53 protein-coding genes (2 of these 53 only partly in view) are annotated in these 57,240 nt (G+C 64.8%); 10 read left to right on the forward strand and 43 right to left on the reverse strand.

What is annotated here, in order from left to right:
- The 3 genes from yoaA to LJ655_RS23300 form a co-directional block, all read right to left on the reverse strand.
- Positions 1 to 299, reverse strand: the start of a protein-coding gene (gene yoaA / locus LJ655_RS23290; protein WP_230563569.1) for a DNA repair helicase YoaA. It extends 1,951 nt beyond the left edge of the window; the window shows 299 of its 2,250 coding nt (coding positions 1-299); the start codon lies at positions 297 to 299; its stop codon lies off the left edge, out of view.
- Between the two features lie 63 nt (positions 300 to 362).
- The gene (locus tag LJ655_RS23295) at positions 363 to 581 is read right to left on the reverse strand and encodes a DUF465 domain-containing protein (RefSeq protein ID WP_230563570.1); all 219 of its coding nucleotides are present in this window, start codon (positions 579 to 581) and stop codon (positions 363 to 365) included.
- Between the two features lie 148 nt (positions 582 to 729).
- The gene (locus LJ655_RS23300; protein WP_230563571.1) at positions 730 to 1,620 is read right to left on the reverse strand and encodes a hypothetical protein; all 891 of its coding nucleotides are present in this window, start codon (positions 1,618 to 1,620) and stop codon (positions 730 to 732) included.
- Between the two features lie 280 nt (positions 1,621 to 1,900).
- Between LJ655_RS23300 and LJ655_RS23305 the strand changes: the two genes are divergently transcribed.
- Positions 1,901 to 4,252, forward strand: a complete 2,352-nt coding sequence (locus LJ655_RS23305) for a Tex family protein (RefSeq protein ID WP_230563572.1) — start codon at positions 1,901 to 1,903, stop codon at positions 4,250 to 4,252.
- Positions 4,253 to 4,336: 84 nt separating this feature from the next.
- Here LJ655_RS23305 and LJ655_RS23310 read toward each other — a convergent pair whose 3' ends face one another.
- The 17 genes from LJ655_RS23310 to ndk form a co-directional block, all read right to left on the reverse strand.
- Positions 4,337 to 6,223 carry a potassium transporter Kup gene (locus tag LJ655_RS23310; RefSeq protein ID WP_230563573.1) on the reverse strand — a complete coding sequence of 629 codons (1,887 nt, stop codon included), beginning with the start codon at positions 6,221 to 6,223 and terminating at the stop codon, positions 4,337 to 4,339.
- 233 nt (positions 6,224 to 6,456) lie between these two features.
- Complete coding sequence (locus LJ655_RS23315) at positions 6,457 to 7,029, reverse strand: phosphoribosyltransferase (protein ID WP_230563574.1); 573 nt, start codon at positions 7,027 to 7,029, stop codon at positions 6,457 to 6,459.
- An 18-nt stretch (positions 7,030 to 7,047) separates the two neighbouring features.
- Positions 7,048 to 8,394 (reverse strand): adenylosuccinate synthase, encoded by a 1,347-nt coding sequence (locus LJ655_RS23320; protein WP_230563575.1) that lies wholly within the window; start codon positions 8,392 to 8,394, stop codon positions 7,048 to 7,050.
- Between the two features lie 118 nt (positions 8,395 to 8,512).
- Positions 8,513 to 9,664, reverse strand: a complete 1,152-nt coding sequence (locus LJ655_RS23325; RefSeq protein ID WP_230563576.1) for an ATP phosphoribosyltransferase regulatory subunit — start codon at positions 9,662 to 9,664, stop codon at positions 8,513 to 8,515.
- A gap of 216 nt (positions 9,665 to 9,880) precedes the next feature.
- A complete protein-coding gene (locus tag LJ655_RS23330; protein WP_230563577.1) occupies positions 9,881 to 10,072 on the reverse strand; it encodes a DUF2065 domain-containing protein in 192 nt (63 codons plus the stop codon).
- 43 nt (positions 10,073 to 10,115) lie between these two features.
- Positions 10,116 to 11,021, reverse strand: a complete 906-nt coding sequence (gene hflC, locus LJ655_RS23335) for a protease modulator HflC (RefSeq protein WP_230563578.1) — start codon at positions 11,019 to 11,021, stop codon at positions 10,116 to 10,118.
- A gap of 15 nt (positions 11,022 to 11,036) precedes the next feature.
- Positions 11,037 to 12,428, reverse strand: a complete 1,392-nt coding sequence (gene hflK / locus LJ655_RS23340; RefSeq protein WP_230563579.1) for an FtsH protease activity modulator HflK — start codon at positions 12,426 to 12,428, stop codon at positions 11,037 to 11,039.
- A 49-nt stretch (positions 12,429 to 12,477) separates the two neighbouring features.
- A complete protein-coding gene (hflX, locus tag LJ655_RS23345) occupies positions 12,478 to 13,665 on the reverse strand; it encodes a GTPase HflX (protein WP_230563580.1) in 1,188 nt (395 codons plus the stop codon).
- A gap of 57 nt (positions 13,666 to 13,722) precedes the next feature.
- The gene (hfq, locus tag LJ655_RS23350) at positions 13,723 to 13,959 is read right to left on the reverse strand and encodes an RNA chaperone Hfq (protein WP_006051315.1); all 237 of its coding nucleotides are present in this window, start codon (positions 13,957 to 13,959) and stop codon (positions 13,723 to 13,725) included.
- 164 nt (positions 13,960 to 14,123) lie between these two features.
- Positions 14,124 to 15,461: a ribosome biogenesis GTPase Der gene (gene der, locus LJ655_RS23355; RefSeq protein ID WP_230563581.1), complete on the reverse strand. Its 1,338-nt coding sequence runs from the start codon at positions 15,459 to 15,461 to the stop codon at positions 14,124 to 14,126.
- A gap of 467 nt (positions 15,462 to 15,928) precedes the next feature.
- The gene (gene bamB / locus LJ655_RS23360) at positions 15,929 to 17,074 is read right to left on the reverse strand and encodes an outer membrane protein assembly factor BamB (RefSeq protein WP_230563582.1); all 1,146 of its coding nucleotides are present in this window, start codon (positions 17,072 to 17,074) and stop codon (positions 15,929 to 15,931) included.
- Positions 17,075 to 17,152: 78 nt separating this feature from the next.
- Positions 17,153 to 17,782, reverse strand: a complete 630-nt coding sequence (locus tag LJ655_RS23365) for a YfgM family protein (protein ID WP_230563583.1) — start codon at positions 17,780 to 17,782, stop codon at positions 17,153 to 17,155.
- A gap of 66 nt (positions 17,783 to 17,848) precedes the next feature.
- Positions 17,849 to 19,189, reverse strand: coding sequence for a histidine--tRNA ligase (gene hisS / locus LJ655_RS23370; protein ID WP_230563584.1), 1,341 nt, complete (start codon positions 19,187 to 19,189; stop codon positions 17,849 to 17,851).
- 21 nt (positions 19,190 to 19,210) lie between these two features.
- Positions 19,211 to 20,527 (reverse strand): flavodoxin-dependent (E)-4-hydroxy-3-methylbut-2-enyl-diphosphate synthase, encoded by a 1,317-nt coding sequence (gene ispG / locus LJ655_RS23375; protein WP_230563585.1) that lies wholly within the window; start codon positions 20,525 to 20,527, stop codon positions 19,211 to 19,213.
- A gap of 85 nt (positions 20,528 to 20,612) precedes the next feature.
- Positions 20,613 to 21,734: a helix-turn-helix domain-containing protein gene (locus LJ655_RS23380; RefSeq protein ID WP_230563586.1), complete on the reverse strand. Its 1,122-nt coding sequence runs from the start codon at positions 21,732 to 21,734 to the stop codon at positions 20,613 to 20,615.
- A 213-nt stretch (positions 21,735 to 21,947) separates the two neighbouring features.
- The gene (rlmN, locus tag LJ655_RS23385; RefSeq protein WP_230563587.1) at positions 21,948 to 23,099 is read right to left on the reverse strand and encodes a dual-specificity RNA methyltransferase RlmN; all 1,152 of its coding nucleotides are present in this window, start codon (positions 23,097 to 23,099) and stop codon (positions 21,948 to 21,950) included.
- A 216-nt stretch (positions 23,100 to 23,315) separates the two neighbouring features.
- Entirely contained in the window at positions 23,316 to 23,741 is a 426-nt protein-coding gene (gene ndk / locus LJ655_RS23390; RefSeq protein WP_230563588.1) for a nucleoside-diphosphate kinase, read from the reverse strand.
- Between the two features lie 269 nt (positions 23,742 to 24,010).
- On the opposite strand from ndk, the gene LJ655_RS23395 reads away from it, so the two are divergent.
- A complete protein-coding gene (locus LJ655_RS23395; protein WP_027198083.1) occupies positions 24,011 to 24,709 on the forward strand; it encodes a Bax inhibitor-1/YccA family protein in 699 nt (232 codons plus the stop codon).
- A 120-nt stretch (positions 24,710 to 24,829) separates the two neighbouring features.
- Here the strand turns inward: LJ655_RS23395 and LJ655_RS23400 are convergent, their stop codons facing one another.
- The 10 genes from LJ655_RS23400 to LJ655_RS23445 form a co-directional block, all read right to left on the reverse strand.
- The gene (locus LJ655_RS23400) at positions 24,830 to 25,603 is read right to left on the reverse strand and encodes an MBL fold metallo-hydrolase (protein WP_230563589.1); all 774 of its coding nucleotides are present in this window, start codon (positions 25,601 to 25,603) and stop codon (positions 24,830 to 24,832) included.
- An 8-nt stretch (positions 25,604 to 25,611) separates the two neighbouring features.
- The gene (bamC, locus tag LJ655_RS23405) at positions 25,612 to 26,751 is read right to left on the reverse strand and encodes an NlpB/DapX family lipoprotein (RefSeq protein WP_230563590.1); all 1,140 of its coding nucleotides are present in this window, start codon (positions 26,749 to 26,751) and stop codon (positions 25,612 to 25,614) included.
- Positions 26,752 to 26,874: 123 nt separating this feature from the next.
- Complete coding sequence (gene dapA, locus LJ655_RS23410) at positions 26,875 to 27,792, reverse strand: 4-hydroxy-tetrahydrodipicolinate synthase (RefSeq protein WP_230563591.1); 918 nt, start codon at positions 27,790 to 27,792, stop codon at positions 26,875 to 26,877.
- 43 nt (positions 27,793 to 27,835) lie between these two features.
- Complete coding sequence (locus LJ655_RS23415; protein WP_230563592.1) at positions 27,836 to 28,438, reverse strand: class I SAM-dependent methyltransferase; 603 nt, start codon at positions 28,436 to 28,438, stop codon at positions 27,836 to 27,838.
- A 28-nt stretch (positions 28,439 to 28,466) separates the two neighbouring features.
- Complete coding sequence (locus tag LJ655_RS23420; RefSeq protein ID WP_230563593.1) at positions 28,467 to 29,669, reverse strand: tryptophan--tRNA ligase; 1,203 nt, start codon at positions 29,667 to 29,669, stop codon at positions 28,467 to 28,469.
- 6 nt (positions 29,670 to 29,675) lie between these two features.
- Entirely contained in the window at positions 29,676 to 30,338 is a 663-nt protein-coding gene (locus LJ655_RS23425; protein WP_230563594.1) for a site-2 protease family protein, read from the reverse strand.
- A 47-nt stretch (positions 30,339 to 30,385) separates the two neighbouring features.
- Complete coding sequence (locus LJ655_RS23430; protein ID WP_230563595.1) at positions 30,386 to 31,021, reverse strand: L-threonylcarbamoyladenylate synthase; 636 nt, start codon at positions 31,019 to 31,021, stop codon at positions 30,386 to 30,388.
- A 113-nt stretch (positions 31,022 to 31,134) separates the two neighbouring features.
- Complete coding sequence (locus tag LJ655_RS23435) at positions 31,135 to 31,965, reverse strand: 3',5'-nucleoside bisphosphate phosphatase (RefSeq protein WP_230563632.1); 831 nt, start codon at positions 31,963 to 31,965, stop codon at positions 31,135 to 31,137.
- A gap of 88 nt (positions 31,966 to 32,053) precedes the next feature.
- Positions 32,054 to 32,938 (reverse strand): alpha/beta fold hydrolase, encoded by an 885-nt coding sequence (locus LJ655_RS23440; protein WP_230563596.1) that lies wholly within the window; start codon positions 32,936 to 32,938, stop codon positions 32,054 to 32,056.
- A gap of 69 nt (positions 32,939 to 33,007) precedes the next feature.
- Positions 33,008 to 33,904: a ferritin-like domain-containing protein gene (locus LJ655_RS23445; protein ID WP_230563597.1), complete on the reverse strand. Its 897-nt coding sequence runs from the start codon at positions 33,902 to 33,904 to the stop codon at positions 33,008 to 33,010.
- Between the two features lie 374 nt (positions 33,905 to 34,278).
- Between LJ655_RS23445 and LJ655_RS23450 the strand changes: the two genes are divergently transcribed.
- The 3 genes from LJ655_RS23450 to LJ655_RS23460 all read left to right on the forward strand — a co-directional run bounded on the left by LJ655_RS23450 (position 34,279) and on the right by LJ655_RS23460 (position 36,379).
- The gene (locus LJ655_RS23450) at positions 34,279 to 34,803 is read left to right on the forward strand and encodes a gamma carbonic anhydrase family protein (RefSeq protein ID WP_230563598.1); all 525 of its coding nucleotides are present in this window, start codon (positions 34,279 to 34,281) and stop codon (positions 34,801 to 34,803) included.
- A 65-nt stretch (positions 34,804 to 34,868) separates the two neighbouring features.
- A complete protein-coding gene (gene hslO, locus LJ655_RS23455; RefSeq protein WP_230563599.1) occupies positions 34,869 to 35,819 on the forward strand; it encodes an Hsp33 family molecular chaperone HslO in 951 nt (316 codons plus the stop codon).
- Positions 35,820 to 36,016: 197 nt separating this feature from the next.
- Positions 36,017 to 36,379: a hypothetical protein gene (locus tag LJ655_RS23460; RefSeq protein WP_230563600.1), complete on the forward strand. Its 363-nt coding sequence runs from the start codon at positions 36,017 to 36,019 to the stop codon at positions 36,377 to 36,379.
- A 96-nt stretch (positions 36,380 to 36,475) separates the two neighbouring features.
- On the opposite strand, the gene ftsB is transcribed toward LJ655_RS23460, so the two are convergent.
- The 9 genes from ftsB to LJ655_RS23505 form a co-directional block, all read right to left on the reverse strand.
- The gene (ftsB, locus tag LJ655_RS23465; protein ID WP_230563601.1) at positions 36,476 to 36,910 is read right to left on the reverse strand and encodes a cell division protein FtsB; all 435 of its coding nucleotides are present in this window, start codon (positions 36,908 to 36,910) and stop codon (positions 36,476 to 36,478) included.
- Between the two features lie 114 nt (positions 36,911 to 37,024).
- A complete protein-coding gene (gene eno / locus LJ655_RS23470; RefSeq protein WP_230563602.1) occupies positions 37,025 to 38,308 on the reverse strand; it encodes a phosphopyruvate hydratase in 1,284 nt (427 codons plus the stop codon).
- A gap of 165 nt (positions 38,309 to 38,473) precedes the next feature.
- Positions 38,474 to 39,328 (reverse strand): 3-deoxy-8-phosphooctulonate synthase, encoded by an 855-nt coding sequence (kdsA, locus tag LJ655_RS23475; protein WP_230563603.1) that lies wholly within the window; start codon positions 39,326 to 39,328, stop codon positions 38,474 to 38,476.
- Positions 39,325 to 40,986: a CTP synthase gene (gene pyrG, locus LJ655_RS23480; RefSeq protein WP_230563604.1), complete on the reverse strand. Its 1,662-nt coding sequence runs from the start codon at positions 40,984 to 40,986 to the stop codon at positions 39,325 to 39,327. The genes kdsA and pyrG overlap by 4 nt, the downstream gene beginning before the upstream one ends.
- 105 nt (positions 40,987 to 41,091) lie before the next feature.
- Complete coding sequence (locus LJ655_RS23485) at positions 41,092 to 41,895, reverse strand: alpha/beta fold hydrolase (protein ID WP_230563605.1); 804 nt, start codon at positions 41,893 to 41,895, stop codon at positions 41,092 to 41,094.
- A 118-nt stretch (positions 41,896 to 42,013) separates the two neighbouring features.
- Positions 42,014 to 44,632 carry a DNA internalization-related competence protein ComEC/Rec2 gene (locus LJ655_RS23490; RefSeq protein WP_230563606.1) on the reverse strand — a complete coding sequence of 873 codons (2,619 nt, stop codon included), beginning with the start codon at positions 44,630 to 44,632 and terminating at the stop codon, positions 42,014 to 42,016.
- A 113-nt stretch (positions 44,633 to 44,745) separates the two neighbouring features.
- Positions 44,746 to 45,534 (reverse strand): TatD family hydrolase, encoded by a 789-nt coding sequence (locus LJ655_RS23495; RefSeq protein ID WP_230563607.1) that lies wholly within the window; start codon positions 45,532 to 45,534, stop codon positions 44,746 to 44,748.
- A 101-nt stretch (positions 45,535 to 45,635) separates the two neighbouring features.
- Complete coding sequence (gene lolD / locus LJ655_RS23500) at positions 45,636 to 46,352, reverse strand: lipoprotein-releasing ABC transporter ATP-binding protein LolD (RefSeq protein ID WP_230563608.1); 717 nt, start codon at positions 46,350 to 46,352, stop codon at positions 45,636 to 45,638.
- Positions 46,353 to 46,383: 31 nt separating this feature from the next.
- Complete coding sequence (locus LJ655_RS23505; protein WP_230563609.1) at positions 46,384 to 47,637, reverse strand: lipoprotein-releasing ABC transporter permease subunit; 1,254 nt, start codon at positions 47,635 to 47,637, stop codon at positions 46,384 to 46,386.
- Between the two features lie 308 nt (positions 47,638 to 47,945).
- On the opposite strand from LJ655_RS23505, the gene LJ655_RS23510 reads away from it, so the two are divergent.
- The 4 genes from LJ655_RS23510 (at position 47,946) to lysS (ending at position 53,613) form a co-directional block, all read left to right on the forward strand.
- On the forward strand, positions 47,946 to 49,055 hold the full coding sequence (locus LJ655_RS23510) for a regulator (protein WP_230563610.1): 1,110 nt from the start codon (positions 47,946 to 47,948) through the stop codon (positions 49,053 to 49,055).
- 16 nt (positions 49,056 to 49,071) lie between these two features.
- Positions 49,072 to 50,778: a single-stranded-DNA-specific exonuclease RecJ gene (gene recJ / locus LJ655_RS23515; RefSeq protein WP_230563611.1), complete on the forward strand. Its 1,707-nt coding sequence runs from the start codon at positions 49,072 to 49,074 to the stop codon at positions 50,776 to 50,778.
- 110 nt (positions 50,779 to 50,888) lie between these two features.
- Positions 50,889 to 51,993, forward strand: a protein-coding gene (gene prfB / locus LJ655_RS23520; protein ID WP_230563612.1) for a peptide chain release factor 2 whose coding sequence is annotated in 2 segments (ribosomal slippage) — positions 50,889 to 50,969 and positions 50,971 to 51,993 — 1,104 coding nt in all. Because the reading frame shifts where the segments join, the coding sequence is not laid out codon by codon here.
- Positions 51,994 to 52,071: 78 nt separating this feature from the next.
- The gene (lysS, locus tag LJ655_RS23525; protein ID WP_230563613.1) at positions 52,072 to 53,613 is read left to right on the forward strand and encodes a lysine--tRNA ligase; all 1,542 of its coding nucleotides are present in this window, start codon (positions 52,072 to 52,074) and stop codon (positions 53,611 to 53,613) included.
- 66 nt (positions 53,614 to 53,679) lie between these two features.
- Here the strand turns inward: lysS and LJ655_RS23530 are convergent, their stop codons facing one another.
- Positions 53,680 to 53,916, reverse strand: coding sequence for a hypothetical protein (locus tag LJ655_RS23530; protein WP_230563614.1), 237 nt, complete (start codon positions 53,914 to 53,916; stop codon positions 53,680 to 53,682).
- A gap of 44 nt (positions 53,917 to 53,960) precedes the next feature.
- Between LJ655_RS23530 and LJ655_RS23535 the strand changes: the two genes are divergently transcribed.
- Positions 53,961 to 54,677, forward strand: coding sequence for a glycine zipper 2TM domain-containing protein (locus LJ655_RS23535; RefSeq protein ID WP_230563615.1), 717 nt, complete (start codon positions 53,961 to 53,963; stop codon positions 54,675 to 54,677).
- Between the two features lie 94 nt (positions 54,678 to 54,771).
- Here LJ655_RS23535 and iscX read toward each other — a convergent pair whose 3' ends face one another.
- From iscX to hscA, 3 genes are all read right to left on the reverse strand, one after another.
- Positions 54,772 to 54,969 carry a Fe-S cluster assembly protein IscX gene (iscX, locus tag LJ655_RS23540; RefSeq protein ID WP_013588918.1) on the reverse strand — a complete coding sequence of 66 codons (198 nt, stop codon included), beginning with the start codon at positions 54,967 to 54,969 and terminating at the stop codon, positions 54,772 to 54,774.
- Between the two features lie 15 nt (positions 54,970 to 54,984).
- The gene (gene fdx, locus LJ655_RS23545) at positions 54,985 to 55,326 is read right to left on the reverse strand and encodes an ISC system 2Fe-2S type ferredoxin (RefSeq protein WP_230563616.1); all 342 of its coding nucleotides are present in this window, start codon (positions 55,324 to 55,326) and stop codon (positions 54,985 to 54,987) included.
- A 174-nt stretch (positions 55,327 to 55,500) separates the two neighbouring features.
- Positions 55,501 to 57,240: the 3' portion of a Fe-S protein assembly chaperone HscA gene (gene hscA / locus LJ655_RS23550; RefSeq protein WP_230563617.1), read on the reverse strand. It continues 132 nt past the right edge of the window; the window shows 1,740 of its 1,872 coding nt (coding positions 133-1,872); its start codon lies off the right edge, out of view; the stop codon is at positions 55,501 to 55,503.

The raw sequence follows: 57,240 nt of genomic DNA on the forward strand, positions 1-57,240 counted from the left end.
GCAACCGTCTGCTGCAGCCGCCGCGCCGGGCGCTTCTGTGTCTCGAACATCGCGGGCTCGGGCATCGCGCGGCCCGAGGCTTCCAGTGCGGCCGCAACCGCGCGCGCCATCTCGATCTGCGACGCACGCGGCCGATAGCCATCTATCTGCCGCGCGAGCAGACCGTTGTCGGCGAAGATGTCTTCGAGCTCGCTCGCGCGGCGCCGACTCAGCGACACGCCCGGCACCGACGCGGCCGTGCCGGAGGCAGATGCGTTGCCCGGCGCGGTCCGGGATGAAGTGTCATGCGGTGAATTCAAGGCAAGCGTTCCTGCTAAGTCCGGCTCGCGCGCTGCGCGCCCGGCGCCTGCCAGGCGGCGAACTCAGGCGCGCGCGTCCGGTTCGAGCTGCAACTGCAGCAAGATGATGGTGTCCTTGACTTTGAGTTTGCGCTTTTTCAGGCGCTGCAACTCGAAGTCGTCGATGCCGGGCTGATCCGACATCCGGTCGATCAAGCGGTCGAGTCCACTATGCTCCGATTCCAGCTGCAGAATGCGGTCGCGAAGTGTGTTTGCGTCGATGACGTGATGACGATCGCGCATGCTCGCCTCCTCTGGTCGGCGGCACGAACCGCGTGCGCGCGGTCCGATGCCTGAGGTTGCTGTCCGGCTCAAAACGCATTACGTCGACTACGGCGGCCTTGGGCACGAGCCCCACGGCTCGCGCTACGGCACAGCCACTACAGCACACTTACTGTTGCTCTTGTTGCTGCTTTTGCTGCTCATCGAGTTGCTGCTGCTTCAATTCATCCTGACGCTTCTGCTCGGCCTTCTCGGCGGCCTGCTTCTGGCGCGCTTCGACATCGAGCTTATGCTGCGCGGCGTCGGCCTGCTTGCGCTCGAAACTCTCCTGCTTCTGCTGGCGCTCCGCAGCCTTTTGCGCGCCCTGCTGACGCGCTTCCTCGAGCTTGCGCTGGTATTCGCTCTGCTTCTGGTCGTAAGCCCGCTGATTGGCCGCCGCCTGTGCGGGCGTAATGCCGCGCTTTGCCTCGTCGAGCGCATGCTGGCGCTGCTTTTCCTCGTACGCCTGCGCATTGGCTTCGCGCTGCGGCGCTTCGGCCTGACGCTGCGCCTGATCGAGCGCATGCTGGCGCTGTTTTTCCTGATACGCCTGCTCGTTGCGTGCGTCTTCGGCGGCACGTTGCGGCGCTTCGGCCTCGTTTCGCGCGCGCCGCAATGCGGTGCGCTCGTCGCGCTCGCGGGCGCGCTGCGCACGCTGTTCGGCGTCGAGCGCGAGCTGTTCCTTGCGGATGTCCGCCTGCACGGTGCGCATCGCATCGCGCGCGCGATTCAGGCAGTGATTGACGAAGAAGCGGCTGTAGCAGTTGTGCTGCGCGACCGCGTATTGATAGTTGTTGTCGTCGGTGCGCTGATTGAGCACCTGTTGCCGCTCTTCGAACGATTTGTCCAGCGCGGCTGCTTCACTCGCGCTTTGAGGGCTGTCCGCGCTTACGGCAGCTTGCGGGACCGATGCCGTGCCTTGCGCGGGCGTCGTGCTCTGCGCCAGCGCCGACACCGGCACGGCAATCGCGCAAGCGATTACGCACGGCGCCGCGACCCACACAAGCGAACGACGCAACATGCGCGACGCAACCAGCGGCAATTGAGACGAGCCCCGAGACAAATCCGGCAGCGAACCTGACGCTAGCGAAGAGACCAGGTGGTTGAAGGACAAGGAGATTGGCAACGTCGTAGAGGGTCAACGGAACATGCCCGAAATTCTAACACCCCGCGCTTGAGGCCCTTGGCATTTATGGCAAAATGCCCCGCTCTAGCAACCTGGTCGCGGCGCACGCCCGGCCTGTCCCGAATTGCCGCCCGCGCGCGGCCCATCACTGAGTCCGCAGGAACACCAACACCTTATGACGGAAACCGTAGCACTCAAGATCGTCCAGCGCATCGCCACCGAACTCTCTGTCCAGCCGCGCCAGGTCGCGGCCGCGGTGGAACTTCTCGACGAAGGCGCGACCGTTCCGTTCATCGCCCGTTACCGCAAGGAAGTGACCGGCAATCTCGACGACACGCAACTGCGTAACCTCGAGGAACGCCTGCTGTATTTGCGCGAGCTGGAAGAACGGCGCGCGGCGATCATCGCGAGCATCGACGAACAGGGCAAGCTCACCGACGAGCTGCGCGGCGCGATCGAAGGCGCCGACAGCAAACAGGTGCTGGAAGACCTCTATCTGCCGTACAAGCCGAAGCGCCGCACGCGCGCGCAGATCGCGCGCGAAGCCGGTCTGCAGCCGCTCGCCGACGCGCTGCTCGGCAATCCGCTGCTTGATCCGCAGAGCGAGGCCGCCGCGTACGTGAACGCGGAGAAAGGCGTCGCCGACGTGAAGGCCGCGCTCGACGGCGCGCGCGACATCCTCTCCGAACAATTCGGCGAAACGGCCGATCTGCTCGGCAAGCTGCGCGACTACCTGTTCAACCAGGGCGTGGTTTCGTCGAAAGTCGTGGAAGGCAAGGAAACCGCGGAAGAAGAGAAATTCCGCGATTACTACGACTATGCCGAAACGATCCGCACGGTGCCGTCGCATCGCGCTCTCGCGCTTTTCCGCGGCCGCAATGCCGGCGTGCTGATGATCAAGCTCGGCTTGGGCGAAGAGCTCGACGCACAGGTGCCGCATCCGGGCGAAGCGCTGATCGCGCGGCACTTCGGCATCGCCAATCAGAACCGCCCCGCCGACAAATGGCTCTCCGACGTATGCCGCTGGTGCTGGCGCGTGAAGGTGCAGCCGCACCTCGAAAACGAGCTGTTGACCAATCTGCGCGACGAAGCCGAACACGAAGCGATCCGCGTATTCGCGCGCAATCTGAAGGACCTGCTGCTCGCGGCGCCCGCTGGCCCGAAGGCCGTGATCGGTCTCGATCCAGGCTTGCGCACCGGCGTGAAGGTGGCGGTGGTCGATCGCACCGGCAAGGTGCTCGCGACCGACACGATCTACCCGCACGAACCGCGCCGCGACTGGGACGGCTCGCTCGCTAAGCTCGCGCGTCTCGCCGCGCAGACCCAGGCCGAGCTGGTCAGTATCGGCAACGGCACCGCATCGCGTGAGACGGACAAGCTCGCGAGCGAGCTGATTGCGCGTCATCCTGAACTGAAGTTGCAGAAGATCGTCGTGTCGGAAGCGGGCGCGTCGGTGTACTCGGCGTCCGAACTCGCCGCGAAGGAATTCCCCGACATGGACGTGTCGCTGCGCGGCGCGGTATCGATTGCGCGCCGTCTGCAGGACCCGCTCGCCGAGCTCGTGAAGATCGAGCCGAAAGCGATCGGCGTCGGCCAGTATCAGCACGACGTGAACCAGCGCGAACTCGCGCGCTCGCTGGACGCGGTCGTCGAAGACTGCGTGAACGCGGTCGGCGTCGATGCGAACACCGCGTCGGTCGCCCTGCTCGCGCGCGTGTCGGGGCTCAATGCGACGCTCGCGCGCAACATCGTCGACTATCGCGATGCGAACGGGCCGTTCCCGTCGCGCGAGCATCTGCGCCGCGTGCCGCGTCTCGGCGACAAGACCTTCGAGCAGGCGGCCGGCTTCCTGCGTATCAACAACGGCGAGAATCCGCTCGACCGTTCGTCGGTGCACCCGGAAGCGTATCCGGTCGTCCAGCGCATGCTCGCGAAGATCAGCAAGCAGATCGGCGATGTGCTCGGCAATCGCGACGCGCTGCGCGGGCTCTCAGCCGCGGAATTCGTCGACGAACGTTTCGGCCTGCCGACCGTGCGCGACATTCTGGCCGAGCTCGAAAAGCCTGGCCGCGATCCGCGTCCCGAGTTCAAGACCGCGAATTTCCGCGAAGGCGTCGAGAAGGTCAGCGACCTGGTCCCCGGCATGGTGCTCGAAGGCGTCGTGACGAACGTCGCGGCATTCGGTGCGTTCATCGATATCGGCGTGCATCAGGATGGCCTCGTGCACGTGTCGGCGATGTCGACGAAGTTCGTGAAGGACCCGCATGAGGTCGTGAAGGCCGGTCAGATCGTCAAAGTCAAGGTGCTCGAGGTCGACGTGAAGCGCCAGCGCATTGCATTGACGATGCGTCTCGACGACGAGCCCGGGGCGGCAGCCGCGCGCAGCGGTGGCGCAGCGCAGGAGCGCGGCGGCTCGGGGGCCAGCTTCAATCGCGCCGGCGCGGGACGCGGCACGCCGCAACGCGCGCGCGAACCGGAGCCGGGTGGCGCAATGGCGGCCGCGTTTGCGAAGCTCAGGCAGAAGTAAGCAGGCTCACACACACGCATAAACAAAAAGCCCACGCGATGCGTGGGCTTTTTGTTAGCGCTCCCGAACGTCACGCGCGGGCAATCAGATCTCGATCTTCGTCCCCAGTTCCACGACCCGGTTAGCCGGGATGCTGAAAAAGTCGGTCGGCTTCGCGGCGTTCTGATGCATCCACGCGAACACACGCTCGCGCCACACCGACATGCCCGGCAGTTGTGTCGGCACCACCGTCTCGCGCGCGAGGAAGAACGACGTGTCCATCAACTCGAAGGTCATATCGTGCGTGCGGCCGACGTCGAGAAGCACCGCCTTCACGTCGGGTGTTTCGTTAAAGCCATAGGCTGCCTTCACCAGATACAGACCTCCGTTCATGTCCTTCACACTCACGCGGTCAGCGTCGTTCACGTACGGAATGTCGCGAGTGATGAAGGTCAGGAAAATCGTGCGCTCGTGCAGCACCTTGTTGTGCTTCAGATTGTGCAGCAAGCTCACCGGCACCAGCGAATCGCTGCCGGTCAGATAGATAGCGGTGCCCGACACGCGATGCGGCGGATGCGCGAGTAGGCCTTGCAGGAACGGCATGAGCGGAATACCGTCGGCGGCCGTGCGCTCCTTCACGATCATCCTGCCCTTGAACCACGTCATCAACAGGAAGAACAGCAGGCCACCGATGCACAGCGGCAACCAGCCGCCCTCTCCGACTTTCAGCAGGTTCGCGCCGAAAAAGCCCATGTCGACCACCATGAACACGCCGATGATGAGCCCGACGAGCAGCTTGTTCCACTTCCACACTTTCACCATCACGACGCAGGCGAGGATGGTCGTGATCACCATCGTGGCCGTCACCGCGATACCGTACGCGGCGGCGAGATTGTCCGAGCTCTTGAACGCGATCACGATGCACAGAATGATGAACAGCAGCATCCAGTTCACGACCGGCACATAGATCTGTCCGATCGCCAGTTCCGACGTGTGCAGGACCTTCATGCGCGGCACGTAGCCGAGTTGGATCGCCTGGCTCGTCAGCGAGTACGCGCCCGAAATCACTGCCTGCGAGGCGATCACCGTCGCCACCGTCGATAGCACGACGAGGGGAAGCAGCGCCCAGTCCGGCGCGAGCAGGAAGAAGGGGTTTTCGATCGCCTTCGCGTCGCGCATGAGCAGCGCGCCCTGGCCGAAATAGTTCAACACCAGCGACGGCATCACGAGTACGTACCACGCCACGCGGATTGGCTGCGCGCCGAAGTGCCCCATGTCCGCGTACAGCGCTTCGGCGCCGGTCAGCACCAGCACCACCGAACCAAGCACCACGTAGGCCTGCAACACGTGCGCGGCCATGAACGTGTACGCGTAGTACGGATTGAACGCACGGATGACATTCGGCGACTGCATGATGTGCCACACACCCAGCACAGCAAGCACGAGGAACCACAGCGTCATGATCGGTCCGAACAGACGGCCGACCGTGGCCGTGCCGTGCCGCTGGATCCAAAACAGGGCGATCAGGATCACGATGGTCAGCGGAATCACCAGATGCGACAGGTGTGGCGCGGCAACTTCAAGACCTTCGACCGCAGAAATCACCGAGATCGCCGGTGTGATTACCGCGTCGCCGTAAAACATGCAGGCGCCGAAGATGCCGAGCATCATCAGAATGCCGGCCGCTTTCGTCTTCTGATCGAACGAGCGCATCGCCAGCGCCATCAGCGCGAGGACGCCGCCCTCGCCGTTGTTGTCGGCGCGCATCACGAACAGCACGTACTTGATGCCGACCACGATCACGATCGCCCAGAACAGCAGCGAGATCACGCCAAGAATCGATTGATCGGTCAACGGGATACCGTGCGACGGACTGAACGCTTCCTTCAGCGAGTACAACGGGCTCGTGCCGATATCGCCGAAGACCACGCCGATCGCGGCAATCGCAAGGGAGGGCAACGGCTGCTTGTGTACGTGATTGTTATCTGTCATGGACGCGAGGAAATCCGTTCCCGGGCGGGAAAAAACGACCGCTATTCTAAACTGCCCATCCAGCACCGCCCGCCCTGTTGTGGATACGCCACGTGGATGTCCGCGCAGTGTAGCACTGCGGTATGGACGCGTCTGCCGCGATTCTGGCGTTGCGACGGCCGTAGCGCGCGCATAAAAAACGGAGCCCATTGGGCTCCGTTTTGCGACACCGCGATGACGCAGACGGCCTCGCGCTACTTGTCCGACGACTCCTCGGCCTGTGCGACACCGCGTTTGATCCACGCGCCGAGGTTATGCGGACGCACCGTGTCCCACTCCTCGAACGGTTGATGAATCCACGGGTTGGTCGGCAGATACTGCACGTGGTAATCGGGCTTCACCTTCGAGCAGCCCTTGTACCACAGCACCGCCGAGCGCACCGCGGTGATGGCCGGATAGCGTTCCTTCAGATGCTGCTGCACGCGCGCGAGCGTAACTCCCGAATCGACGAGGTCGTCGACCAGCAGCACGTTGCCGTGCAGTTCGCCGCGCGTCATCGTGATGTATTGCGCGATGTCGAGTTCGCCCTGCTGCGTGCCGGCCGCCTCGCGATACGAGCTCGTTGCCAGAATCGCCAGCGGCAGGTCGTAGATGCGCGAGAGCTGGTCACCGACGCGCAGACCGCCGCGCGCGAGGCACAGGATCTGGTCGAACTTCCAGCCCGATTCGTGCACGGCAAGTGCGAGCATCTCGATCAGCCGGTGATATTCGTCCCAGCCGACCCACAGATTCTTGTCGTCATTACGTGGATCTTTCATCGCGATCATCGGTACACCTTGCATCGCTCAGACCTTGAACGGATGACGCAGCAGAATCGTTTCGTCGCGGTCCGGACCGGTGGAGACCATGTCGATCGGAATGCCTGCAACTTCCTGCACGCGCGTGAGATACGCACGCGCATTGGCGGGCAGCTTGTCCCACTCCTTGATGCCGACCGTGCTTTCCTTCCAGCCCGCGAAGGTTTCGTAGACCGGCACGCAGCGCGCGACTTCGGTCGCACCGCGCGGCAGCAGGTCGACGTTCTGGCCGTCGACCGTGTAGCCGGCGCACAGCTTCACTTCGTCGAGACCATCGAGCACGTCGAGCTTGGTCATGCACAAACCCGTCACGCCGTTGATCTGGATCGAGCGGCGCAGCGCGGCGGCGTCGAGCCAGCCGGTGCGGCGCGGACGGCCGGTGACCGAGCCGAATTCCTTGCCGACGGTGGCGAGTTCAAGGCCGATCGGATCCTGGCGCGACGCGTTGTCCGCGTCGTACAGCTCGCTCGGGAACGGGCCCGAACCGACGCGCGTGCAGTACGCCTTGGTGATGCCGAGGATGTAGTTGAGCTTTTGCGGACCGACGCCCGCGCCTGCCGTCGCGGCACCCGCGACGCAGTTGCTCGACGTGACGAACGGATAGGTGCCGTGGTCGATGTCGAGCAGCGTGCCCTGCGCGCCTTCGAACAGCAGGTTGCCGCCGTTCGCATTGACGTCGTACAGACGGCGCGACACGTCGGCGACCATCGGCTTCAGACGGTCGGCGTAGCTCAGCATCGTGTCGAGCGTTTGCTGGAAGTCGACAGCGGCGACGCCCAGGTATTGCGTGAGCACGAAATTGTGATAGTCGAGGTTCTCGCGCAGACGCTCGGCGAAGGCTTGCGCATCGAACAGGTCCTGCACGCGCAGGCCGCGGCGCGCCACCTTGTCCTCGTAGGCCGGGCCGATGCCGCGGCCGGTCGTGCCGATCTTGCTCGCGCCACGGCGCGCTTCGCGGCCCTGGTCGATGGCGATGTGATAAGGAAGGATCAGCGTGGTGGCTTCGGAAATGAACAGGCGTTTCTGAACGTCGATGCCCGCGGCTTCGAGTTCGCCGATTTCCTTGAACAGCGCTTCCGGCGACAACACGACGCCATTGCCGATATAGCACGCGACGCCGGGATGCATGATGCCCGACGGAATCAGACGCAAGATGGTTTTCTTGCCGCCGATGATAAGCGTGTGACCGGCATTGTGACCGCCCTGGAAGCGAACGACGCCCTGAGCGTGGTCCGTCAGCCAGTCGACGATCTTGCCCTTGCCCTCATCACCCCATTGGGTACCCACGACGACGACGTTGCGTCCGGGGTTCACATTCACTGCACTGGCAGACATGTTGTTTCGTAAGCTGGTTAAAAACGTATTTTACCTAGGTTCGCGGAAGCTTCCGGAATTTTTCCGTTTCCGCTCAACGGTATGCACGTTATGTTGAGTATTGCGAGGGATGCGCGGCTCAAGCGCGCGGTTCGACTACCCACGCACCATTGCGCTCGACCAGCACCCGGTCGAACGCGAATTCATCGAGATCGTGCTTGTGGCCAGGCAGTGCCTGGATCACGACTTCACCGCCATCGCGCAATGCCGCGACTGCGACGCGCAACGCTTCGTCGTGCCGCCACGGCGCGAGGATCGCGCTGCTGCGCGCTTCGATCGGCGAGATGCGCGCGACTTCGCGCAGATCCAGCGAAAAGCCGGTCGCCGCGCGCGCGCGGCCATAGGCCTGGCCGACATGGTCGTAACGGCCGCCACGCGCGACCGCGTTCGGAACGCCGTCCACGTAAGCGGAGAACATCACGCCGCTGTGATAGGCGTAGCCGCGCAGATCGGCGAGGTCGATCATCACTTCGGCGCCGTCGACCTGGCTCGCGAGGAATGCGAGGTCGTCGAGCGCGCGGGCGATCGCCGGCGAATTCGGCAGACGCGCGCGGGCCTCTTCGAGTACCGAGGCGTCGCCGTACAGCGTGGGCAGCGCACGCAGCGCATCGCGAATCACCGGCGAGAATTGCGCGGTCATCTCGACGAGGCGCGGCACGTCCTTGCCGGCAAGCGCGTCGTAGAGCGTCTCGCCGAGTTCCTCGGCGGCCGGCTCTGCTTCGATCAGCGCTGCCAGCACGCCCGCGTGACACAGGTCGAGACGCACCTTCGCGAGCCCGGCGAGACGCAGCGCGTCGAGCATCAGTTGCTGGATTTCGAGGTCCGCTTCGAGGCCCGCGTGGCCATAGATTTCCGCACCGATCTGGATCTGCTCGCGCGTCGCATGCAAGCCGCGCGGTCGCGTATGCGCGACGTTGCCCGCGTAGCAAAGCCGCGTGACGCCCTGGCGGTTCAGCAGATGCGCGTCGATTCGCGCGACCTGCGGCGTGATATCAGCGCGCAGACCGAGCGTGCGGCCCGACAGCTGATCGACGAGCTTGAAGGTACGCAGATTCAGATCGTGACCGCCACCCGTCAGCAGCGACTCGAGGTATTCGAGCAGCGGCGGCATCACCATCTCGTAGCCGTACGAGCGGAAACGGTCCAGCAAATGACGCCGCAATTCTTCGATCTTGCGGGCCTCCGACGGCAGCACGTCGGCAATATTCTCGGGAAGCAACCAGGTCGACATCGATACAGTCCTACGGCGTTGAACTCGGCGTCTTGAAGCGCCGATGAATGAGTGTGAATGGCGTGCAGCGGCTTGATTCTGGCGGTTGGTATCAACGCTCGCGACGCGTTTTGCAACGCGTGGCGCCTTGCCCCAATAGTCGCGCCATGCTCGAGCGGCCGAAACAGGCGGCGAGGTGCGCCGGCACGCGGCGTTCGTCAGACAAGGCAGGCCGCTTCAGGTCGCGATGAACAGCAGAATCAGCCCCAGCAACATCACGATGAGCCCGCCGACGCGAATGTGATGCGGTGGCCGCTCCGCTATTTTACGGAACGTGTCGCGCCACGCGCTCGGAAAAACGAAGGGAAACATCCCCTCGATAATCAGCATCAATGCGATCGAAAGCAGTAACGAACCAGCTATGTCCATGCGAGTGAAGCGGCCGCGATGCGGATGCCGCGGCCTTCGGTAATCAGCGTTTGCGCGCAGCGGGCGCGGAAGCGTCCGGGGCGGCGCCGCCGGTCGGGCTACGCATGAAGCGGAAGAACTCGCTGCTGGAGTCGACCACGATCAGATCGCCCGGCTTGAAGGTCTTCCGGTACGCCTGCATGCTTTGATAGAACTGGTAGAACTGCGGGTCCTTGCCGAACGCTTCAGCCGCGATCTCCGCGGCCTTCGCATCGCCTTCGCCGCGAATGCCCTGTGCCTGCGCGAGCCCTTCTGCAAGCACCGCCTGCTGCTGCGCAAGCGCGTCCGCGCGGATCTGGTTGGCCTCGGCAGCGCCCTTCGCGCGCTCGTCGGCCGCAGCCTGCTCGCGCGCGGCGATCATTCGCTTGAATACCGAATCGGCCACCGCCGCCGGAAAATCGATCCGCGTGAGCTGCACGTCCACCACCGACACGCCGAGCGACGCAGCGCCCTTGTCCATCGCTCCGCGCGCCTCTTGCGCGACCGCCTGCTGTTTGGCAAGCGCGTCGGACAACGTGAACCTGCCGAACGCGTCACCGAGCGCGCCGCGCGACAGCAGCGCTAGCCGGTCCGGCAGGCTCTGCAAGTCACCCTTCGTCTCGGCGATCAATTTGAGTGGATCAGTCACGCGGAACTTGATCACCGGATTGACCAGCAGATCGGTTTTGTCGGACGTGACGTAATGGTCTTCGTCAGGCGCGTCGAGCGACTGGACGCGATTGTCGACGAGCGTCACCGTTTGCAGCGGCGGCGGCAGCTTCACGTGCAATCCCGGGCCGAGCAGCGTGGGCGCAGCGTCGCCGCGCGCGGACAGCACGGCCATATGCCGTTGGTCGACGACGAACACCATCGACGATGCCGCGAACAGCACGACGACGGCGGCGACGACGAGCGCAATGATTCGGTTCATATTCTGGTGCGCTCCTTATTGAACGTCGTCTTCGCGCATGCGATTGCGGAACGCTTCGCGCGAACGCAGCGACGCGGCGCTCGGCCGGCTCGCCGGCGCAGGCGCGGAAGCGGCGGGAGCGGACGCCGCCTCGGCGGCGGAGCCCGCCGCGGCACCGGTTTCGGCCGCCGGCGCGGCCGCGCTCGCCGCTTGCGGCGCGCCCGCGCCAGCAACGCCCGAACCGCCAGCGCCGGCCGCTGCGGCCTGGCGCTCGCGGTTCTGCTCGACGAGCCTGTCGAGCGGCAAATACAGCACGTTGTTGCCGTTCTTCGCGTCGACGAATACTTTGGTCGCGTTCGCGAAGATCTGCTGCATGGTTTCCATGTACAGGCGGAAGCGCACGACAGCTGGCGCTTTGGCGTATTGCGCGTAGACCTGCTTGAAGCGCTCGGCCTCAGCCTGCGCCTGCGCGACCGTGGTCTCGCTGTAGGTTTTGGCTTCCTCGAGCTGACGCGCGACGTCGGCCTTGGCACGCGGCAGAAGGTCAGCCGCGTAAGCCTGCGCATCACGCTTCGCGCGCTCGTTTTCGTCGCGCACCTTCGCGGCGGCGTCGAACGCGGGTTGCACCTGCTCGGGCACCTGCACGCTCTGGATCGTCACGCCCGTGACGGCGAGACCTGACTGGAACTGATCGAGCGACTGCTGGATCGCCGCGATCAACTGCTTACGCAATGTTTCGTGATCCTGATCGAGGATATCGCTGGTGCTTTGCGCACCGACGATGCCGCGCACGGCCGCCTGCGCGGCGTGCATCACGCTCTGATCGGGATCGACGCTGCGGAACAGAAAGTCGGTGGGCGTACGTACCTGGTACTGCACGGCAAAGCGGACGTCGACGATGTCGCCGTCGTGCGTGAGCATCGACGAATCCTTGACGTTGGCGAGACGCACCACATTGCTGCGGCCGATCTCGACCTGATGGATCTGCCCCACGTTGACGAACTCGTGGGACTCGAACGGATACGGCAAACGCCAGTGCACGCCCTGCGCCGCGGTATAGCGATACTGGCCGAACTGCAGCACAACGGCCGCCTGGCCATCCTGCACGACGAACACGCCGCTGCCGAGGTAGATCGCGATCAGCACGCCGATCACGATACCCACGCCGATACGTGCGCCGCGTCCATTGTCGGGTCGGCCGCCACCGACACCGCCGCCCTTGCGCCCGAAAATACGCGACAGACGGCGATTGAAATCGCGCCACATTTCGTCGAGGTCGGGCGGACCTTCACCGTCGCGCGCCGGACGCTTCGGATCGTTCGGCCGTTGCCGGTCGCCGTTGCCGTCGCCCCGACCCCAACGCGGGTCGTTCAGTGAAAGCAAGGCGCGCATACGCAGCCAGATACTCCGCTCGTTGTAATCGTTCACCTGTATTCGTTCACCAGAGTAGACAGCGGGTCAGTGCAATTGGAACGGGTCAGTGCCCGAGTTCTGGAACCTTGTGGTCGTCGCGCAGTTGCGCCGTGCGTTCGACTTCCGACGCATCGAGCGGCATCTCGGAAAGCGGTTCGGCAGTAGCGATTTCAGCGATGGCAGCGCGCAACGCATCCAGCCCCTGCCCGGTGCGCGCGCTCAAAAAGACGCGCGAAATATTACCATACTCGTCCCGCTCGACCGCGTCGGCACGGGCCGCCAGCTCTGGCACCGCATCGATTTTGTTGAACACCAGCACCTGACGGATCGTGTCCGCGCCGATCGCGTGCAACACCTCGTTGACCTGATCGATCTGGTCGAGCCGCACCGCGCTCGATGCATCGACGACGTGCAGCAGCAGGTCCGCGTGAATCGTTTCCTCGAGCGTCGCGCGAAACGCGGCGACGAGCTGGTGCGGCAGTTCGCGGATAAAACCGACGGTATCGGAGACCACCACCTGTCCCGCCTCGTCGCCGAGGTACACGCGCCGCGAGGTGGTATCCAGCGTTGCGAACAGCTGGTCGGCGGCATACGCCTGCGCCTTGGTCAGCGCGTTGAAGAGCGTCGACTTGCCTGCGTTCGTATACCCGACGAGCGACACCGACATCGTCTGGTTGCGGTTACGCGCGCGGCGTTGCGTGCCATGCTGGCGGCGCAGCTTGTCCAGGCGGATCTTGAGCGCCTTGATGCGCTCGCCGATCAGCCGGCGGTCGGTTTCGAGCTGCGTTTCACCCGGACCGCGCAAACCGATACCGCCCTTCTGACGTTCCAGGTGGGTCCATGCGCGAATCAGCCGTGTCGACAGGTATTGCAGCTGCGCAAGCTCGACCTGCAGCTTGCCTTCGTGGCTGCGCGCGCGCTGCGCGAAAATGTCGAGGATGAGACTGGTGCGATCGACCACGCGCCGATTAAGCGCCCGCTCCAGATTGCGCTGCTGAGCTGGTGCCAGAGCGTGATTGAAGATCACGAGTTCGATGTCGTTCGCTTCGCAGGCGAGGCGTAATTCTTCGGCCTTGCCGCTGCCCACGAACATCTTCGCGTCGGGGCTGGAACGGCGGCCAGTGAGGGTGACTAAGGGGTTCGCGCCCGCGCTTTGCGCGAGCAGGCTGAGTTCTTCGAGACTGGCTTCGAAATCGATCTTGCCGAAGTCGATGCCAACTAGTGCTGCATTGATCAAATTGGAGGGTATCAAAGTGAGGCGGCCGGGAGTGATCGCCGACGGGCGACGCTGTGCCGGCCGCGACGGGGGTTAGGACTGTTCGGAATCCGGGTGGAAATTCACCGGGCGGGCGGGCACGACCGTCGAAATGGCGTGCTTGTAGACCATCTGGGTGACCGTATTCCGGAGCAACACGACGTACTGGTCGAACGATTCGATGTTCCCTTGAAGCTTGATGCCGTTGACCAGGTAGATCGACACCGGCACATGCTCTTTTCGCAGTGCGTTCAAAAACGGGTCTTGTAACAATTGCCCTTTGTTGCTCATAGCAAACTCCGTATCTTTTTTGCAGGTTGACTGAATTGACGGCGAAGAAAAAGAGATCCGCCGCCAACCGCTACACTATAGCTGATTTTCATTTCGCCGCGCGGGGCTGGGCCCCGCGGCCAAACCCAACAAACACGCGGGTTTCGGACCAGCTTCAGCCTGTTTCAGCCTTTGTCCGCGTAAGGGTTCGTCGACGATCTGAACTCGATTCGCAATGGAGTCCCCGTCAGCTTGAAAGTTTCCCTGAAGCGATTTTCGAGGTACCGCTTATACGTATCCGTGATCGCGTCGAGCGCATTGCCGTGAATTACGATGATCGGCGGATTCTGCCCGCCCTGGTGCGCGTAGCGAAGCTTCGGCCGCACCGGACCGCGACGGCGCGGCTGCTGGAACTCGACTGCCTCGATCAGCGCGCGCGTGAGCTTCGGCGTCGGCAACTTCGACATCGCGGCCGCGTATGCATCGTCGACCGAACGCATCAGCGGCCCGATTCCAGTTTTTTCCGCAGCGGAAATGAAATGGAATTTGGCGAAGTCCAGGAATTTTAGTTTGCGCTCGAGATCGGCTTTGGTGCGCTCGCGCACATGCGGATCGAGGCCGTCCCATTTGTTCACGCCGACCACCAGCGCCCGCCCCTGCTCGACGACGAAGCCGGCGATGTGCGCATCCTGATCCGAAATGTCCTGGCGGGCGTCGAGCAACAGGATCACCACGTTCGCATCTGAGATCGACTGCAGGGTCTTCACGACCGAAAATTTTTCGATCGCCTCGAACACCTTGCCGCGGCGACGCAGGCCGGCGGTGTCGATGAGCGTGTACGGCTTGCCGTTGCGCTCGAAATCGACGTAGATCGAGTCGCGCGTGGTGCCCGGCATGTCGAACGCGATCACGCGCTCTTCCCCGACCAGCGCATTGATCAGCGTCGACTTGCCGACATTCGGCCTGCCGACGATCGCGATCTTCACACCGCGCGCTTCCTTGTCCTCCTCACCCTCCTCCGGCTGACCGGCATATGCGACTTCGAGCGCCTCGTTGATCATGTCGGTGACGCCGTCACCGTGCGCTGCCGAAATCGCGCGCGGATCGCCGAGACCGAGTTCGTAGAAGTCGGCCGCGACGTTGGTGTATTTCATCCCCTCCGCCTTGTTGACGACGAGGAAGATCGGCCGGCCGACCTTGCGCAGGTAATCGGCGATCGACTTGTCCTGCGGAGCGAGACCGTTTCGGCCGTCGACGATGAACACGACGACGTCCGACTCCTCGACCGCCTGGCGCGTCTGGCGCGCCATCTCGTGCAGGATGCCGTCTTTCGCGACCGGCTCGAAACCGCCGGTATCGACGACCAGATACGGCCGCTCGCCGGTGCGTCCTTCGCCGTAATGGCGATCGCGCGTGAGACCGGGCAGGTCGGCAACCAGCGCGTCACGCGAGCGCGTGAGGCGGTTGAACAGCGTGGATTTCCCCACATTGGGGCGCCCGACGAGGGCAATAACGGGTTTCATCTGATGTTGTTCACGGTGAAACGCGGGATCTCAACCGATCGCGCGCGTGGCGACGCCAGGCGGCCGCCACGCGGCGGCGTTTTGACGAAATTATCACGAATTCAGCCTGCTCCGGATACGCGGTCGATATGCGCATCCAGGCGGACGGGAGTGGGCTGGACAGACGCCGCCGGGGGCCGTCTGCTTCAGACCGGGCTGCTGGACGGCTCACCCGCTCTGCCCCGGCGCGTCTTTGGTCTGCAAAGCCGCCGCGAAGAGCACGCGACGCCTTGCATGTCGGCCGGCACCTCGACACGACTTGCCGGACCCGGCCATCCGGCGATCATTTCGATCGAGTCTGCCCGATCATGCGACGGACAGCGCGGCAAACCGGCGCGGGAGTCGCACGTCAAGGCCGACTCGGACTGCAATCAAAAAGCGCGCGGCCAGCAAAAGCCGGCCTGCGCGCCAGACACCATGCGCTGCGATCAGCGCGGACGATAGCCGAACAGGCCGCCGTCGCGTGTCTGCACGACCAGCGTGTCGCCGGCCAGCACCGGCGCCGCGGTAATCGCGCTACCGTCAGTCTTCACCCGCGCGACGAGCGTGCCGTCGGCGGTCGACAGGAAATGCACGAAGCCCTGGTAGTCGCCGAACACGGCAGCGCGACCGAGCAGCATCGGCACGCTCAGATCGCGGTTTTTCAGCGTTTCGTTCTTCCACAGCAACGAGCCGTTGTTCACGTCGAACGCGGATACGACGGACCAGTCGTCGGCGGCGACCACGCTGCGCTCATCTTGCGCGAGCCCACTTGTGCTCGAGAACGCCTTGCCCCACAGCGCGCGGCCCGAGTTCGCATCGAAACAGCCAATCTGACCCTGGAACGTTACCGCGCAGGTCTCCGAACCGACCAGCGTGGGCGGGCCGGTCACGTCATTGATACGCTCGACCTCGGTCACACCCTTCGGATACGACACCGGCGTCTGCCAGTAGGTGTCGCCTGTCTGCAGGTTGATTGCTGCGAACGAGCCGCCCGGAAAGCCGGCCAACACGGCTGCATCGCCGGCGAACGTCATGCCCGACGATACGCGCAGGTTCAGCGGCACCGCGCGGTTGCGGAAGTTCCACTTCTGCTCGCCGGTTTGCGCGTTGAACGCGACGATCTGACCGTCGATCGTGCGTACGATCACAAGGCCGTTGCCAACGAGCGGCGGCGAAATGATCTCGCCCGGCGCCTTCGCGGTCCACAGTTGCTTGCCGTCCGGCCCGAGCACGTACACATCGCCCTTCAGGCCGCCGACCGCGGTCAGCGTGCCATCGCTGCCGACACCCGCCGACAGGTCGTCACGCAGCTTGATGCGCCACACGTCCTTGCCGGTTTGCGCGTCGATCCTGGCAACCGTGCCGTTCGCGGCGGCGGCGTACACGGCATTGCCGACCGCGACCGGCGAGAACATGTAGCGGCCTGCCTTGCCGACGCTAGCCGACCAGGACTGCTGCACGTCGAGCACAGGTTTGAACTCGGTGAGCGGCGTCGGCACACGGCGCTCGTCTTTTGTGGATGAGCAAGCCGCCAGCGAGAGAACGGTCATCGCACAAATAACGGGCACGGCATAACGTTTCAGCAGATTCATCGGTGGACGAAGCATTCAGGAAATGGATTAAAGGGGACCGTCTTGCGGTTGTGGCTCGCGGCGCGCCGCGCGGGACGTTCAGCCGCCAAGCGCATCCAGCTTGAACTGGATCAACTGGCGCGCCGAGGTGTCGCTCTTCGACAGCGAGTCGAGCGCGAGCTTGTAGGCCGCGCGGGCTTCGTCACGCTTGCCCTGGGCGGCGAGCAGGTCGCCGCGGCGGTCTGCCACGACGCCCTTGAAGGCATCGGATTGCGGCTCGGCCAGCAGCGCGAGGCCCTGGTCGTAGGCCTTGTCGTCGAGCAGCAGCGACGCCATGCGCAGTTTCGCGATCTGCTTGAACTCGTCGTCCTTCGCATGATCGATCGTCCACTGCAGTTGCGCTTTTGCGCCGGCTTCGTCGCCAGCGGCGTAGAGCGCCTTGGCGGCGCCGAGCGCGGTCATCTGGGCGTAGGCGGTGCGCCCGAACCTGTCTTCCATGTCGGCGGCGACGCGCGCGATCTGCGCCTTGTCGCCGGTTGCCGTAGCCTGCTGAACCTGGTCATACAGCACCGCGGCTTGCGCGGCCTGACGACGCTGCCAGAAATTCCAGCCATTCCAGCTCGCGCCTGCCAACAACACCACCAGCACGATCCATGTGGTTGCATTGCCCCACTGCTTCCACCATGCCTTCAGACTTTCAATCGATTCTTGTTCGTCGTGGTAACTCATTGCCCGGCGATTTCCTCTTTCTTGCTACGTGTGCGTGTCGAGCCAGCCGGCTCGACGACATCGCGATCAGTGGTCGCCGTCTTCGGCGGATGCAACCATCGCATTGATTAGAAATTCGGTCAAGTCTTCGGCGGGCACGTTCCGTTGCTCGTTCTTACCGCCGTTGGCTTGCGTAGCGCGCAGCGGTTTCACGCCGACCGTGCCATTGGCAAGCTCATCTTCGCCGAGCACGACCGCAAATGCGGCGCCGCTCCCGTCGGCACGCTTCATCTGCGACTTGAAGCTCGCCGACTGGCCGTCCGCGCTGCAATGCAGGATCACGTCGAGGCCCGTGTCGCGCAGACGCTCGGCGATGATGAACGCCTGCTCGCGCGCGGCGTCGCCCTGATGAACCACATACACGTCGCAGCCTTCGTCTTCAGGCACGAGCTGTTCTTCCTTCAGGAGTTCGAGAATCCGCTCGATGCCCATCGCCCAGCCGCACGCGGCAGTCGGCTTGCCGCCGAGCTGCTCGATCAGCGGATCATAGCGCCCGCCCGCCGCGACGGTGCCTTGGGCGCCGAGCTTGTCGGTCACCCACTCGAACACGGTCAGATTGTAGTAATCGAGACCGCGCACGAGACGCGGGTTGATCGTGAACGGTAGATTGTTCGCCTTCAGCAGACGCTGCAGGCCCTCGAAGTGCGCGCGCGATTCTTCGCCGAGAAAATCGATCAGCTTCGGTGCGTTCTGGGCGATTTCCTGCAACGCGGGGTTCTTCGTGTCGAGCACGCGCAGCGGGTTGGTGTACAGACGGCGCTTCGCGTCTTCGTCGAGTACGTCCATGTGCTTTTCGAGGTACGCGATCAGTTCGACGCGGTGTGCGGCGCGCTCCTCAGCGAGGCCCAGCGAGTTGATTTCGAGCTTGATACCGGTCAGGCCGAGGTCGTCCCACAGGCGCTGGCACATCATGATGATTTCCGCGTCCGCATCCGGACCCGCGAAACCGAGCGCCTCGACACCGACCTGATGGAACTGGCGATAACGGCCGCGTTGCGGACGCTCGTGGCGAAACATCGGACCGATGTACCACAGGCGCTTCGGCCCGTCGTACAACATGTTGTGCTCGATCGACGCGCGCACCACCGCCGCCGTGTTTTCCGGGCGCATGGTCAGATTTTCACCATTCAATGCGTCGGTGAAGCTGTACATCTCTTTTTCGACGATGTCGGTCACTTCGCCGATACCGCGCGTGAAAAGCTGCGTATGCTCGACGATCGGCGTGCGGATATTCTGGTACCCGTACGAACGCAGCATCGATTTGACGGTGGTTTCGAAAAACTCCCAAAGCCCGGCTTCCTGCGGAAGGATGTCGTTCATGCCCTTCACGCCGGAGAGCTTCTCGAGCTTTTTCTTCTGTTCAGTCATCTGTGTTTCGATAGCCGGTATTTAGTTGAGCGCGTCGGCGCGGCCGTAGCGGCGCTCGACATAGTCGCTCACGATTTGCTGGAATTCTTGGGCAATGTTCTCGCCGCGCAGCGTCTTGACCTTCTCGCCGTCGATGAACACCGGCGCGGCCGGGTTCTCGCCTGAGCCCGGCAGGCTGATACCAATATTCGCCTGCTTCGACTCGCCCGGGCCATTGACGATGCAGCCCATCACCGCGACATGCATCTGCTCGACGCCGGGATACTGGTCGCGCCACACCGGCATCTGCTGCCGCAGATAGGTCTGGATCTGCGAAGCGAGTTCCTGGAACAGCGTGCTCGTGGTGCGGCCGCAGCCGGGGCACGCGATCACCATCGGCGTGAACGAGCGCAGGCCCATCGTTTGAAGAATCTCCTGGCCGACGATCACTTCGCCAGTGCGCGATGCCCCCGGTTCGGGCGTCAGCGAAATACGGATCGTGTCGCCGATGCCCTGCTGCAGCAGCACCGACAGGGCCGCCGTCGACGCGACGATGCCCTTCGAGCCCATGCCCGCTTCGGTGAGGCCAAGATGCAGCGCAAAATCGCAACGGCGCGCGAGTTCGCGGTACACGGCGATCAGATCCTGCACGCCGCTGACCTTGCACGACAGAATGATCTGGTCGCGCCCGAGGCCCAGTTCGACCGCGCGTTGCGCCGAGCCGATCGCCGACTGGATGAGCGCTTCATACATCACGCTTTGCGCTTCCCATGGCGTGGCGCGCAACGCGTTCTCGTCCATCATCTTCGCGAGCAGGTCCTGGTCGAGACTGCCCCAGTTCACGCCAATGCGCACCGGCTTGTCGTATTTGACCGCTGTCTCGATCATCTGCGCGAACTGCGTGTCGCGCTTCGCGCCGTGCCCGACATTGCCAGGATTGATCCGGTACTTCGACAGCGATTCCGCGCAGCCCGGATAGTCGCGCAGCAACAGGTGACCGTTGTAATGGAAATCGCCGACGAGCGGCACCGTCACGCCCATGCGGTCGAGCTGCTCGCGGATCGCCGGCACGGCAGCCGCCGCTTCCGGCGTATTCACTGTGATACGCACCAGTTCCGAACCGGCTTGCGCGAGTTCCTTGATCTGGATCGCGGTGCCGATCGCGTCAGCGGTGTCGGTGTTCGTCATCGACTGCACGCGCACTGGCGCATCGCCGCCGATGGTCACTAACTGGCCGCCCCAGCGGACGTTGACCGCATGCGACTTGCGCCGCATCGCGGAACCGCCAAACACCGGCTCGTCTGAAACGATCTTGCTACAGGATTGGGATTGAGCTTCGGTTTGCATCGAAAAACCCATTTACGCCGCACGCGCTATGCAAAAACGCGGCGCCTGAATTGAAAAAGCGCCGCGGACCGATTGGCCGCGGCGCGTACCGTATCTGTCAAGGCAGTGCAAAGCGCGCCACGTTGCCCTTGACTGCCGCATATTTCGACGGATCGACCGGCTGGCCGTCGAGCGTCACCGACTCGAGACCGGCCTTGTTGCCGACAGTGACCTTGAACGGCGCAACGCCCGTCACTTCCTTCGTGTCGCCTGCATGCACGAGGCCGGAGAACAGTTCCTTGCCGTCCTTGTCACGCACGCTGAACCAGCTGTCCTGCGTCACGCGCAGCGCAACGATCGCCTCGCCGGACGCCGGCGTGAGCGTCGGTGCCGACGCGTTCGCCACCGCTTCCGGCGCGCTCGCGCTTGCCGTAGCGGCCTGAGCACGAGCTTGCGAGCCGGCCTTCGGTGCCGCAGGCGGCGTTGCTGCCGTATTCGCCGCCGGCGCGGAACCAGCGGCAGGCGGCGCGGGCATCGGCGTTACTGATGAGGAAGCTTCATTTTCCGCGTTCGCCGCATTGTCAGCCGTGGCTGCGGCTTCCGGTGCCGACGCCCCGCCTGGTGCCGGTGTCGTCGGACCTTGCGCGACCGCGCCCGATGCCGCCGTGTCGCGGCTCGTCGAACTATTTGCGCTTGCCTTCAGGCGCGCAAGCCATGCAGACGAATCGCCGACGTTGGTGCGCCACATGCTGAGCGCAATGACCGCGACGATGACCGCCGCAATGCCCCACAGCCACGAGCGGCTCTTATGCCCGCTGTCGCCGAGCGACAGCGAAACCTTGCCACGCGGTAGATCCTTGCCGGATGACGCCGGCATCGACAGATTCGGTGCCGGCACTCCCTTCTCGCGACGCAGCGCCGCGGTAAAAGGTGCCGGATCGGCACCGAGCATTTTCGCGTAGCTGCGCACGACGCCGAGTGCGAAAGTCGTGTCGGGCAGATGGCTGATGTCACCGGCCTCGAGCGCGCTCAGCTTGACGACCGAGACCTTCAGCCGCGCCGACACGTCTTCGATCGTCCAGCCCTTCGACTCGCGCAACTGGGCCAAACGCGCACCAACTGCCGCCAACGAATCGAGGGCCGGCTGCACAACGGGCTGGACCACCGCCCGAGCAACGGGTGCCGGATGGCCGTCGTTCCTGTCTGTCTGATGCGGCTGCGGGTGCTGCGGCTCACTCATCCCAAATCCTTTCCCGTCGATTCTTTTAATCGTGCGACCGGACGGGCTCAAGCCTCACCTCCGAATCGCAGACCGTTTATAACAAAATGTGCGGCTTTGTGTGCCGCTCCCGATCGATTCTGCCAACTTTCTTTTCAACCGGCGGGGACATGGAGGCACGTTTGCGCTCGCGGAGTTTTTCGCCGAACGCCGACGCCCTGCTGCCCTGCGCGATTACACGGCGCGAACCTCGATCACCTTGGCCGCCTTCCCGGTGCGCTCAGCAAGACGCGTGCGGTCTTTCACCGCGCCGGCCAGCTGACCGCAGGCAGCATCGATATCGTCGCCGCGGGTCTTGCGCACGGTGGTGACGATGCCCGCGTCCATCAACACCTGCGCAAACCGCTTGATCTGTTCCTGCTTCGAGCGGATGAGGCCCGATTCGGGGAACGGATTGAACGGAATCAGATTGAATTTGCACGGCACGTCGCGTGTGACGGCCAGCAGCTCGCGCGCGTGCGCCTCGCTGTCGTTCACGCCGTCGAGCATGCAGTATTCGAATGTAATGAAATCGCGCGGCGCGACTTTCAAATAGCGGCCGCACGCCGCCATCAGCTCGCGCAGCGGATACTTTTTGTTCAGCGGCACCAACTCATCGCGCAGCGCGTCGTTCGACGCGTGCAGCGACACCGCGAGTGCGACCGGCAGATCGGCGCCGAGCCGGTCCATCATCGGCACGACGCCCGAGGTCGACAGCGTGACGCGCCGGCGCGACAGGCCGTACGCGTTGTCGTCGAGCATCAGGCGCATGGCCGGCACAACCGCATCGTAATTGAGCAGCGGCTCGCCCATGCCCATCATCACGACGTTCGTGACGACGCGCTCCCCCTTGCCGTCGCCGCCCATGGCGCGGCCGCCAGCATCGCCGCGCGACGCGCGCAGCGCAAACTCGGCCATTCGCAGCTGGCCGATGATTTCGCCAGTGGTGAGATTGCGGGAGAACCCCTGCTTGCCGGTCGAACAGAACCGGCAGTTGACCGCGCACCCGGCCTGCGACGACACGCAAAGCGTGCCGCGCGTCTCTTCGGGAATGTAGACGGTTTCGACGGCGTTGCCGTTGCCGACGTCGATCAGCCACTTGCGCGTGCCGTCCGACGAAATATGGTCGCTGACGACGCCCGGCATCGTGATCGCGGCGCGCCCCTTGAGCTTTTCGCGCAGGGACTTCGCGAGATCGGTCATGCCGTCGAAGTCGGCAGCGTTGTATTGGTGGATCCAACGCTGCAGTTGTTTGGCGCGAAACGGTTTCTCGCCCAGGCTGTCGCAGTAGGCGACGAGCCCTTGGGCGTCGAGGTCGAGAAGGTTGACGGAGGGACTGCTCGTCATATCGAATCCTGCCATTTCAGTGCGAGACTACGTTCATGCAACAAGCTGCATGAACGCCATGCCGTTCGCGCCCGTTCCTGCTGCTTTTACCTTACTACTTTGCAGCGCCCCACGCGCGATTCATGCGATAAAACAATTCCTCGCACGAAGTGCGCCGCGCGAAAGACGGCTCGCGAAACCCGACTGAGGTCAGTGTCTAACCTCAGAACGATGCGCTTAGCGCGAGTAGACGTTGACTTCGGGGAAGAAGAACGCGATTTCAACAGCTGCCGTTTCCGGTGCGTCCGAGCCGTGCACTGCGTTGGCGTCGATGCTGTCGGCAAAGTCGGCGCGGATCGTACCCTTCTCTGCCTTCTTCGGGTCAGTCGCACCCATCAGTTCACGATGCTTCTGGATCGCGTTTTCGCCTTCCAGCACTTGCACGACCACCGGGCCCGAAATCATGAATTCGACGAGGTCCTTGAAGAACGGACGTGCAGCGTGCACAGCGTAGAACTTCTCGGCGTCGGCGCGCGACAGATGGACCATGCGCGATGCCACGATCTTCAGACCTGCGTTTTCAAAACGGGTGTAGATCTGGCCGATCACGTTCTTGGCTACTGCGTCCGGCTTGATAATCGACAGAGTGCGTTCGATCGCCATAAAAACTCCAAAAAAATTAAGAGGTTACAGATTCAAATGAATCCGCAATTGTAGCATATTCCCGTATATCATTGCGTTTGATCCCTTACAATTCAGAAAGAATCAAAGCAAGAGGCGCAAAATACTGGTAGCGTAGGCTATGTGGGCGATAGGACGTATTGAAACTCCGCGCTACCGCGCTAATCTTACGGATGCACGCTGCGCCCGTCGGCGCTTCGCGAATTGCCGTATCACCATCACGAAACACGCTTCCGAGGGAAGGAGAGACCATGAACGAACATCCGTATATGTTTGGCCGCAACGGCGCGGTGAGCACCGCCGAAACGCGCAACCGCGTCCTGCGGAACACCTACTGGCTGCTCGCACTGTCCATGATTCCGACCGTGCTCGGCGCGTGGGTCGGGCTTGCCACCGGCTTCTCGCTGTTCGCCGCCACCAGCCCAGCCATGAGCATGCTGGCGTTTTTCGCGATCGCCTTCGGCTTCATGTTCGCGATCCAGCGCACCAAAGACAGTGCAGTCGGCGTCTTCGTACTGCTCGGCTTCACGTTCTTCATGGGGTTGATGCTGTCGCGCATCCTTGCGTTCGTGCTCGGCTTCTCGAACGGCCCGTCGCTGATCATGCTCGCGTTTGGTGGCACTGGTGTGATCTTCGCGGCCATGGCGACGATCGCCACCGTCAGCAAGCGCGACTTCTCGGGCCTCGGCAAGTGGCTCTTCATGGGCGTAATCGTGATCCTGCTCGCTTCGGTCGCGAACGTGTTCCTGCAACTGCCGGCACTGATGCTGACGGTTTCGGTCATGGCAATCGTGATCTTTTCCGCCTACATCATGTTCGACGTGCAGCGTGTCGTGAACGGCGGCGAGACGAATTACATCACCGCGACGCTCGCGATCTACCTGGATCTGTATAACGTGTTCGTCAACCTGCTCGCGCTGCTCGGCATTTTCGGCGGCAACCGCAATTAAGCCCAACCGGTCGTTCGGCGTGCCCCCGCATGCCACGCTCGACTCGAAGAAAAGCCCGTAACGATTGCTCGTTACGGGCTTTTCTTCGCGGCGCGACCGCACGTCAACTCCACGTCTGAGTCACAGCGTCAGCCACGTGAAACCTTCGCTCTGCGACGCCACCACCACCTCGGTGGGCGCCGCGCCAAGCACGCCCGCCAACGCCGCCTGCGCGAGCGCCGGCAAATTGTTCTGCTGACTCAGGTGCGCGGCGACCAGATGCCGTAGACGTGAGCGGTCGAGCGAAGCCAGGATTTCAGCCGCCGCATCATTGTTCAGATGCCCATGATCGCCGCCGATGCGCGCTTTCAGTGACGGCGGATAACGACTGCCCGCGAGCATCTGCAAGTCGTGATTGCATTCGAGCACGAGCGCGTCGCAGCCGCTGAGCACCGCCTTGATATGCGGCGTGGCCGTGCCGACGTCGGTCAGCACGCCCAGCCGGCTCACGCCGTTCGAAAACACGTATTGCAGCGGTTCGCGGGCGTCGTGCGGAACTGTGTAAGGCAGGACGCTGAGCTCGCCGATCGCCACCGCCTCGTCGCCCCACAGCACCTGCAGGTCGACATCGGCTTCGTCGGCGCCCACCGCGCGCGCGGTGCCCCAGCTCATGTACAGCGGAATCGACCACTTGCGCGCCAGCGTCAATGCGCTGCCGATGTGATCGCTGTGCTCATGTGTGATCAGAATCGCATTGAGGTGCTCGGCGCTCGCGCCGAGCCGCGCCAGACGCCGCTCGACTTCTCGCGCGGAAAAACCGCAATCGAGCAGCACGCGCGTGGTGCTCGCGCCGCTGTGCGCTTCCACCAGCAGCGCGTTGCCTTCGCTGCCGCTGCCGAGGCTTGCGAAGCGCACGACCCCGCCTAGTTCAGTTGTGCGTGCAGCAGCGACACGATGCGCTGCGCATCGGACGACGTGTCGATCTGACCGTTCGCGTCGACGACCGCGACCTGCGTCACGGCGTCGCCCTTCGCGCGCACGTTGACGAGGAATTCCTGCCCCGGCTTACGCGTTGAATTGCCGCTGTAGAACAGCTTGCCGAGCAGGCCCTCCTTCTTGAGCTCCTGCATCGAATCCGCGTAGCGCACGTAGTAGATGCCCTTCTCGCGATCGCGGTTGTCAACCGTGAAGTTGGTGCGATCCAAAGCGAGACCCACGCGCAGCCAGGCGCGATCGAACGACTCCTGAAGATCCAGAGTGGACGCGCCCGCGTCCTGCACGATCCTGGCCGGTGCGGTCGCCGGACGCGCGTCGGTCAGCAGTTGCTTCGACTGCGCTTCGGTCAGGCCGAACTTCTCCATCAGCTTGGCGAGGAACTGCGCTTCGAGCGCCGGATCGCGCGGACGCTCTTCCCAGCGCGACGACGTCTTGTCCTGACCAGTCATCACTTCTTCCATCGCGCTATGCGTGATCGAGATATCGGTCGCTCCGTCCCGACCGCGCGACACCAGCGTGCGGAAGCTGTCGCGTGTACCCGACGAGTACGCGAAGTCGATAACCTTGCCGATCGTACGGCGGAACCAGTCGTCCGGAATATTCGCGCGGTTTTCCGCCCAGTCGGTCGTCATGATGCCGGTGGCCGGTGCGTCAGTCTTCAGCACGAAGCCGTTTTCCTGCCAGAACTCCTGCAGCTGCGGCCACAGCTGTTCCGGCGAGCGACCGTCTACCACGAGCCAGCGACGGTCGCCGTCGCGCTCGATATGCATGCCGAGCGGATCCTGCGCGGTCGGCTGGCCTTCGGTCGCGTTGCCGGCCGCGGTGACGGCGCGCGTCGGCGTGCCGCCGAGCGCCAGGTTGGCGGGCGGTGCCACATAGCGTTGATCGTTCGGCGACGTGCTCAGATCGCTCGGCACAGCGAGCGGCGGCGCACTCGTGGTGGCCTTGTAGTTGACCCGGTCGGAAGCGAACCAGTCGTTCAGCGTGTCACAGCCGGCGAGCGTCGACAGGGCAAGCGCCAGCGCCGCCATGCGGGTTGCGTGGAGGGAAAGTGCGGAACGTTTCATGAGGTCCTTCGTGATGCTGGAACGCGATGCCTCGTTCGGTCTGCCGGGAACGTGGGCTGAAGCGACGTCGGTTAATGAAATGCCGGAGGCGGTCTTACGTGGGCGGCTGGACGATCGGGCCGTTCAGCCAAGCAGGCCCGCTTCGCGCAGTGCGCCGCGCACGACTTCGTGGTACTGCGCGTCGAGCGGCGTAAGGGGCAGGCGGATGCCACCATGCACACGCCCCAGTTGCTGCAGCGCCCATTTCGCCGGAATCGGATTCGCTTCGGCGAACAGGTACTTGTGCAGCGACAGGAGTTTCAGATGAATGTTGCGTGCGGTCTTTACGTCCGCGGCGAGCGCGGCCTTGCACAGCTCGCTCATTGCCCGCGGCGCGACGTTCGCGGTGACCGATATGTTGCCGTGGCCGCCGAGCAGCATCAGCGCGATCGCGGTGGGATCGTCGCCGCTATAGATGCCGAAGTGCGCCGGTGCCGACTTGATCAGATGCGCGGCGCGGTCGATGTTGCCAGTGGCTTCCTTCACGCCGACGATGCCCGGCACCTGCGCGCAGCGCAGGATGGTCTCGTTGCTCATGTCGGCGACGGTGCGGCCCGGCACGTTGTACAGGATCACAGGCAGATCGACGGTTTCGGCGATCTTCGTGAAATGGCGATAGATGCCTTCCTGGGTCGGCTTGTTGTAGTACGGCACGACCTGCAGCGTGGCATCCGCGCCGACGTCCTTCGCGTGCCGCGTCAGTTCGATCGCCTCAGCGGTGGAGTTGGCACCCGCGCCCGCGATGACCGGAATCCTGCCCGCGGTGTGCTCGACCGCGGTTTTAACCATCAGCACGTGTTCTTCGACCGATAGCGTGGCCGACTCGCCGCTCGTGCCGACCACGACGAGTGCATTCGTGCCTTCCTCGATGTGCCAGTCGATCAGCTTGCGAAACGCCGGCAGATCGAGGCTGCCATCTTCGAGCATTGGGGTGATGATGGCAGGAATGCTGCCGCGGATCTGAACGCCGTCCTGGTGACCGCTGTGGTTGCCGTTAGTCATGAAAAGCCATGGATTTGATCAGGTAAACCGCGATTGTAGCGGATTACCCAGCCAACTCGTAACAAGGCGGAGCTGTTGCCCGCATGGGATCACCCTCCCGCACCGCTTCCCGAACCGCGCAGATGCGCTGAATGTAAGCCGGACGCGGCCTGGCGAGAAATCCGTCCTGAAATGCGACCACCCGCAGCTGACCGCGCACCGTGTCGAGCAGCTCGCCAGGCGCGAGCAAAAATGCCGGATTTGAGGGTTTGCCGACGCTTTCGTTTCCTTGCGCGAAAGTCTCGTAAACCAGTACGCCGCCGGGCGCGAGCGCGCGCAGCAACTGCGGAAAAAGCGGCCGGTGCAGGTAGTTGGTCACGATGACGGCGGCAAACGCCGCATCGCCGGGTAGCGGCCAGGGCGCGCCTTCGAGGTCGGCCACGAGCGGCGTGACGAGCGGCACGCCGCCCAGCAGGTCGAGGGCGGTCGCGTCGCGATCGATCGCGGTGACAGGATGGCCGAGAGACGCAAAAAAGCGCGCGTGACGCCCGGCCCCCGACGCGACGTCGAGCACCGCGCCGCCCGGCGCGACCAGGTGCGCCCAGTGACGCACCCAGCGCGACGGTTCACCGAGGCCCTGCAAGCCACGGGTAACAGGCGTGTTCATCGCGGTGGCGCGGCGCCTCGAGTGCGCATCAGTTGTACGACAGCCCCATCGCCTCGCGGACGTCGCGCATCGTCTCGGTCGCGAAGCGGCGAGCCTTGTCGCAACCGTCGGCGACGATCGCGCGCAACAGCGACGGGTCGTCCATGTACTTCTGCGCGCGCTCGAGCATCGGCTGCTGCTCGCGCAGAATCCCTTCGATGACCGGCTGCTTGCAATCGAGACAGCCAATGCCCGCCGAGCGGCAGCCCTTCTGCACCCACTCGTGCGTCGCTTCGTCGGTATAGACCTGGTGCAGCTGCCACACCGGGCACTTGTCCGGATCACCCGGATCGGTGCGGCGCACGCGCGCCGGATCGGTCGGCATCGTGCGGACTTTCTTCGTGATCGTTTCCGCGTCTTCACGCAGGCCGATCGTATTGCCGTACGACTTCGACATCTTCTGGCCGTCGAGACCCGGCATGCGCGACGCCTCTGTCAACATCGCCTGCGGCTCGACGAGGATGATCTTGCGCGAACCTTCGAGATAGCCGAACAGGCGCTCGCGATCGCTCATCGACAGGCTCTGCGATTCCTGCAAGAGCGCCCGCGCGCGCTCGAGCGCCTCGTCGTCGCCTTCCTGCTGATACGCGTTGCGCAGCTCGTGATAAAGCTTCGAGCGTTTGCCGCCGAGCTTCTTCGCCGCTTCGTTCGCCTTCTCTTCGAAGCCCGGCTCCCGGCCGTACAGATAGTTGAAACGGCGCGCGATTTCACGCGTCATTTCGACGTGCGGCACCTGGTCTTCACCGACCGGCACGAGCGAGCCGCGATACAGCAGAATGTCCGCCGCCATCAGCACCGGATAGCCGAGGAAGCCGTAGGTGGACAGATCCTTGTCCTTCAGCTTTTCCATCTGCTCCTTGTAGGTCGGCACGCGTTCGAGCCAGCCGAGCGGCGTGCTCATGCCGAGCAGCAGCGCGAGCTCGGCATGCTCGGGCACCTTGCTCTGGATGAACAGCGTCGCCTGCGCCGGATCGATGCCGGAAGCGAGCCAGTCGATCAGCACGTCCCACACGTTCTTTTCGATCACTTCGGGCGTTTCGTAGTGCGTCGTCAGCGCGTGCCAGTCCACCACGCAGAAGAAGCACGGGTACTCGGACTGCAGCCGCACCCAGTTTTTCAGCACGCCGTGATAGTGGCCGAGGTGCAGCGACCCGGTGGGCCGCATGCCGGAGAAGATACGGTCTGGGAACATGGTTATTTAGAAAAGCGAGACAAGTGGAGTCAGGATTGCGGTGATCGCGCTATAGCCGAGCGTGACGAGTGGCTGCAACCAGAACCGCGTGAGCGTGCCCGTCATCACGAGCGCCATCACGATGAAAAAACCATACGGCTCGAGCCGCGACAACGCGATCGATGGCTTCGGCGGCAACAGTGCCGCCAGCACGCGTCCACCGTCGAGCGGCGGCAGCGGAAAGAGGTTCAGCACACCGAGCACGAGGTTGACACCGACGCCCGCGCCGGCCATGCGCGTGAAAAACGGTTCGTTGACATTGAGCACGGCAAGAGCGACGCCGAACACGCCCCAGATCAGGGCCTGGACGAAATTGCACGCAGGTCCTGCCGCCGCCACCCACAGGCTGCCCCAGCGCGGATTGCGCAGGTTGCCGAACGCGACCGGGACCGGTTTCGCATAACCGAACATGAACGCGCCGCTCGTTGCGAAGTACAGCAGCAGCGGAATCGCGATCGTGCCGAGCGGATCGATGTGCCGCATCGGGTTGAGCGACACGCGGCCGAGCACGTAGGCGGTGTTGTCGCCAAGCCAGCGCGCGACGTAACCGTGCGCGGCTTCGTGCAGCGTGATCGCGAAGATCACCGGAAGCGCGTACACCGCAATGGTCTGTATGAGAGAAGAATCCATAACTCGCTATTGTAACAATGCGCTCGCGCGCGTCTGTCCGCTTTCGCTCATGCCGTTTCAGTCAGACCGAACGGCGCGAGCGGACCGCGCCCTGCCCGCACCAGCGCTGGCGCCGAGCCGGTCAGATCGATCACGGTCGACGGCTCGCACACGCACGCGCCCCCGTCGATCACCAGATCGAGCTGCTTTTCGAGCCGCGCGCGGATTTCCTCGGGGTCGTTCAGCGGCTCCGTTTCGTCGGGCATGATCAGCGTCGTGCTGAGCAGCGGCTGACCGAGTTCCTCAAGAATCGCGAGCGTGATCGCGTGATCCGGCACGCGCAGGCCGATCGTCTTGCGCGATGGATGAGACACGCGCCGCGGCACTTCTTTGGTGGCCTGCAGTACGAACACGTAGGGGCCGGGGGTCACCGATTTAAGCAGCCGATACTGCCAGTTGTCCACCATCGCGAAGTTGGCGAGCTCCGACAGATCGCGCACGAGCAGCGACAGCAACTGCTTTTCGTCGAGCCCGCGAATGCGCCGCAGACGCTCGACCGCGTCCTTGTCGTCGAGACGGCAGGCAAGCGCGTAGGTCGAATCGGTCGGCAACGCGACGACGCCGCCGTCGTTGATGATCTGCACGGCCTGCTTGACGAGGCGCGGCTGCGGATTGTCGGGATGAAGCCGAAAGTATTGGGACATGGAGACTCACGGAGGCGGCAGACGAACTGCGACGGATGGCCTGCGGCGAGCTGTGCGCTTGCCGCAGCCAGCCGCCCCGCGCGCGAGACGTGCCACACCGGCACGGCGAGCGGTCACAGCCAGCGTTCCCAGACGGGCTTCAGATCGGCGGGTAGCGGCGGCAATGCGCCGAGTTCGATGCGGCCTTCGCCGGGCGCGTGGAAGTCTGAGCCGCGCGAGGCCTCGAAGCCGAAGCGGCGCGCGACGTCCGCGTATTCACGGTACTGGTCGGGCGTGTGGCTACCGGTCACGACCTCGATCGCCTTGCCGCCGAGGTCGATGAATTCGCCGAAGAACGCATCGAATTCGAGCGGCGAATAGGCGTAGCGGCCCGGATGCGCGACGACCGCGACGCCGCCCGCGGCCTGGATCCAGCCGACGGCGTCGGCGAGTTTGGCCCAGCGGTGTGCGATATAGGCCGGCTTGCCCTCGCCGAGATAGCGGTCGAACACTTCCTGCGTATTCGCGCAGTGGCCGTGCTCGACCAGGAAGCGCGCGAAATGCGTGCGCGACATCATGTCCGGATTCGACACGTAGCGCAGCGCGCCCTCGTACGCGCCTGGAATGCCGAGCATGCCTAGTTGCTCGCCGATCGCTTCGGCGCGCGCGGCGCGGCCGTCGCGCGTGCGGGCGAGACCGTCGATCAGGATCTGGCTGGTTGGGTCGATGCCGAGTCCGACGATGTGCACAGTGCGCCCCGCCCACGTGACCGAGATCTCGACGCCGCTCAGGTAGCCCATGCCGAGCGCCTCGGCTGTGGCGCGCGCCTCGTGCTGGCCACCCACTTCGTCGTGATCGGTGAGCGCCCACAGCGTCACGCCGTTCGCGTGCGCACGGCGTGCGACGTCGACCGGCGCGAACAGGCCGTCGGAGACGGTGGAGTGGCAGTGGAGATCGGCGTTCATCGTGGTCATGGAGAGGTTCTGCGGTCATTTTACTGCAATGCAGTAAGGGGACGCAGGGGTATCTCGCGGCGCCGATTCGGGCGCGAGCTCAGGCGCAGAATCCCTCGATCAACGCGGCGATCTGCTCCGGCTGGTCGTGATGCACCATGTGTCCCGCGCCGTCGATGATCTTCTCGCGCCAGTCCGCAAACGCCTGAAAACGCGCCTTGAATTCGTCGAGCGGGATGTCGCCGGCGATCTGCGCGAGCGTCGGCGAGCCGGCCGCCTCGACATGCAGCACCTTCGCGCTGACCTTGCGCCATACCGCCATCACCTCGTCGAGACGATACAGCGTCGGACCGCGAACCTTGTGCGCGGGATCGGCGAGCAGCATGAAGCGCCCTTCGCCGTCCGGCTTCGACCAGTGTTGCGCGAGAAACTGCGCGCGGCGCGGCGCTAGACGCGGATTGGTTTTGATCAGGCGCGCGGCGACGTCGTCGAGCGACGCGTAGCGCTTGAGCTGCGGCGGATCGCGCAATTCGTCGAGCCAGTTGGCGAGACGCTTGGTCGCCTGCGCCGGATGCGACGGCGCGAGCCCGAAGCCTTCCAGATCGACCACCCGCCGCACCCGTTGCGGCCGCACGCCAGCGTAGAGGCACACGACGTTCGCACCCAGGCTGTGGCCGACGAGGTTCACCTCGCCGCTCGGCGCATAGTGGTCGATCAGCGCGTCGAGATCACCGAGATAGTCCTGCACCCAGTAGCTGCCGCCACCGCGCTCGGCGACCGGCCAGTCGGACAGGCCGAAACCGCGCAGGTCGGGCGCGATCACCTGCCAGTCGCCGCCGAGCGCATCGACGACGAACTGGAAAGATGCGCCGACGTCCATCCAGCCGTGCAGCATAAACAGCGTCGGCGCGTCGGGACGTCCCCATCGGCGCACGTGCAGCCGGACGCCGCGCACGGCAACGAACTCAGAGCGGGAAGTATTCATGAACGGCACACCCACAAAAAAGAATGGTCGTTCGAGTATAGGGACAGCGGCGAAAAAAGTGCTAACGCACTATCGAGGCGACGCTCGGTCATCCGTTGTCCGCAAGGCTTGCTGCGCATCCTGGCGCGCGAGCGCGGCGAGTTCGGCGTCGTCGAAACCGGCGTCGCGGCGCGCTGCGAAATTGAACGGGCCGCGCAGTTTCGGCGCGTGGTACTGGTCGGCGAGGCGCACATAGGTGTCGTGCGGATCGAGGCCGTCGGCGTCGCACAGGTGTCGAAACCAGCGGTTGCCGATCAGCACGTGGCCGATCTCATCGCGCAGGATCACGTCGAGAATCGCCGCCGACGCGTCATCGCCGGCCTGCAGCAGACGCGCGCGGATCGGCGGCGACGCGTCGAGGCCGCGCGCTTCGAGCGTGCGCGGTACGAGCGCCATCCGCGCAAGCACGTCGCCACGAGTGCGCTCGCACATGTCCCAGAGGCCGCTGTGCGCTGGGAAATCGCCGTACGCGTGACCGTATTCGGCGAGACGCGCGGCGAGCAGCGAATAGTGATATGCCTCTTCGGCGGCGACCTTGAGCCAGTCGGTATAGAACGCGGCGGGCATCCGAGGGAAACGCCAGACCGCGTCGAGCGCCAGATTGATCGCGTTGAACTCGATGTGCGCGAGCGCATGAAGGAGCACCGCGCGGCCCTGCGGCGACTGCATGCTGCGCCGGCCAAGCTGGCGCGCTTCGACCAGTTCGGGCCGCGCGGGGCGGCCCGGCAAGCCGGCGGGCTCGGCAAGGTCAAGACTGGCGCTACAGAGCGTACGACCGTCCAGTACGGCCGCGTACAGTGCGCGGGCCGCCGCGGCCTTCGCGGCCGGATCCCGCTCGCGCAACGCGGCAAGCGCGGCGCTACGTGCGCACGACGGCTCGACGCGAGGATTCGATGCGGGAGAAGCGAGGGAAGCGGTGGACATCATGACAAGCAGATCGGCGATGGAAGCGTAACGGACGACGGATAGACAGCAGGGGCAATGCCCGAGCGAAGCACGCTACCGGCAGAGGAAACGGATGAGCTTGGCCCGGCAACACGCCGGGTCGGCCACGGCGCCGGCCAACCCCCTCGCCATCGCGCTACGTCGGCCAAGCGGCCCAAGCACTCAAACGTTTACAATACTCGATTCGACCAATGGGCGCGCTTTCGGGGCCGCCCGTCGGTTGACGACTCGGGACTTCCCATTTCGCATCGCGCCGGGCGCACGCCGTCCCGCCCGTGTGCGGCAAGCGATCAGGCAACCATCGCGCACACCATCGGAGTCATCCCCTACCGGGCTCCGACCGACAAGGAGACATTGTGACGATCTACAAGCTGGGCGAAGCCGCTCCGGTCATTCATGAAAGCGTGTTCGTCGCCGATTCGGCGAACATCATCGGCAACGTGACGCTCGAGGAGAACGCGAGCGTGTGGTTCGGCGCAACGCTGCGCGGCGACAACGAGCCGATCACGATCGGCGCCGGCAGCAACGTGCAGGAAAACGCGGTGCTGCACACCGACCCCGGCTATCCGCTGACGGTCGAGCCGAACGTGACGATCGGCCATCAGGCCATGCTGCACGGCTGCACGATCAGGGAAGGTGCGTTGATCGGGATTCAGGCGGTGGTCTTGAATGGCGCGGTGATCGGCCGCAACTGTCTGGTCGGGGCGGGCGCCATCGTCACCGAGGGCAAGGTGTTTCCCGACAATACGCTGATCCTCGGCGCGCCCGCGAAGGCGGTGCGCGAACTGACGGAAGCGGATATCGCCAACATGCAGCGCGGCACGGCAAGCTATGCCGGGCGCCGCGATTATTTCAAGGCGCAGCTCGTACGCATCGGCTAGACGGCCGGCGCGTGCGGCGCGCAAAGCCGCGGCATCACGCCGCGCCATTCCACCGAGGAAAAGTTGTGAGCGACCAGTTGCAAAAATTCATGTTCAGCGCGGCGCCGGTGCGCGGCGAGATAGTTTCCCTGCGCAATACCTGGCAGGACGTGCTGACGCGCCGCGATTATCCGGGGCCCGTGCGAACGATTCTGGGCGAAATGATGGCCGCCTGCGCGCTGCTGTCGGCGAACCTGAAGTTCGACGGCACGCTAGTCATGCAGATTTTCGGCGATGGCCCGGTCAAGATGCTGGTCGTGCAGTGCAGCTCGAATCTGACGATGCGCGCCACCGCGAAGCTGTCAGACGAAGCGGCCCATACGATCGACGACACCACCTCGCTCGTCGATCTGGTGAACGCGAGCGGCCACGGCCGCTGCGTGATCACGCTCGATCCGACCGACAAGCAGCCCGGCCAGCAGCCGTACCAAAGTATCGTGCCGCTCTCGGGCGTGAGCGGACCGCTGAAGTCGATCTCCGAAGTGCTCGAGCACTATATGCACCACTCCGAACAGCTCGACACGCGCATGTGGCTCGCGGCGAACACCGAGCGCGCGGTGGGCATGCTGCTGCAGAAGCTGCCGGGCGACGGCGGCATCGTGCCGCATCCGGGCGAGCTTGACGCGGATACGTGGGAGCGCGTCTGCACGCTCGGCGGCACGCTATCGCAGGACGAGCTGTTGAAGGAGGAACCGGAGACAGTGTTCCGGCGCCTCTTCTGGCAGGAAAACGTCCAGCATTTCGAACCGGTTACCGCGCGCTTCGAATGCACGTGTTCGCGCGAAAAAGTCGGCGCGATGCTGAAGATGCTCGGCCGCGATGAAGTCGACGGCGTGATCGAGGAACGCGGCCACGTCGAGATCCACTGCGAGTTCTGCAATCAGCGCTACGAGTTCGACCCGGTCGACGTCGCGCAACTTTTCCTGGCCGGCGGACTCTCAGAAGGTGTGACGCCGGCAGCCGAGCAGCGGCACTAAACCACGCTTTCATTGAAGCGGACTACCTACCTGCGAACTGATCGCGCTATCCGGTAGAGTCCCCGCCGCGCCGCCCCATGCCTCGTCACGGCTCGGGCGGCGCGTTGCTTTTGATCGCTGTGTTGATACGTGGGAGAGATGCGGCGCCGCGCGTCGGGAGTACCGGCTCGAGCCATCGGACCGATGGAGATTCGACCATGAAACACATGCTTTCGTTGGTACTAGCTATCGCCGCGGGCAGCGCGGCGCTGGCCGGCTGCTCGATCGATCCACCCGGTCCATCGCCGATTCTGAGCCGGCTGCCGCCCGATCAGGCCGAGACCGTCAGCCATGCGCAGACGCTGACACCAGAAGAACGCGCGCGCTATGACGCGATCGAGCAACAGGTCATGTTCGAACAGAATCAGGCGATGGCCGCGGACGCCGCCGCGCAAGCCTGGCAGCGCTACTATTCGCGTTCACCGCCCGTGAGGTTTTCTTTGGGCTTCTCGAGCGGCGGCTGGGGACGTGGCTGGGGAACAGGGATTGGCGTCGGCTTCGGGCCGTATTGGGGCTGGTAACCCCGGAATCCTCGGCACACAATAAAAAAGCGCGGTTCAAAATGAACCGCGCTTTTTTTGCGTTCTTCCTGCCAGGCCGATGCGAGCCATCCGAGCTCAGCGCGCCGGCTTCTTCTCCTTCGCTACCGCTTTCCCGCCACGCTTGCGATCCGGCTTCGCGCGCGACTCCGGATTCGGCACCACGTGCAGCGGCGCTGCCGACACCTCGCCGCGCGTCGAAGTATCCGTCGACGGCGCGCTTGGCGTCGGCAACGGCTGGTTCGGCGACACGAACTGCACGAACACTTCGCCGTCCTTGACCATGCCCATTTCGTAGCGCGCCCGCTCTTCGACCGCGGCCGTGCCATTCTGAAGATCCTGCACTTCGCCCTGGATGCGTTCGTTGCGCAGTTTCGCATCGGCATTCTTCTGGAGTTGCTGCGCGAGTTGCCCCTGCAACTCATGCACGCGCAGCCAGCCGCCGTGCCCCCACCAGAGCGGGTACTGGATCAACGCCAGCAGAACGATCAGGACAGCAGTGACAAGCCGCATGAAGTAAGCACAGTGGATACGCGCCGCCCTGCGCTATACGCAGGGCGGCGAGGTCAATCAGAGACGAAGGATAACCGGCTCATCGATCGGCGTGAACAATCCGGCGAAAAACGCTTAGCGCAGATTGTAGAAGGCCGACTTGCCCGGGTAGCTGGCGATATCGCCGAGATCTTCCTCGATACGCAGCAGCTGGTTGTACTTCGAGATGCGATCCGAGCGCGACAGCGAACCGGTCTTGATCTGGCCAGCGTTCAGCCCGACGGCGATGTCAGCGATCGTCGAGTCTTCGGTTTCGCCCGAGCGGTGCGAAATCACGGCCGTGTAGCCGGCGCGCTTGGCCATTTCGATCGCCGCGAAGGTTTCGGTCAGCGTGCCGATCTGGTTGATCTTGATCAGGATCGAGTTCGCGATGCCCTTCTCGATGCCTTCCTTCAGGATGCGCGTGTTCGTCACGAACAGGTCGTCGCCGACCAGCTGCACCTTCTTGCCGAGCTTGTCGGTCAGGACCCTCCAGCCTTCCCAGTCACCTTCGTGCATGCCGTCTTCGATCGACACGATCGGGAACTTGTCGGCGAGATTGGCCAGATAGTCCGCGAATTCCGTCGACGACAACTGCAGGCCTTCGCCCGCGAGCTGGTACTTGCCGTCGTGGTAGAACTCGCTCGCTGCACAGTCGAGCGCGAGCAGCACGTCTTCACCGGCGCGGTAGCCTGCTTTCTCGATGGCTTGCAGGATGGTGGACAGGCATTCTTCGTTGCTGCCGAAGTTCGGCGCGAAGCCGCCTTCATCGCCGACTGCCGTGCTCATGCCGCGATCGGACAGGATCTTCTTCAGCGCGTGGAACACTTCGGCGCCGCAGCGCAGTGCTTCGCGGAAGGTCGGCTGGCTGACCGGCACGATCATGAATTCCTGGATGTCCAGGCTGTTGTTCGCGTGCGCGCCGCCGTTGACGATGTTCATCATCGGCACCGGCAGTTGCATCGCGCCCGAACCGCCGAAATAGCGGTACAGCGGCAGGCCGGCTTCTTCGGCGGCCGCCTTCGCGACGGCCATCGACACGGCCAGCATGGCGTTCGCGCCGAGGCGCGACTTGTTGTCGGTGCCGTCGAGCTCGAGCAGCGTCTTATCGAGGAAAGCCTGCTCGGAAGCGTCGAGACCCATGATCGCTTCGGAGATTTCCGTATTGATGTGCTCGACGGCCTTCAGCACGCCCTTGCCGCCGTAACGGCCGGCTTCGCCGTCGCGCAGTTCGATGGCTTCGCGCGAGCCAGTCGACGCGCCCGACGGCACCGCTGCGCGGCCCATCGTGCCCGACTCGAGCAGCACGTCGCATTCGACGGTGGGGTTGCCTCGCGAATCGAGAATCTCTCGACCGATGATGTCTACGATAGCACTCATGGTTTCCTCAAAGGATGACGTTGAATTCTTTACCCTGACACTGTATTGCACACCTGCCGGTCTCCCCGACAGACCACTCGCGCGCCAATACGTTCGACCACCACTGTGCGAAAACGCCGCGTGCCGATTATCGAGGTCGATCGTGACGCGCGGCGCACGCCTCTATCAGTTGAAATCGCTTTCGAGGAACGGCCCGCGCTTGACGGCCTGGTCGAGCGTCACGAGCGTCTCGAGCAGGTCGGCCATGCGATTGAGCGGCACCGCGTTCGGGCCGTCCGATTTCGCTTGCGCAGGATTCGGGTGCGTTTCCATGAAGAGGCCGGCGACGCCCACCGCGACCGCGGCGCGCGCGAGCACCGGCACGAATTCGCGCTGGCCGCCCGAGCTCGTGCCCTGCCCGCCCGGCAACTGCACCGAATGCGTTGCGTCGAACACGACCGGCGCGTTGGTCTCGCGCATGATCGCGAGCGAACGCATGTCCGACACGAGGTTGTTATAGCCGAACGACACGCCGCGCTCGCACGCCATGAAACGGTCTTCCGACAGACCCGCTTCGCGCGCGGCATCGCGCGCCTTGTCGATCACGTTCTTCATGTCGTGCGGCGCGAGAAACTGGCCCTTCTTGATGTTGACCGGCTTGCCCGAGCGCGCGCACGCGTGGATGAAGTCGGTCTGACGGCACAGGAACGCGGGCGTTTGCAGCACGTCGACGACCGACGCGACCTGCTCGATCTCGTGCTCGGCGTGCACGTCGGTCAGCACCGGCACACCGAGCTGTCGCTTCACTTCCGACAGGATACGCAAACCTTCGTCCATGCCCAGACCGCGGAACGACTTGCCGCTGCTGCGGTTGGCCTTGTCATACGATGATTTGTAGATGAACGGAATGTTCAGTTTTGCGCAGATTTCCTTCAGGCGGCCGGCCGTGTCGATCGTCATCTGTTCGGACTCGACGACACAGGTACCGGCGATCAGGAAAAACGGCTTGTCGAGCCCGATGTCGAAATCGCCCAGTTTCATGCCTTCTCCTCGACCCTCGACTGCTGATGCGCGAGCGCCGCTTCGACGAACGACTTGAACAGCGGATGACCGTCACGCGGCGTGGACGTGAATTCCGGGTGGAACTGCACGCCGACGAACCACGGGTGCATGCTGCGCGGCAGCTCCATCATTTCCGGCAGATCCTCGCTCGGGGTACGGGCGCTAATGATGAGGCCACCGCCTTCGAGCTGGGGCACGAAACGGTTATTCACCTCATAACGGTGACGGTGACGCTCGTTCACATCCGTGCCGTAGATCTCTTCGGCGAGCGTGCCGGGTTTGACCGGGCAGCGCTGCGAGCCGAGGCGCATGGTGCCGCCGAGGTCCGACTCTTCGGTGCGCTTTTCGACGCGGCCTTCGCGGTCGTACCACTCGGTGATCAGCGCGACCACGCGGTTCTTCGTTTCCTGATCGAACTCGGTGCTGTTCGCGTCCTTCAGGCCGACCACGTCGCGGGCGAATTCGATCACAGCGAGCTGCATGCCGAGGCAAATGCCGAGATACGGCACCTTCGCTTCGCGCGCATAGCGGATCGCGGCGATCTTGCCTTCGGTACCGCGACGGCCGAAGCCGCCCGGCACGAGCACTGCATCGAGATGCTTGAGGCTCTCGACGCCTTGCGTTTCGATTTCTTCGGAATCGATGTACTCGATGTTCACGCGCGTCGACGTATGCATCGACGCATGGCGCAGCGCTTCGATCAGCGACTTGTACGACTCGGTCAGATCGACGTACTTGCCGACCATGCCGATCGTCACTTCGTGCTTCGGATTCTGCAGCTTTTCGACGAGCTCGGACCACATCGAGAGGTCCGCCGCCTTCGGCGTGAGCTTCAGCTCTTCGCAGATGATCGCGTCGAGCCCCTGGTCGTGCAGCATCTGCGGAATCTTGTAGATGCTGTCCGCGTCCCACACGGAAATCACGGCGTCTTCAGGCACGTTCGAGAACAACGAGATCTTCGCGCGCTCGTCATCCGGAATGCGGCGATCGGCACGGCACAGCAGCACGTGCGGCGAGATACCGATTTCGCGCAGCTTCTGCACGCTGTGCTGGGTAGGCTTGGTTTTGAGTTCGCCGGCCGTGGCAACCCAGGGCACCAACGTCAGGTGCACGAAGCATGCGCTGTTGCGGCCGAGGCGCAGGCTCATCTGACGCGCGGCTTCGAGGAACGGCAGCGATTCGATGTCACCCACGGTGCCGCCCACTTCGACGATCGCGACATCCGGCTCGCCGCACGTCGCAGACGCTGCGCCGCGCTCGACGAATGCCTGGATTTCGTTCGTGATGTGCGGGATGACCTGCACGGTCTTGCCGAGATAATCGCCGCGGCGTTCCTTGCGGATCACCGACTCGTAAATCTGGCCCGTGGTGAAGTTGTTGGCCTTGCGCATCTTCGTGCTGATGAAGCGCTCGTAGTGGCCGAGATCGAGGTCGGTTTCCGCTCCGTCTTCCGTCACGAACACTTCGCCGTGTTGAAACGGACTCATCGTGCCGGGATCGACGTTGATGTAGGGATCGAGCTTGAGGAGGGTGACTTTAAGACCGCGTGATTCGAGGATCGCGGCGAGGGAAGCGGCGGCAATACCCTTGCCGAGGGAAGATACTACGCCGCCGGTGACGAAAACATATTTGGTCATCGCTGGATGCTCGCGGGAAAAACGGATTATACCGTAAAGGATGACCCCGACCCAGCAAAAAGCGACCGACCCGCCTCGCGCCGATGCCGCCTCGCGCGCTGCGCGTCAGGCGGTTCGCCCCAGCTCGCGCAGCATGCGCTGCACCGCGCGCGCGGTTTCGATCGGCTTTTCCATCGGATACAGATGGCTGCCCTCGATCCACTCGACGTGCCCGCCAGTCGCGCGCCGCGTCGCGTCGAGACCGGCCTGGCGGATTTCCTTCGAGCGGGTACCGGCGATGAATCCGACCGGCACCGGCGCGCCGCGCGCGAGCCGCGCGCCGAGCGTATGCGGCAGCGTCCGGTAGATCAGATATTCGGTGCGGCGATCGAACGCAAGCGCGCGAGCGCCGTCGGGCGAGTTCTGCGGAATACCGAAGTCGATGTAGTCGGACAGCATGCGCTCGTCCCAGCGCGCAAACGCGGGCTTCGAATGGAAGTGCCGCCATGCCTCGTCGCGGCTCGGCCACTGCGTGCGCCGCGTGCGCGTCGCGGCGGCCGGCGACAACCGCTCGTCGAGCCCGGTCCATTGCGAGACGCGCAGCATGCTGCTGCGCCAGCCCGCGATCACCGGCGAGTCGAGCATCACGACGCCCCTCACCCATTGCGGCTTCTTGAGCGCCGCCATCAGTGACAGATAACCGCCGAGCGAATGCCCGACGAGCCACACCGGCTGCTCGTATTTGCGGCCGATGTCGTCGAGCAGTTGCTCGACCAGATGCGGCCAGTCCTGCGTGACCGGAAAGCGCGGATCATGGCCGATCCGCTCGATGAAGCGCACGTCGTAGTCGTCGGAGAGCTCGGCGAAAATCGTCCGGTAAGTCGAAGCCGGAAAGCCGTTTGCGTGCGAGAAATGGATGATGTTTTTCAACTGCGGCTATCTCCGTTGTGTTCTTTTGCGCGCGGGCGGATACATTGCCTTTGCCGCCGCTTATGTCGCCGATGGTGTCTGTCGTTCGCGCTGCCGCACCCATCGAGCCGCAACGCGCTCAGCGCTCCATCCAGTAGCGGCGCTGCGTATCGCGGTAGCGCTCCAGCGTGAGTACGGCGCCCCCCTTGGCTTGTGCGCCCGGATCGACGTCGACCCGCACCGCGCCGTCGCGGTCGCTGCGCCCGAGCTCGATATCACGCGCCAGGTAGCGCGCGAACACGCCGTCATTCGGATGATGGAAGCGATTCTCGTAGCCTACCTGAAATAACGCGATGGACGGATCGACAGAGTCGAGGAACGGCTCGGTCGACGACGTCCGGCTGCCATGATGCGGCACCATCAACACTTGCGAGCGCAGCATGTTGCGATCACGCGCGAGCAGCGCGCGTTCGGTCGGCGCTTCGATGTCGGCGGTCAGCAGGGCCGCGAAGCGCTGCGCGTGGACACCGGCGCGCATCCCCGCCTCGTCTGCGGTGATGGCCGGCAAGGTACTGACCCTGAGCACGCAGCAATGATCGTTCGACCTGGCCGTGAATGCGCCAGCGTCCGGCCACAGCACGGTGAACTCGACACCGTCCCATTGCCAGCGCTGCCCCGCCACGCACGGCAACGTCTGCGCGTCGTGCTGCTTCGCCTTGGGCCACAGCGCATGGTCCGGCTCCAGGCCGGCCACCAGCTGACGCACCTCGATCACCTCGAGCACGGCCCGCGCGCCGCCCGCGTGATCCGAATCAGCGTGACTGACCATCAGCGTATCGAGCGTCGTCACGCCTTGCGCCTGCAGGAACGGCACCACCACCCGCTCGCCCGCGTCCGTCGATTCGGGTCCGGGCCCCGTATCGAACAGCAGCGCGTGATGCGCGGTCTGCACGAGGACCGACGTACCCTGCCCGACATCGAGCGCAGTCAGACGGAATGCCCCCGATGGCTCGGCGAGCGCGCCGTCCGCGCTGGGCAGCAGAAGCGGCAGCCACGTCAGAGGCGCGGCCCAGCGCAACGGCCAGCCGCGCGGCGCGAGACACCACAGCACGCCGAGCGCCGCCGAGGCGAGCGCCCACGCGTGCGGCTGCGGCAACCAGAGCGTCCAGCGCGGTCCCGACAACGGCTGCAAGCCAGCCGCGAGAGCGTCGAGCAGTGTGTGCGCGGCGCGCCACGCGAGCGCGTCGAACGGCACGGGCAACGCGACGCCCGCGAGCACCGTCGGTGTAACCAGCAGGCTCACCCACGGAATCGCGAACGCGTTCGCAAGCGGACCGACGAGCGGAATCTGCGCGAACCAGTACGCGGTCAGCGGCGCGAGCGCGATCGTCACCGCGAACTGCACGTGCGCGGCGCTGCGCAGCCGTTCGACGAGTGCGCGCAGATGCCCGATCGATGCCCGGCATAGCGCCTGCCACCGGGCTCGGAGTGGGCTGCCCTCATCATGACGGGACGCCTGGGAATCCCGCCGACGCGGCCGCCCGGACATCGCGAACAGGATCGCGCCGACCGCGCAGAACGACAGCCAGAATCCGGCCGACACGACCGCCCACGGATCGATCAGCAGCACCAGCCCGAGCGCCCACGCGAGCACGGTGGAGCGCGCGAAGCGACGGCCGCTGAGGAACGCCAGCGCGACGAGCGCGGACATCCACAGTGCGCGTTGCGCGGGCACGTTGAAGCCGGCGAGCGCCGCATACAGCGCGGCGAACATTACACCGGCCGTTGCGCCGACGAGCTGAGCGGGCAAGCGCAGCGGCCAATTGCGGCCGACCCACCCCGAGCGGCGCCACACCGCGGCCGCGAGCCAGCCGGCCAGAGCCGCGGCGAGGCCGATATGCAGCCCGGAAATCGCCACCAGATGGCTCGTGCCGGTGCCGCGCATCCATCTGCGGTCGGCCGGGCTCATTTCGTCCTGCGCGCCGATCGCGAGCGCCACCACGATGCCGCGATGCGGCGCATCGGCGAGCACCGCGTCGATGCGCGCACGCAACGCGGCGCGCCAGCGGTCGACCAGGACGGCGAGTCCGCGCGCCCGACCGGCGAGGCGCCGCGCACGATCCGGCGCGCTCACGTAGCCGGTCGCGCGGACGTTGCGCGCGAGCAGATTCGCCTCGGTATCGCGCACGCCGAAATTCGCGTTGCCGTGCGGACGCTTCAAGCGCACGGTCAGACGCCAGCGCTCGCCCGGTTCGAGCCGCGGCGCCGGGGCGCCGCGCGCGATCCACGTCAGCTGGATCACGCGCGGGAAAGCGGCAAGCCGCGCATCGTTGGTGTCGACGTTGAACAGGAAGCGTGCGCCTTTGTCGTCGCGCGTCGGCAAACCCTTGATACTGCCGGTGACCTCGATATCGCGTCCTTCCCACGCGTGCGGCAGGCCCACCGCGAGACGCGTTTGCGCGCGCCCCGCTGCATAGCCGAAGCCGACACTGATCGCCGCGCACCACACGGCGACCCAACCGGCCACCCGTCGCATGCGGACTCCGCGCCAATTCCGCCGAGCGGGCGCGTGCCGGGATTCGGGCTCGTACTTCGCACCGGCAGCGCCCGCCCCATGGGCACTCAGGCCCCACACCGCCACGCCCACCGCCGCGCAGCCGGCCAGAATCAACGCCCACCATTCGCCCATACCCGGCAACACCGCCTGCCGCTGCAGCCAGATCACCCCCAACGCAAACCCGCACCAGATCGCCCGCATTCACCCTCCTCGCCGCTGGTGCCGGGCGATGTCACGCGCCGGCGAACGGGCAACAGCAAGCCCGCCGGGCGTGGGCATCGCCCGGCGCGAATCCCTTCTACCAACGGAATCGATTATGCAGAGGAAAGCGCGAGTCGCGGCAGCGCGGCGAGCGCGTTAGCCGTTGTGCCAAGGGCGGCTGCGTCGGATGAGACACCGCGCAGTTGCCCGAGGCTCGCGCCGATCGCCGGAATCTGTTCCGGCGAGTTGCGCTGCTTGTACATCCACGACGGCGCGATATCGGGCGCATCGGTCTCGACGACGAGCGCGTCGAACGGCAGTTGCCCGGCGAGCCGCCGGATCTGCCTCGCACGCTCGAACGTCAGGTTGCCGCCGAAGCCGAGATGCATGCCCTGATCGATATAAGCCTGAGCCTGCTGGAAACTGCCATTGAACGCGTGCGCGATGCCGCGATGGATCTGATGCCGGCGCAGCCCCTTGAGCACCTGATCCTGTGATTTGCGCACATGGCAGATCACCGGCAGACCGAATTCGCGCGCGAGTTGCAACTGGCTGTTGTAGAAAAACTGCTGACGCGCATCGTCGAGACCCGCGACGAAATAGTCGAGCCCGATCTCGCCGACGCCGACGAAGCGTGGATCGTCGAGACTCGCCTCGATCTCCATGCGCAGCACGTCGAGGTCGGCGTCGACGGCGCCCGGCGTGTACATCGGATGGATACCGAGCGCGTACGCGCCGCCGTCGATGCGGTGCGCGAGTTCGCGCACCGCCGTGAAGTTCTGTCGCCCGATCGCCGGAATCACGATGCGCGACACGCCCGCATGGCGCGCGGACGCCGCGACCGCGTCACGGTCGGCGTCGAACTCCGAAGCGTCGAGATGGCAGTGCGTATCGATCCACATGGGCTGTCTCGCTGGCAGTGGGATCGGACCGAAGGTGGCCTCGCGGTCCGTGGTGGCCGTCAGTCACCGTTGCAACTCGCAACGGCCGTGCCGGACCGCGTTCAGACCGGTACCGGCGGCTCTTCGTGCAGTACGCCGTCGCGCAGCCGCATGATGCGGTCGCAGCGGCCGGCCAGATCCGGGTCGTGCGTGACGATCACGAAGCTCGTTTCGAGCGTGCGCGACAGTTCGAGCATCAGGTTGAACACCGTGTCGGCGGTGCCGCCGTCGAGGTTGCCGGTCGGCTCGTCGGCGAGCACGCAGGCCGGCTTCGTGACGAGCGCGCGCGCGATCGCGACACGCTGGCGCTCGCCGCCCGACAGCTCGCCCGGCCGATGCTTCGCGCGATGCCCCATGCCGACGCGCTCGAGCACGGCCATTGCCTCGCGCCGCGCGACTTCGGTCGTCTCGCGACGAATCCGCAGCGGCATCGCGACGTTATCGAGCGCGGTAAATTCCGGCAGCAGATGGTGGAACTGATAAACGAAGCCGAGCGCGCGATTGCGCAGGTCGTTGCGTTCGCGCTCGGAGAGCTTCGTGAACGGCTTGCCGAGTACCGACACCTCGCCCGCGCTCGGATCGTCGAGACCGCCGAGCACGTGCAAGAGCGTGCTCTTGCCGGAGCCCGACGCGCCGACGATCGCGAGCTTCTCGCCGCGCCGCACGGCGAGTTGCGCGTTGTTGAGCACCTGCACGTTCAGGCCGCCCTGCACGAATGATTTGGAAATGCCGGTGGCTTCGAGCACGTACGGATGAGGCGCGGGTTCCTGAGCGGTCATGGATGAATCGGTGGAGGGATGGACGAGGAGGTCACTCATAACGCAGCGCCTCCGCCGGACGAACCTTCGCGCCGCGCCAGCTCGGATAGAGCGTCGCGAGCGCGGACAGCACGAACGCGATGATGCCGATGCGCGCGACGTCGCCCGGAACCAGCTCGGACGGCAGCTCGCTGATGAAGTACACCGACGGCGGCAGGAACTGCACGCCGAGCAGATGCTCGATCATCGGCACGAGCCACGGAATGCTCCACGCGATCAGACAGCCGAGCACGACGCCGGTGGCCGTGCCGATGAAGCCGATCGTCACCCCCTGCACGACGAAGATCTTCATGATCGAGCCGGGCTGCGCGCCGAGCGTGCGCAGGATCGCGATATCGGCCTGCTTGTTGGTCACCGTCATCACCAGCGACGACACGAGGTTGAACGCGGCCACGGCAATGATCAACGTCAGGATGATGAACATCATGCGCTTTTCGATCTGCACCGCCGAGAACCAGGTCTTGTTCTGCTGGGTCCAGTCGCGAATGTACAGATCGCCCGACAGCGTGCGCGCGAGCTGATGCGCGACTTCCGGCGCGCGCTGCATGTCGGTCAGGCGCAGCCGCACGCCGGTCGGCGCGGGCAGCCGGAACAGCGCCTGCGCATCCTTGATGTTGATGAGCGCGAGCGTGCTGTCGTATTCATAATGGCCCGACTCGAAGATGCCGACCACCGTGAACTGCTTGAGCCGCGGCAGCATGCCGGCCGGGGTGATCGTGCCTTCGGGCGCGACCAGCGTGATCTTGTCGTTCAACTGCACGCCGAGACTGGCGGCGAGGTCCGCGCCGAGCACGATACCGAAGTCGCCCGGCACGAGATCGGTCAGCTTGCCGGCCTTCATTTCCTTGCCGATGTCCGACACTTCGGGTTCGAGCGCCGGCTCGATGCCGCGCAACGCGACGCCGCTCACCGCGTCCTGGCGCGTGAGCAGCGCCTGCGCTTCGACGTAGGGGGCCGCACCGATCACCTGTTTGTTCTGGCGCGCTTCCTTCGCGGTCAGCTGCCAGTCGGGCATCGAGCCGGTCGGCGAAAAGATCTCGACGTGCGCGAGCACCGACAACATGCGGTCACGCACCTCTTTCTGAAAGCCGTTCATCACCGACAGCACGACGATCAACGCCGCGACGCCCAGCGCGATGCCCGACATCGACACGAGCGCGATGAACGAAATGAAGCCGTTACCGGTCGTGCGCTTGCCGGCGCGCGTGTAGCGCCAGCCAATCTGCCATTCGTAGGGAAATTTCAAGCGAATCCTTTTGTGGGTTCTTCGACTGCGTGCCGGGTGCGGTGGACACCTGGCGCCTGCCGTGCGGCCCGAGCGTCGTGATCGTTGGGCTCCCGGCGGTGCGGATCGTTCCTCGCGCTCACTTAGCCGCCGTGCGGCTGCGCCGGTGCGCGTACGCGCGACGGCAGGGCGCGCCACCGCGCCACGCCCGGCGCCGCGTCCAGCGATCAAGCGCGAAGTTTGCCACACATGCCGCCGGCTCGCGCAAAGGACTCGCCATCGACAAACCAACCTCCCTTCATCGAAATACCCGGATTGTTTGCCCTACAATGCGCAGCATCATGCCTGCCGACCGCCTCCATCTTCTGCTGCCCTTCGCGCTGCCCGCCGCGGCCGACGCCTCCACCGCGCTTCATGACATCCGCAGTCCCGCACTCGACACGCTGATCGCGCGCGCGACGCTCGTCGAACGCGTGATCGGCGAGGATTTTCAGCGCACGCTGCCGCACGAGCGCTGGGTCGCGCGACAATTCGGCGCGCTGCCCGACGGCGCATCGTCCGCCGCCGACGAAGCGCCGCTCGCGCCTTACATGCTGCGCGCCGACGGCGGGGACCCCGGCAGCGCGACATGGGCCTGCGTGCAGCCGGTGCATGTGCACATCGCGCACGACCACCTCGTGCTGATCGACCCCGCTTCGCTCGATCTGTCGGACGAGGAAGCAGGCACGCTGCTCGCGATCGCGCGTCCGTTGATCGAGGAACTCGGCGTGCGCATCGAAGCGCCGAAGCCGACCCGCTGGTATCTGTCGAGCGATGCCTTCGGCACGCTCGCGGGTGCCTCGCCGTTGCGCGCGAGCGGTCGCAACATCGAGATCTGGCTGCCGCACGAAGCGCATTCCGGCGAACGCTCGCGCGCATGGATGAAGCTGCAGAACGAAGTGCAGATGGCGTGGTTCGAGCATCCGGTCAACGAAGCGCGCGAGGCGCGCGGTCTGCCGGCCGTCAACTCGATCTGGTTTCACGCGCAGGGCGCGGCGCGGCCCGTGCGCAGTCCGTTCGCGCAAGTGCTGTCCGATGCCGCCGCAACGCGCGGTCTCGCGCTCAGCGCCGGTGTCGCGGCAGGCGCGCCGCCGGCCTCGTACGGCGCACTATCCACCTTGCTGCGCGGCGCGTCCAACGGCCGCGGCGCAACGCTCGTCGAACTCGATCCGTTCTCGGCGCCCTACGTCGAACAGGACTGGGCACGCTGGAACCAGGCATTCGCCGCGCTGCAGACCGACTGGTTCGAGCCCGCGCTCGCAGCGCTGCGCTCGGGAGAGCTCGCCGAACTCGGCCTCACGCTATGCGGCGACACCGGCTCGGTGACGCTGACGGTCACGCGCGGCGATCTGCGCAAATTCTGGCGGCGGCGCGTGCTGGCCTCGCTTTTCATCGAATGATCCACGGCCCTCTTGCATGACCCGAATCGTTACGCGCCCCTGCTCCCCCGTCGACGCGGAAGTACTGACCCGCTGCGGCCTGCATCCGGTGCTCGCACGCCTGTACGCAGCGCGCGGCGTGCGCCTGCCCGAAGACGTCGAAACCGGCCTCGCGCGGCTCGTGCCGCCCGCCGAACTGAAAGGCTGCGACGCGGCCGCCGAACTGCTCGCCGACGCGCTCCAGCAGCAACGCCGCATGCTCGTCGTCGCCGACTACGACTGCGACGGCGCGACCGCCTGCGCGGTCGCGGTGCGCGGGCTGCGCATGTTCGGCGGGCGCATCGATTATCTGGTGCCCAATCGCATGGAGCACGGCTACGGGCTCACGCCGGACATCGTCGATCTGGCGGCGCGCAGCGCGGCCGGCAAGCCCGATCTGCTGATCACCGTCGACAACGGCATCGCGAGCGTCGACGGCGTCGCGGCGGCCAACGCGCTCGGCATCGACGTGCTCGTCACCGATCACCACCTGCCCGGCGACGAATTGCCCGCCGCGCGCGCGATCGTCAATCCAAATCAGCCGGGCTGCACGTTTCCGAGCAAGTGCCTCGCCGGCGTCGGCGTGATGTTCTACGTGCTGCTCGCGCTGCGCGCGGAATTGCGCCGCCGTGGCGCGTTCGGCGATGCGCTGCCGGAGCCGCGCCTCGACGGCCTGCTCGATCTGGTCGCGCTCGGCACCGTCGCCGACGTCGTCAAACTCGACGGCAATAACCGCGTGCTGGTCGCGCAAGGTCTGCAGCGCATTCGCCGCGGCCGCATGCAGCCGGGCATCGCCGCGCTGTTTCGCGCCGCCGCACGCGATGCGCGCAACGCGTCCGGTTTCGACCTCGGTTTCGCGCTCGGGCCCCGCCTGAACGCGGCGGGACGGCTGTCGGACATGTCGCTCGGCATCGAATGCCTGACCACCGACGATGTCGGCCGCGCATGGGAACTGGCGCAGCAACTCGACGCGATGAACCGCGAGCGCCGCGAAATCGAGGCCGGCATGCAGCAGCAGGCGCTCGACGACCTGTCCACCGTCGATCCCGATGGTTCGACCACCATCGCGGTGTTCAATCCGGGCTGGCACCAGGGCGTGATCGGCATCGTCGCGGGGCGCCTGAAGGAGAAATTCCACCGTCCGTCGTTCACGTTCGCGCCGGCCGACGAGACCGGCGTGCTCGTCAAAGGCTCGGGCCGCTCGATCGCGGGCTTCCATCTGCGCGACGCGCTCGATCTGATCTCGAAGCGCGAACCGGACCTGATCGTCAAATTCGGCGGCCACGCGATGGCCGCGGGCCTGACGATCGCCGCCGCCGACGTGCCGCGCTTCACGGCCGCGTTCGAGGCGGTCGGCCGCGAATGGCTGTCCGAAGAGGCGCTCGCGCGCACGCTGGAAACCGACGGCGAGCTCGAAGATGCGTACTTCACGCCGCAGTTCGTCGAGATGCTCGACGCGGCCGTGTGGGGCCAAGGTTTTCCGGCACCGGTGTTTTCGGGCGAATTCGAAGTCGCCTCGCAGGCGCTCGTGAAGGACAAGCACCTGAAGCTGCAACTGCTGCGCGGCCGTCAGCGCTTCAACGCGATCTGGTTCAACCACACCGATACGCTGCCCGCGCGCACGACCGTCGCCTACCGGCTCGCGAGCGATACGTGGAACGGCGTGTCGCGCGTGCAACTGATCGTCGAGCACGCGGCGAGCTGAAATCTTCCGCAAAATCAACCGCGAAGACGCGCCGGATCGGCCGCCGGGCTCCGGCGCGGCGTGCCGATCGGCTATAATTTCTGCTTTTTACGAAGCTATACAAGATCGACATGGAAGCGGAACGTCTCAACGCGATCGAAGCCTCTCTGGCCGACCTGCGCAAGCGCGCGGACGACCTACGGAGGTATCTTTGACTACGACGACAAAGCACTGCGACTAATCGAAGTCAACCGCGAACTCGAAGACCCGGACGTCTGGAACGATGCGAAGCACGCCCAGGCACTCGGTAAGGAAAAGAAGCTGCTCGACGACACGGTCGGCAAGCTCACGTCGATCACCAATGACGTGCGCGACGCGCAAGACCTGTTCGACATGGCGCGCGAAGAAGCCGACGACGACACGCTGCTCGCCTGCGAGGGCGACGCCCAGGCCATCGAAGCGCGCGTCGCCGACATGGAATTCCGCCGGATGTTCGCCAACCCGGCCGACCCCAACAACGCGTTTCTCGACATCCAGGCCGGCGCCGGCGGGACGGAAGCGTGCGACTGGGCGTCGATGCTGCTGCGCCAGTATCTGCGCTACTGCGAGCGCAAGGGCTTCAAGACCGAAGTGCTCGAGCAGACCGACGGCGACGTCGCCGGCATCAAGAACGCGACGATCAAGATCGAAGGCGAATACGCGTACGGCTTCCTGCGCACCGAAACCGGCGTGCACCGTCTCGTGCGCAAGTCGCCGTTCGACTCGTCGGGCGGCCGGCATACGTCGTTCTCGTCGGTGTTCGTGTACCCGGAAATCGACGACTCGATCGAAGTCGAAATCAATCCGGCCGATCTGCGCATCGACACGTACCGGGCCTCGGGCGCGGGCGGTCAGCACATCAACAAGACCGACTCCGCGGTGCGGATCACGCACATGCCGTCGGGCATCGTCGTGCAATGCCAGAACGACCGCTCGCAGCACCGCAACCGCGCCGAGGCAATGGCCATGCTGAAATCGCGCCTGTACGAAGCGGAAATCCGCAAGCGGCAGGCCGAGCAGGACAAGCTCGAAGCCGGCAAGACCGATGTGGGCTGGGGTCACCAGATCCGCTCGTACGTGCTCGACAACAGCCGCATCAAGGATTTGCGCACCAACGTCGAAATCAGCAACACGAAGAGCGTGCTCGACGGCGACCTCGATCCGTTCATCAGCGCGAGCCTGAAACAGGGCGTCTAAGCGCAGACGGCGCGGCCGCCTTCACCGATTTCCCGCACGCGGCGCACGCCGCTGCGGGCCACCGAATACCCAATCATCATGACTGAACCGACCCAGCCGAATGCGGCCCAGCCGAGTGTCGTGCCCGAAGTGGACGACAACAAGATCATCGCCGAGCGCCGCGAAAAGCTGCGTGAGCTGCGTGAGCAAGGCGTCGCCTATCCGAACGACTTCCGCCCTACGCATCACGCCGAAGATCTGCAGACGCAGTACGAGCACGCCGACAAGGAAGCGCTCGAAGCGAATCCGCTCGAAGTCGCGATCGCCGGCCGCATGATGTTGAAACGCGTGATGGGCAAGGCCAGTTTCGCGACCGTGCGCGACGGCTCGGGTCAGATCCAGTTCTTCATTACGCCGGCCGACGTCGGTCAGGAAACGTACGACGCGTTCAAGAAGTGGGACATGGGCGACATCGTCGCCGCGCGTGGCGTGCTGTTCCGCACCAACAAGGGCGAGCTGTCGGTGCGCTGCACGGAGCTGCGTCTGCTGTCGAAGGCGCTGCGTCCGTTGCCGGACAAATTCCACGGTCTCGCCGACCAGGAAATGAAGTACCGTCAGCGCTATGTCGATCTGATCGTCACGCCGGAAACCCGCCGCACCTTCGTCGCGCGCACCAAGGCGATTGCGTCGATCCGTAAATACATGGCCGAGGCGAACTTCATGGAAGTCGAAACGCCGATGCTCCACCCGATTCCGGGCGGCGCGGCGGCCAAGCCGTTTTCGACGCACCACAACGCGCTCGACATGCAGATGTTCCTGCGCATCGCGCCGGAGCTGTATCTGAAGCGTCTGGTGGTCGGTGGCTTCGAGCGCGTGTTCGAGATCAACCGTAACTTCCGTAACGAGGGCGTGTCCGTGCGCCACAATCCGGAATTCACGATGATCGAGTTCTACGCGGCCTACACCGACTACAAGTGGCTGATGGACTTCACCGAGCAACTGATCCGCCAGGCCGCAATCGATGCGCTCGGCACGGCCACCATCACATACCAGGGCCGCGAACTCGATCTGTCGAAGCCGTTCCACCGGCTCACGATCACGCAGGCGATCCAGAAGTACGCGCCGCAATACACCAACGAGCAACTCGCCGACAGCACGTTCCTGCGCGCCGAGCTGAAGAAGTTCGGCGTCGATGCATCGCAGCCGAACTTCCTGAACGCGGGCGTCGGCTCGCTGCAACTGGCGCTGTTCGAAGAGACGGCAGAGTCGCAACTGTGGGAGCCGACCTACATCATCGACTACCCGATCGAGGTGTCGCCGCTCGCACGTGCTTCGGACAAGGTGGATGGCATCACGGAGCGTTTCGAGCTGTTCATCACCGGCCGCGAAATCGCCAACGGCTTCTCGGAACTGAACGATCCGGAAGATCAGGCCGCGCGCTTCAGGAAGCAGGTCGACCAGAAAGACGCCGGCGACGAAGAAGCGATGTTCTACGACGCGGACTATATCCGCGCGCTCGAATACGGCATGCCGCCGGCGGGCGGGTGTGGCATCGGCATCGACCGTCTGGTGATGCTGCTGACCGATAGCCCGAGCATCCGCGACGTGATTCTGTTCCCGCATCTGCGTCGCGAGGATTGAGCGGCGCTGAGCGCTAGCGATCGCCGCGCCTCGCGTGCGACGAGAAGGTTGTGAAGAACGCCCGGCTCATGCCGGGCGTTCCTTTTGGCGAGCCCGTTTGCTTTGCAGGAGCGTTTCATGCTGCTGCATCGTTTGTAACCAGCGGTAAAAGCTGCTCGAGCGCGCATTCGTCGACATGGTTGCAATGGTTTCAAGAGCTTGCGAATACCAAGGCGCGCCGCGTAGAGGCCGCCGCCGCACGCGCAGTTGCGTCACCGCACCGGTTACAAATTGAAACGCTGCCCGAATCGAATTGCCCGACACTCGGTCTCATAAGAAGTCGGCTCTGTCAGAAACGGAGGCCCTAGATGGACAACCCTACTCATCGATCCACGCAACATCGTCTTCATCCGTTGATCGCGGTCGCCGCCGGCGCGGTGCTCGTCGCGAGTCTCGTCGCTACCGCGGCGATCACCGGCGTGTTCCCGAAGGCGTCCAGCAACGGCACACAGAACGATCAGACGCAAGCCGCGCAAGTCAGCGCGCAACAGCCGGGCATCGTCGATTCGGCAGCGCCGGTTAATCCGTCCGTGCAACAGCAGCAAGCCCAAGCGCAGCAAGCGGCGCCGTCCGCATCTGCTCCTCTTCCGATACAGCGACAGCAGGCGCAAGCCGCGCCACGGTACGCGCAACCACCCGAGCCGCAGGCGCCGCCGCAGTACGCCCAGCAGCCGGCACCGCAAGCCGCTTATTGCCCGACGTGCGGCACCGTTGTCGCGATTTCGGCGGTTCAGCATGAAGGACATGGCACGGGCATTGGCGCCGTAGGCGGTGCGGTGGCCGGCGGGGTCGTCGGTAACCAGTTCGGCGCTGGCAGCGGGCGTACCGTGATGACGCTGCTCGGCGCGCTAGGCGGCGGGCTCGCCGGCAATTCGGCCGAAAAACATCTGCGCAGCACGACCTCGTATTCGGTGCGCGTGCATATGGAAGACGGCAAGACGCGTTACTTCAGCTATCACGAAGCGCCGCCGTTCCACGACGGCGAGCGCGTGCGGGTTCAGAATGGCGGCCTCGTCGCCGACTGAGGTCAGCGCTTCGCGTTTGTCAAAGCAATAAAAAAGGCGATTCGAATGGAATCGCCTTTTCTTTGGAGTCCAGCGCGCACGCGCTGATAGAGACTCAATAATCCGCGTCTTCGATCCACGCCGCCTGAATCGCTTCGAGAATCTTTTCGTTCGAGCGGTTCGGATCGTCGTCGAAGCCTTCGAGCTCGGTCACCCAGCGATGCAGGTCGGTGAAACGCACCTGCTGCGGATCGACGTCCTGATGCTTGTCCGTCAGAGCCATCGCGATGTCTTGCGTATCGGTCCACTTCATGGCGGCGCCCTCCTGTTAATGATTTTCCTTCGCATGATTGATCGAGTAACGCGGAATTTCGACGACCAGGTCCTGTTCGGCCGGCATGATCGCCTGACACGACAGGCGCGAAGCCGGTTCGAGCCCCCACGCCTTGTCCAGCAGATCGTCCTCGTCCTCCTCGGACGGCGTCAAGGCGGCGAAACCCTCACGCACGATCACATGACAGGTCGTGCACGCGCACGACTTCTCGCACGCATGCTCGATTTCGATGCCGTTATCGAGCAGGTTGTCGCAGATGCTCTTGCCGGGGACGGCGTCGATCACCGCGCCTTCCGGACACAGTTCGACGTGAGGCAGCACAACGATTTGAGGCATACAGTTTCCGTTTGGGTCTGAGGCACGGCGGCTGCCAGCAATGCCGCGTGCAGGCTCCGTTCCATTTTACTGGCGCCACGCGGAGTTTTTAAGTCCGCGCGGCGCACTCCGGTTGTCGTGGGGTTACCGCAGTTGCGCCCGCGGATCCGCTGGGCTTGCGCAGCATTCGCCCGTTCAGATCTCGTCGAGCTTGCGGCCCGACAGCGCGCGGCGAATTCCCTTGTTCATGCGGCGCGCGGCGAATTCGTCGGTGCCTTCGGCGAGCGCCTTCGTCGCGGCTTCGATCGCGCCGACGTCGTCGCTTTGCGCGACGTGGCGCAATGCGGCGAGCAACGCGTCGAGCGCGGCGCGTTCACTGTCGTCGAGCAGGTCGGCGTCGGCGGCGAGGGCCGCGTCGGTCGCTTCGACGAGACGCTGCGCTTCGACCTGGGCCTCGCGCAATGCGCGCGCCCGCATGTCGATCTCAGCGGTCGAGAAGCTGTCCTCGAGCATGCGCGCGATGTCGTCGTCGGCGAGGCCGTAGGACGGCTTGACGACGACCGACGCCTCGACGCCCGACGCGAGCTCGCGCGCAAACACCGACAGCAGGCCATCGGCATCGACCTGATAGGTCACGCGAATGCGCGCGGCGCCCGCGGCCATCGGCGGAATGCCGCGCAGCTCGAAGCGCGCGAGCGAGCGGCAGTCGCTGACGAGCTCACGCTCGCCTTGCACGACGTGAATCGCCATCGCGGTCTGGCCGTCCTTGAAGGTCGTGAAATCCTGCGCGCGCGCGACCGGAATCGTCGAGTTGCGCGGAATGATCTTCTCGGTGAGGCCGCCCATCGTCTCGACACCGAGCGACAGCGGAATCACGTCGAGCAGCAGCCAGTCGTCGCCTTCCGCGCCGCGGTTGCCGGCGAGCAGGTCTGCCTGGATCGCCGCGCCGAGCGCGACGACCTGATCCGGATCGAGATTGACGAGCGGCGGCTGGCCGAAGAACGCCTCGACCGCGCGGCGGATCACCGGCATGCGCGTCGCGCCGCCGACCAGAACCACGCCCTTGATCTCTTTTGTCGTAACCTTCGCGTCGCGCAGCGCTTTTTTCGTCGGACCCAACGTGCGTTGCACCAGCGCCGCCGTGACGGTCTCGAAAGTGGCCTCGTCGATCGTGAGATCGAGCGCTGTGCCGTTGGATAGCGTGAGCTTGAGGCTCGCCTGCGGCGCGCTCGACAACGCCTCCTTGGCCTCGCGCACGCTGTCCAGCAGCAGGCGCACGTCCTGCGGCGCGAGCGTCTGCGGCGCAATGCCGGCCTGTTCGAGCACATGGCGATACAGCGCATGATCGAAGTCGTCGCCGCCGAGCGCGGAATCGCCGCCTGCCGCGAGCACTTCGAACACGCCCTTGGTGAGCTTCAGGATCGACAGGTCGAAGGTGCCGCCGCCGAGGTCGTAGACCGCGTACAGACCTTCGGCGCCGTTGTCGAGACCGTAGGCGATCGCAGCCGCGGTCGGCTCGTTGAGCAAACGCAGTACGTTCAGACCGGCGAGGCGCGCGGCGTCCTTGGTCGCCTGGCGCTGCGCTTCGTCGAAGTAAGCGGGCACCGTGATCACCGCGCCGACCAGTTCGTCGCCGAGCGTGTCTTCGGCGCGCTGGCGCAGCGTCGCGAGAATTTCAGCCGACACTTCGACCGGGCTCTTCACGCCGTCGACGGTGCGGATCTGCACCATGCCGGGCGCGTCGACGAAGTCGTAAGGCGCGTTTTCGGCGCCCTCCACCTCGGTCTTGCCGCGGCCCATGAAGCGCTTGACTGACACGATCGTGTTGCGTGGGTCGCTCGCGGCTTCGGCCTTCGCCCGGCGGCCGATGCGACGGCCGCCCTGTTCCAGGTAACGCACCACCGACGGCAGCAGCACGTGCCCCTCTTCGTCGGG

This window comes from Paraburkholderia translucens (assembly GCF_020881035.1).
Classification (GTDB): domain Bacteria; phylum Pseudomonadota; class Gammaproteobacteria; order Burkholderiales; family Burkholderiaceae; genus Paraburkholderia; species Paraburkholderia translucens.

Bases quoted from the DNA above. Each gene is read 5' to 3' on its own strand.
- der (WP_230563581.1), bottom strand. From the start codon at position 15,461: ATGAAACCCGTTATTGCCCTCGTCGGGCGCCCCAATGTGGGGAAATCC.
- LJ655_RS23300 (WP_230563571.1), bottom strand. From the start codon at position 1,620: ATGTTGCGTCGTTCGCTTGTGTGGGTCGCGGCGCCGTGCGTAATCGCT.
- LJ655_RS23330 (WP_230563577.1), bottom strand. From the start codon at position 10,072: ATGGACATAGCTGGTTCGTTACTGCTTTCGATCGCATTGATGCTGATT.
- bamC (WP_230563590.1), bottom strand. From the start codon at position 26,751: ATGAAACGTTCCGCACTTTCCCTCCACGCAACCCGCATGGCGGCGCTG.
- LJ655_RS23295 (WP_230563570.1), bottom strand. From the start codon at position 581: ATGCGCGATCGTCATCACGTCATCGACGCAAACACACTTCGCGACCGC.
- LJ655_RS23435 (WP_230563632.1), bottom strand. From the start codon at position 31,965: ATGAACGCCGATCTCCACTGCCACTCCACCGTCTCCGACGGCCTGTTC.
- LJ655_RS23415 (WP_230563592.1), bottom strand. From the start codon at position 28,438: ATGAACACGCCTGTTACCCGTGGCTTGCAGGGCCTCGGTGAACCGTCG.
- hfq (WP_006051315.1), bottom strand. From the start codon at position 13,959: ATGAGCAACAAAGGGCAATTGTTACAAGACCCGTTTTTGAACGCACTG.
- lolD (WP_230563608.1), bottom strand. From the start codon at position 46,352: ATGACCGCTCAGGAACCCGCGCCTCATCCGTACGTGCTCGAAGCCACC.
- LJ655_RS23460 (WP_230563600.1), top strand. From the start codon at position 36,017: ATGAAACACATGCTTTCGTTGGTACTAGCTATCGCCGCGGGCAGCGCG.
- ndk (WP_230563588.1), bottom strand. From the start codon at position 23,741: ATGGCGATCGAACGCACTCTGTCGATTATCAAGCCGGACGCAGTAGCC.
- iscX (WP_013588918.1), bottom strand. From the start codon at position 54,969: ATGAAGTGGACCGATACGCAAGACATCGCGATGGCTCTGACGGACAAG.
- LJ655_RS23320 (WP_230563575.1), bottom strand. From the start codon at position 8,394: ATGTCTGCCAGTGCAGTGAATGTGAACCCCGGACGCAACGTCGTCGTC.
- recJ (WP_230563611.1), top strand. From the start codon at position 49,072: ATGACCCGAATCGTTACGCGCCCCTGCTCCCCCGTCGACGCGGAAGTA.
- LJ655_RS23445 (WP_230563597.1), bottom strand. From the start codon at position 33,904: ATGATGTCCACCGCTTCCCTCGCTTCTCCCGCATCGAATCCTCGCGTC.
- LJ655_RS23420 (WP_230563593.1), bottom strand. From the start codon at position 29,669: ATGTTCCCAGACCGTATCTTCTCCGGCATGCGGCCCACCGGGTCGCTG.
- LJ655_RS23510 (WP_230563610.1), top strand. From the start codon at position 47,946: ATGCGCAGCATCATGCCTGCCGACCGCCTCCATCTTCTGCTGCCCTTC.
- LJ655_RS23310 (WP_230563573.1), bottom strand. From the start codon at position 6,223: ATGACAGATAACAATCACGTACACAAGCAGCCGTTGCCCTCCCTTGCG.
- LJ655_RS23365 (WP_230563583.1), bottom strand. From the start codon at position 17,782: ATGAGTTACCACGACGAACAAGAATCGATTGAAAGTCTGAAGGCATGG.
- LJ655_RS23495 (WP_230563607.1), bottom strand. From the start codon at position 45,534: ATGTGGATCGATACGCACTGCCATCTCGACGCTTCGGAGTTCGACGCC.
- dapA (WP_230563591.1), bottom strand. From the start codon at position 27,792: ATGACTAACGGCAACCACAGCGGTCACCAGGACGGCGTTCAGATCCGC.
- LJ655_RS23425 (WP_230563594.1), bottom strand. From the start codon at position 30,338: ATGGATTCTTCTCTCATACAGACCATTGCGGTGTACGCGCTTCCGGTG.
- rlmN (WP_230563587.1), bottom strand. From the start codon at position 23,099: ATGACGAGCAGTCCCTCCGTCAACCTTCTCGACCTCGACGCCCAAGGG.
- LJ655_RS23325 (WP_230563576.1), bottom strand. From the start codon at position 9,664: ATGTCGACCTGGTTGCTTCCCGAGAATATTGCCGACGTGCTGCCGTCG.
- LJ655_RS23315 (WP_230563574.1), bottom strand. From the start codon at position 7,029: ATGATCGCGATGAAAGATCCACGTAATGACGACAAGAATCTGTGGGTC.
- LJ655_RS23395 (WP_027198083.1), top strand. From the start codon at position 24,011: ATGAACGAACATCCGTATATGTTTGGCCGCAACGGCGCGGTGAGCACC.
- LJ655_RS23430 (WP_230563595.1), bottom strand. From the start codon at position 31,021: ATGTCCCAATACTTTCGGCTTCATCCCGACAATCCGCAGCCGCGCCTC.
- ispG (WP_230563585.1), bottom strand. From the start codon at position 20,527: ATGGGTTTTTCGATGCAAACCGAAGCTCAATCCCAATCCTGTAGCAAG.
- hflC (WP_230563578.1), bottom strand. From the start codon at position 11,021: ATGAACCGAATCATTGCGCTCGTCGTCGCCGCCGTCGTCGTGCTGTTC.
- LJ655_RS23305 (WP_230563572.1), top strand. From the start codon at position 1,901: ATGACGGAAACCGTAGCACTCAAGATCGTCCAGCGCATCGCCACCGAA.
- pyrG (WP_230563604.1), bottom strand. From the start codon at position 40,986: ATGACCAAATATGTTTTCGTCACCGGCGGCGTAGTATCTTCCCTCGGC.
- hisS (WP_230563584.1), bottom strand. From the start codon at position 19,189: ATGACTGAACAGAAGAAAAAGCTCGAGAAGCTCTCCGGCGTGAAGGGC.
- lysS (WP_230563613.1), top strand. From the start codon at position 52,072: ATGACTGAACCGACCCAGCCGAATGCGGCCCAGCCGAGTGTCGTGCCC.
- kdsA (WP_230563603.1), bottom strand. From the start codon at position 39,328: ATGAAACTGGGCGATTTCGACATCGGGCTCGACAAGCCGTTTTTCCTG.
- ftsB (WP_230563601.1), bottom strand. From the start codon at position 36,910: ATGCGGCTTGTCACTGCTGTCCTGATCGTTCTGCTGGCGTTGATCCAG.
- bamB (WP_230563582.1), bottom strand. From the start codon at position 17,074: ATGAATCTGCTGAAACGTTATGCCGTGCCCGTTATTTGTGCGATGACC.
- LJ655_RS23440 (WP_230563596.1), bottom strand. From the start codon at position 32,938: ATGAATACTTCCCGCTCTGAGTTCGTTGCCGTGCGCGGCGTCCGGCTG.
- fdx (WP_230563616.1), bottom strand. From the start codon at position 55,326: ATGCCTCAAATCGTTGTGCTGCCTCACGTCGAACTGTGTCCGGAAGGC.
- eno (WP_230563602.1), bottom strand. From the start codon at position 38,308: ATGAGTGCTATCGTAGACATCATCGGTCGAGAGATTCTCGATTCGCGA.
- LJ655_RS23490 (WP_230563606.1), bottom strand. From the start codon at position 44,632: ATGCGGGCGATCTGGTGCGGGTTTGCGTTGGGGGTGATCTGGCTGCAG.
- LJ655_RS23535 (WP_230563615.1), top strand. From the start codon at position 53,961: ATGGACAACCCTACTCATCGATCCACGCAACATCGTCTTCATCCGTTG.
- LJ655_RS23380 (WP_230563586.1), bottom strand. From the start codon at position 21,734: ATGAGTGAGCCGCAGCACCCGCAGCCGCATCAGACAGACAGGAACGAC.